The sequence below is a fragment of the Gluconobacter sp. Dm-44 genome, from assembly GCF_018256175.1.
Lineage (GTDB): Bacteria > Pseudomonadota > Alphaproteobacteria > Acetobacterales > Acetobacteraceae > Gluconobacter > Gluconobacter cadivus.
Genome location: NZ_JAERLZ010000013.1, coordinates 1 through 56,015, shown reverse-complemented (window position 1 = coordinate 56,015; position 56,015 = coordinate 1). Strand labels below are relative to the sequence as shown.

Genomic DNA, 56,015 nt, shown 5'->3' with positions numbered 1-56,015 from the left:
CGGACATGTTCAGTGGGGGCTTCAGCGGCGATTTCCAGCCGGGTGGTTCGGGCGGGCGTCGTGCTTCCAAAGGATCTGACCGTCGTTTTGCGGTGACGATCTCGTTTCAGCAGGCTGTTCTGGGAACGTCACTTGATCTGACCCTCGGCGAGGGCGGGCACACGGAGGTTCGCATCCCGCCGGGTGTGGAAGACGGGCAGACCCTGCGCGTGCGCGGCAAGGGCGCGCCGGGACGTCCAGGCATGGATGGCCAGCCGGGCGTGGCCGGGGATGCGCTGCTGACGATTTCCGTCACGCCCGACAGCCGCTATGTCCGTGAGGGACGCAACCTGCGAATGACGCAGAATCTGGATCTGAAAACGGCTGTTGTTGGCGGAAAGATCGCCGTTCCGACCCCGAAGGGTGATGTTTCGGTCAAGATCCCGAAGCACTCCGACAGTGGCAAGGTCCTGCGTCTGGCAGGGCGTGGAATCGGCGGCGATAAAAAGCATCCGGCCGGTGATCTGCTGGTGACGTTGCAGGTCCATATCGGTACTGTCTCCCCCGAGCTGGAGGCCTTCTTCAGCCAGCAGGAGAGCTGAAGAGATGGGGATGGTGCGTCGTGTCCGGTCGAGACTGCCGGAATGGCCGTGGAGTGACATCATCGGCGGGATTGTGGCACTGATCTTCGTGGTGGTTCTGGGGCTTATCAGCACGCATGCACTGATCCTCGCCGGGGAGTGGCATTTGCCCTAAGGTGCCTCCCGTCTTCTGGTTTCTGACGGGTTCTGCATGTCCGATACGTCTCTTTCTTCCGTCCCCGGAATGCGCCGCAGGGCGTTTACCGTTGTTCTGGCCATCGAACTGTGGGAGCGGTTCGGATATTACGGCATGCAGGCCGTTCTCACGCTGTTCATGGTCGTGCATCTCAAGATGGGAGATGCAGCAGCCAACCTCATGATGGGTGCCTTCGGGGCGCTGACTTATATTACGCCTTTAGTTGGCGGTGTCATTGGAGACCGCGTGCTGGGCGCGCGGCGGACTGTCGTCATGGGCGCGCTCCTGCTGACAGGCGGCTATGCCGTTCTGGCCGCAGCATTACAGTCCCATATTTTGCTTCTGGTCGCGATGGCTCTCATTTCCACGGGAAATGGGCTGTTTAAACCCAATGCCGGAAATCTGGTGCGCCGGATCTATAAGAACGATGACGCGGCGCTCGATGCCGCTTTCACGCTCTATTATATGTCCGTCAATGTCGGTTCGACGGTCTCCATGCTGCTGACGCCATGGTTGCAGATCCATTATGGCGCGCCTTCTGCGTTCGCCGCATGCGCGGTCGGGCTCGGGGTTGGACTGCTGTATTATGTGCTGCGGTCCAACTGGCTTGATGCCACCACGCCTGCTTCCGAAAAACAGCCTGTGCCGCTGCGCAGGTTTGGACTGGTCGGGGCTGGTCTCGTTCTTATGACCGTTTTCAACGCATGGATTCTGGGGAGCGATACTCTGGCCCGGCTTTGCGTGACGGCAGCAGGGGCAATTCTCGCGGCGATCTGGGTGGCGTTGTATGTGCGGGCACCGAAAGCCGAACGTCCGGGACTGCGGCTGACCTATATGCTGTGCCTGCAGGGGACGATCTATCTTGTTTTCTACCAACAGATGATGACGTCCCTGACGCTCTTTGCTCTTCGTGGCGTTTCGGGAGACTACCGTATTGGCGGCGTGACGCTGTTTCACATGTCGGCAGGGCAGTTTCAGGTTCTCAATTCCCTCTGGATCATGGCTCTCAGCCCGGCGCTGGCCTTTCTCTACAACCGGATGGGGCAACAGCAGAAACAGACCTCCCATGCCCGCAAAATGATCCTTGGCTATGCCATGGTCGCCTTGGGATTTGGCGTGTGGTGGGCGGCTGCCGCCCATGCGGACGGGCTGGTGTCGCCTTGGGTAATGGTAGTGGGATATGGCTTTCTGTCTTTGGGTGAACTGCTGACAATTGGTCTGGGATTGGCCGTCGTGGCCTGTTATTCGCCCGCCCGGTTGAGTGGCTTTATGATGGGTGCGCTCTATCTGCTATGGGGCATTGCCATGTATGTGGGCAGCCTCATTGCCAATCAGGCTGCGCTGTCTCCGGAAGCCATCGCAGGGGGCGGAGGAGCATCCCTTTATGCCGGGCTTTTCCGGACATTGTGTGAAATCGCTGCTGCTCTGGTCGTGTTGTTGCTTTGCCTTGAACCTCTGACGCGCCGCTGGGACCGGGAACACGCAACTGTGATCGGGGGATAAGGCGTCGAAACTGTAGCGTTAAACTTTTTGTAATTATGGAGAAATCTCCAGATTTAAAAATGACGGCAGGTGTCGGGATCGTGTCCTGAAGGACATATTACGAAAACTGACGTCTTCTGTGCTCTATTCTGGACCGTTTTCGGACTGTATGACATCTCCCGGCCGCGTGATCGGGTTCTGGCGGCTGTCATGGTGTCACAGGGAGACGGTTTGGAAGATGGGGAAGCTCGGACAGGATTGGACGAAAACGCTGTGGACGGCCTGCGCCATGACAGCGCTGCTTTCAGGTCTTACGGACGTCGCGCACGCACAGACGACACCCGCTGGTGTTGTGGATGGTCATCAGAAAGCCGCTGCCAGAACCAGCACGGCGACCATGGGCACGCCGCAGATCCGCACGAAATCCATTTCTCCCGTGCCGCAACTCGTGAAGCCGACTCCCAAAGGCGTTGAGCCCACAGCCAGCACGTCCGACACGACCGAGAACCGTTTCTTCCCGGCGTCTTTCCACGACTGGCTGATCCAGAGCACCATGACGGGGGACTGGGGTGGCTGGCGGACATGGCTGACCGACAAGGGCATCAATATCGGGGGGCACTATCTTGAAGACAGTGCGGGCAATCCGATGGGCGGCAAGACCAAGGCCGTGCGTTATGCGGATGAGTTCGGCATCAATGTTGATTTCAACCTCAAGAAACTAACAGGCTTGAATCTGGGCATGTTCCACACGCTGATCACGGCGCGTCAGGGACTGGGCATTGGCGCGACGCTTCCTGCGCTGGACAGCCCGCAGCAGATCTTCGGCTCAGGTGAGACGGTGCGTCTGACGCGTCTGTCCTGGGAAATGCCCTGGAACCGGTATGTGTCGACCGAAGTTGGTGAAATCAACACCGAGAACGATTTCGAGCAGTCGTCCATCTACTGGGGCATGAGCCAGTACTGCCAGTTCGAATCCAACGCGATCTGCGGTATGCCGCAGTCCATCGCGATGAACTCGGGCTATGGCTGGTATCCGACGGCGCATCCGGGCGCCTGGGTGAAGTTTTATCCGGCCGGGAACGACCATTATCTCGTGCAGTTCGGCGCGTATTCGATCGACCCCACGATCTCGAACACGCATAACGGCTGGAAGCTGAACCTGCATGATGCGATCGGGACCTATATTCCGTTCCAGCTCGGTTGGCATCAGGGCGGCAAGGACGATTACAGCGGTCCGCTCCAGACCAACGTCAAGATTGGCGGATACTGGGATACGTCCGAAGTCAGCGATGTCTATTCCAAGCTCAGCATGTTCTCCGTTCCGGCGGAGTATCTGCTGTCGGCCCCGACGCAGAAGGTCCGTGGACGGTTCGGTGGCTGGTTCCAATTCGACCGGATGCTGGAGCGTGATGCCGCCGATCCGAACCGTGGCACGACGCTGTTCACGTCCTTCACCTGGGGCGATCCGCGGACATCTGTCGCACCGTATTTCATCACCTGGGGTGTCACCCGTAAGGGCACGTTCCGCAGCCGCCCGAACGATACGATCAGCATTGGCATGAAGATGCTCTGGGTCAATCCGAAGCTCACGATCTGGGCGCGCCAGATGCAGGCCTCGGGCGCACAGGGTATCAACAAGCCCTCCGGCGAGCATGCGATCGAACTGAACTATGGCTGGCGTCCGACGCCCTGGCTCGTGATCCGGCCGGGTGCGCAGTATATCTGGAGCACCGGTGGCACGAACCGCTACAAGAACCCGCTGCTTCTGGATTTCGAAACGGGCATCACATTCTGATCGTTCCCAACCAGAACGTCTGACATGAAAAACGCGCCGCTCCCGAACGGGAGGGCGCGTTTTTCATTTTCAGTAATTTGAGGCGGATTACAGATCTGTCGTGAAGGAGAACTTGAACGTGCGGGGCATGCCCTGCATCAGATAACCGTTGAAGGCCGAGGACCAGTACCGCGTGTTGGCCAGATTATCGACGCCGAACCGCAGTGTGACCGGCGTGTGATGCGTTACGAACGTGTAGCGCCCTGCCAGATCGAAGCGCGTCCAGACCGGAATATGCAAGGTGTTGGCGGTGTTGACCCACTGCTTGCCGGTATTGACTACGCGGCCCACGACCGTGGCGCCCTTGAGGAATGGCAGGTCGTATTCGAGATTGCCGTTAATGGTGTAGTTCGGCACACCGATGGCGGTGTTGCCGTCCTGAAGGCCGTTTGCCGTATGCCGCAGATCGGCCTGAATGACGGTGCCGCCACCATTGAAGCGCAGGCCGGGCAGGATCTCACCATTTAGCGTCAGTTCGATGCCGCGGTTCCGCTGTAACCCGTCTTCACGGAAGGCAAACTGGCCCGTATTGCCGAGTGCCACGGAATAGGCGTTGGGTTGTGAAATCTCGTACACGGCGAGCGCGGCACTGAAGCGGCCCGTGTCGTATTTCGCGCCCACTTCATACTGCGTGGATTTGTAAGGCGGGAAAATCTCGCCCAGATTCACGACATTTCCCGAAGCCGTCGGTCCCTGCGACAGGCCTTCGATCCGGTTGAAATACAGAGATGTCCGGCGCGTCGGATGAATGACCAACCCCACGACCGGGGTGATGGCATCCTGATCGTAATGGTTGTTCATCGCGCCCTGACCGGTCTTGCTGTAGGCGTAGCCTTTGATGAGCATGTTCTGGTATCGGAAACCGCCTGTCAGGGCGACACGGTCGTGGAAGAAGGACATCGTGTCCGAGAAGAACAGGCTGTACAGGCGCGTGCGGTTGGTGGACTGCGGGTCATTAAGCACCCCCCCAACAAACGTCTCCGCCGGGGCGGCAAACTGCGGCGTGTTGTAGATGTTGGTCGCACCGGGCGTCAGGGCCATCGCATAGGCGGCGGCGCTGTCTTCCCACAGGCCGGAACCGCCAGCGTTGATTTCATGGCGGATGAAGCCGGTGCGGAAATGAGCGCGAACGCCTGCGCGGGTGCTTTCATTCGTCTGATCATAGGGCACATACATTGCGCCCGCCGTCCCTGCACCGGTGACAGGATCTGTGACGGTCGGGTTGGAATAATTGCCCTTTTCGTTGCTGGTGAGCGCACCAAACGCGCCATACAGCGTGATATTTTTCGTCAGGTCATGCTCGACGTTCAGCATGCCGAAAACATAGTTCAGGTCATTATACGCCCAGCGCTGCCCGAAATTATGCGAGGGCGCGACAGGGCGGGGAACGGACGTGACGGCGCTGCCGAGGAAGATCGCCGGCCGGCCCCCGTCCACACCCTGGTTTTCATAGTCGATATCCATGGTGACGCGGGTGCGGTTGTCGCGGTCATGCCAGTCGAAATCCGCGCCCAACGTGGTGGAATGGCGGTATTCGTCCGTCACGGCGTCTTCGCCGCTTTTGCCCGCGACGTTCAGCCGCACGCCAAAATCCTTGTTTTGTCCGAAACGACGGCCAACATCGATGCTGCCACCGCCCATGGCGCTGCTGGTGTAATCGCCGGTGAGGCGGGTGAGGGGGGCATTCGTTGCGTGTTTGAACAGCAGGTTGATGTTACCGCCGATGGCAGACCCGCTGGGTGCTGCTCCGTTCAGGAACGCACTGGCGCCGTTGAGAACCTGCACCTGATCGTAAAGTTCGGGAGAGACAAGCTGCCGGGGCGTGATGCCGTAAAGCCCGTTGATCGAAACGTCGTCACCATTTACGGCAAAGCCCCGGATGACGAACATTTCCGAGAAATTGCCGTAGCCATAGGTCGTGCGGACGGTCGGATCGTTTTCCAGCACCTCGCCCAGCGTCTGGGATTGTTGGTTCAGGATCAGGCTGGAATTGTAGCTGCGGATGTTGAACGGAACATCCAGCCCCTTTTTATTGCCCAGAGCCCCGAGCTGTCCGCCGCTACTGACCTGCATCTGGTCCCGGCGTCTGGCACGGACAACGATTTCCTCGTCCTGACTGATCTGCTGGGCCTCGGTTGGAGACTTTGCCGAAGCGGTGGATGTCGTGTCAGTGACGGTGGAGACAGGGGCGGCAAAGGCCGGAAAAGCTGTTCCTGCCAGCAGCAGACAGGACAGGCGCGCAACCCGGAGTGGGTTTGAAAGCGGGATGGAAAGTGATGCGCGCACGGAAACCTCGAAGCAAGAAGCGGTTGCGCGCGTTATTGCGATAATGAGATTTATTCGCAACTAAAATATGACGTCCGGTTCGGAGCGGCGGCGATTTGCCAAAGCCGGGAACTCCTGTAGCGTAAAAGTCAGAGTTTTTTCATGACAGGAAATTGCCAGATGTCCCTTCGCCCCCTGCTCGCCCGGAGTGTTCTGAGCGTCTCGCTGGCTGTTGCGTCTTTCGCCGGAACTGCTGCTACGGAATACGCTTTTGCTGCGGTTCCCGCTCCAAATGTGCCGCTCAAGCTGATGAGCGTTGCTGTTCAGGGCAACAGCCGCGTTCCGACGGCGGATATCCTTCAGGCATTCGGCTATCACGCGGGCGACAAGGTGACCCGCAACGATCTGGATGCTTCTCAGAAGCGCATCGGCGAACTCTATTCTTCGCGCAATGTCGGAACCAGCCTTGAGGAGCGTCTGCGGATTTCGGGCGATGGCGTGGCTGTGAAGATTATTCTTGAGGAACAGGCTGCAAGCGCGCCGGCCCAGCCTACTGCCCTTGTTCTGGACAAGGTCGAGTTTCAGGGAAACAAAAAGGTTTCGACAGCCGATCTGGAAACCGCGACCAAGCTTCGTGCGGGCGGACCTGTCTCAAACGAACTGCTCTCCGCAGACCAGCAGGCTATTCAGGGTCTCTACAAGGCCAAGAATGTCGGCGTATCTTTTCAGCCGCAGGCGACCTATCCGAACCACGACCAGCATGTCGTTCTGGTCTGGGTCATCAACGAACAGGACAAGGCTGCGAACTGACGCAGCCTGATCCGGAAAACGTCGCTCAGCCCAGCCTATCCGGGTCGAGCGGCTCTGGTGTGAGGATGGACGGCAGATAGAGCGGATGTTCAGGACGTCCGCTCTTGCTCAGGCGCAGGGCCGTGACCCTGATGCCGTTCTGCCCCATCAGCCGCGCAACTTCGGTTCCGCGCCCGCGCAGGCCCTTGGCCTGTGGCGACCCGTAAGCCAGCACGACCAGATCGGCCTGTCGTGCCATGTCCAGCAGATGGGCATCGTTGTCCGGCCCGACCGGATCGTCCACCTCAAGCAGACGCTTCTGGTCCGTGCAGCGATAGGCGAAGCTGTTACCAACGAACATACCGCCATAGCCCCATGCCCGCGCGTAACGCTGGCATTTGGCGACCGTGCGGTCATCGCCGAATTCGGTCGCCACAGATGGGTTCATCATCAGCCACATGACCATGGGGCGTGTATCGTCCCAGACACGGCGCAATGTGTAGCGGTAGCAGTCTTTCGGGCCACCATAGATCGCGGTGCTGCTGACATCCGCGGAGAGTTTCAGAGGGCCTGAATCGCCGACATGATGGTGGTCGAACAGGTCGGAAGGCGTTGAAATGGAAGGTGCGCTCACGGGGTCTGCTTCAGGGCCTTTACCGCGGCAAGTGCGCGCGAGACATGTTCGTCAGGAGACATTGACGCATAGCTCATGACGATATGACCGTCCGGCGCAATGACATAGGACGTCCGACTTGCCATGTGCAGCAGGGGCATTTTGGCTGCATAGCTGCGCGTGATCTTGCCTGTCGGGTCAGCAGCAACAGCGAAGGTGCTGCGGCATTCGCTGACCGAAAACCGATCCAGCTTGTCGATCGGGTCCATGGAAACTCCGATCACGGTTGCGCCCTGTGCCTTGAAGTCGGGAATGGCGTCCGCGAATTCATGGGCTTCGATCGTGCAGCCCTTGGTGAAGGCTGCCGGATAGAAATACAGGACCACCGGACCGGTCTTGAGGGCGTCGGCCAGATGATAGGTGAACTCGTGCCCTCCGAGGCTCGCAGGGGCCGAGAAATCCGGAGCATGGCTGCCGGCTTCGAGGGCGGCATGCGCCGGAGTAATCGTCAGGGCGCCGGAGAGGGCGACAGCACAGAAAGCGGTCGTTGCAAGAAAGCGGCGCATCGGGGTTTTGTATTCCTGTCAGAAAAGTGGGCCGACATGCGACCCGGCAAACGGATCAATAGGCGCCGGGCGGAACCACAACGCAGGGAGAACCGTGCGACAGACGGCGGCAGGCTGCAACCGCATTTTCATGTGACAGCCCCGTCAAACGCGCGCGATAGAGATGGGACCGGCCATTTTTGACGCTTTCAACCTGCGATCGGGCGGAGGCCACGACAACACCACCTTTGCTGTGCGCTGTGGTCGTGGCGAGGCTTGCCTGCTTGGCATTAGCAAACGCGCCAACCTGAATGGCCCAGTTTCCGGCTGCATTTCCCGGTGTCGCCGTGTTTTTGGCCGGAGCGGACGCCGCAGGAAGCGCCATGCGGTACTGGGGTCGGGTGGCGGGCATGACGGCCATGATCGGCTGGGGCTGGAGGTGATGTCCGATTGGGATTTCCTGTGCCGTTACGCGGTTGTCAGCCACATCGTCTGCGGGCACGGAGGACTGACGCACGAGAGGATGAGCGGGCGCTGGCGCATAACCACGGGCGGCCCAGGCGGCGCTGATACTCGTCGGCGCTTCAGACCCCGCGGCGGAGGCGACCTGAACAGGAGCTTCGGCAGGCGATGCCGGGCTCTGCGGCGTCGCATTCGGTGTGTCGGAATCTGTATCGTCAGAGGCCGTGTCGGCTGCCTCCCGGTGGCTCCACGCCGCACTGACTGCCTGTCGCTCAGAGGACGAAGTCGTCGGCGCTATGTCGGCAGGCTGGGTGTTCTGTGCCAGCATGACCTGTGAATTGGGGTCGTGCTGTGCGACCAGAAGATCGGCAGCGGAGCGGTTACGGGGCGTGATTCCGGCGATATGCGGCCCGATCGCGGCGACATACCTCCGTGTCTCGCGCGGCAGTGCGCGGCCGCGACGCAGATAACGGTCAAGGCTGCCCGGACCGTCATTATAGGCAGCAAGGAAGCCGGGGGAACCATAAATATCATACATCTGGCGCAGATAGGCCGTGCCTGCGAGAATGTTGTCATGCGGATCGAAAGGATCTTCGCCAAGCCCGTATTGCTGGCGCATGTCGTCATAGGTCGGGGGCATGAGCTGCAGAAGGCCCATCGCGCCGGGAACCGATGTGATGAAATTGCCGTTATGGTCAAAAAGATGGCCGCCGGATTCCTGCTGCATCACGGCCCGGATCCAGGCATCGGGCACGTCAAAGCGCTCGGACGCCTCGCGGATATAAGGGCCCCACGGGTCTTCGGGGGGGCCGGGCGGGGCGTAATAGGATTTTGCATGGGCGCGGTAATTGGCCGCTTCCTGCGAGACCGGTATTTCCGAAGACGATCCCATATCGGCATTGTTGCCGGCACAGGCCGCCAGAAGCCCGACCAGACCGAACGCTGCGCCCGCACGGATGAAAGAAAGAGTGCGAACAGAAGTCCGGAAAGGAAAGACGGGTCTGGGCATCGGGTCTGGGCACCTGAGGAAAACTGGTCTCATTACGCCAAGCATACACGGGGATTGCGGCGAAACTAGGAAAAAGGGCTCTGGCGGGCAGATTTTCTGAGGCAGGACTGTCCACTGGTCTGAGTGTAGCGGAAATTCATTTCCCGAATATGAACTTCCCGGAATACGATGATCACTGTAGCGTCTTCTTGCCGGGACATAGGGGATCGGGTAGGCGGACAGTATGAGTGTACCTTCTCCAGCTTCCGATGTTGCCCGGGACGAAGCGCCGCGCAGGCAGACCCGTCGTGACATGCCCCGTGGCAGCCCTGCTGCGCGGGCTTGGGCGGACTGGAAGGAAACCCGACGTCTCTGGAGACTGGGCGTCAGGCTGGGCTGGCTCGATATCCGGCTCCGCTATCGGGGGTCGGCGCTGGGGCCGTTCTGGCTGACGATCACCTCCGCGCTGATGGTCGCCTCAATGGGTGTTCTGTACAGTCGGCTGTTTCATATGCAGCTTGCGACCTATCTGCCGTTCCTGTCGCTGTCGCTCACCTTGTGGAGCGTAGGGCTTTCAAGCCTGATCCAGGAATCCTGCACCTGCTTTCTGGAAGCGGAAGCCATGGTTCGCTCCGTCCAGTTGCCGCTTCTGCTTTACGCGCTGAGGGTGGTGGTCCGGAATGCGATTGTGTTTGCCCATAATATCGTGGTGCCACTCGCCGTATTCGCCATTTATCATGTCTGGCCGGGGGTGAATGCCGTTCTCGCGCTTCCGGCCCTTCTGCTCTGGGCTCTGGACGGGTTCGCTGCCTGCATGGTGTTCGGCTCTCTTTGCGCACGTTTCAGGGATATCGCACCCATTGTCGGAGCGCTGTTGCAGATCGTGTTCTATGTGACGCCGGTCATCTGGATGCCGCAGCAGCTCGGCGCAAAGGCGTCCTATCTGTTCTACAATCCGTTCTATCCGTTGCTGGAAATTGTGCGCGAGCCTCTGCTGGGGCGTGTGCCGTCTCTGCAGATCTGGGGGATTGCACTGACCACCAGTGTGGTGTTCTGGCTGATTGCGGTACGCGCGTTTATCCGGGCGCGGGCGCGTCTGGTCTTCTGGATCTGACATCATGGCCCATATCCGTCTTGAAGATCTCTCCCTGTCGTTTCCCGTTCTGCATGGTGGCTCGCGTTCTCTGAAGAAGACGCTGCTGGCCCGTGCGAAAAGCACCGTGGCCGCCAAAACGGGCGCCGTGGGCGGCAGGATGCGCATTAGCGGCAATTCCGCTGAAGTCGTGGAAGTTCAGGCGCTTTTCAATATTAGCCTCACGATTTCCGAAGGGGAGAGGATCGGGCTCGTCGGACATAACGGGGCGGGAAAATCGACGCTCCTGCGTGTCCTTGGCGGGATTTATGAAACGGGCGAGGGGACATTGGATATCGAAGGCGATACCCATGCCCTTATTGACCCTAATGCGGGCATGAATGGCGAGCTGACGGGGCGCGAAAATATCCAGCTCTTCGCCTGCCGTATGGGGATGGGACGGGTCGCGACACAGGAGCTGGAGAAGGACGTGGAGGCGTTTTCGGATCTGGGAGCGTTTTTCGATCTTCCGGTCCGGCTCTATTCCTCCGGCATGTCTGTCCGTCTGGGCTTTGCGCTTGCGACGGTCCCGCGCCCCCGGATCCTGCTGATGGATGAATGGTTCATGGCCGGCGACCAGAAATTTCAGGACAAGGCCCGCGCACGGCTTGAAGGCATGGTCGACGCCGCGGAAATTCTGGTGGTGACGTCCCATGCACTATCGATTCTCCGACAGTGGTGTACGCGCATCATCTGGATGGAAAGCGGGGAAATCCGTATGGATGGTCCGACTGAAGAGGTGCTGGACGCGTATGAAGCGGCGTTGGCGGTCACTCCGGTTTAAAGACGCTCCCGCCTGTTCTGTGGGGTATGGAGTTGGTATCCCGGCAGGCGTGGAGTAGGCTCCGAGGGGTTTTTACATTCAGGGAGACATTTCATGTCTTATGCCGCTATTGACGCCGCACGCGTCGCCAAAGCCTCCGAATCCGCGCTCCAGACCCTGTCGACCGTGAAGGAAACGTCCGAGGCCCATCAGCGCAAAACGATCATGATCGAGCGGATTCACGCGCTTGCCAAGGCCGCCGCCGAAACCAAAGACTGCAACGCCATTACCCTCACTTCTGAGGAATTCTGGCTGATTTCCAAGAACTGGTAACGCGATCTGAAGGCGGTGGAGCGAGCTGCCGCCTTCAGCCGTTATAGGAGGCCAGTTCGATCAGATTGCCATCCGGGTCACGGCAATAAACGGATGTGATCGGACCAAGGGCGCCTAGACGCGCGACTGGGCCTTCAACGATTTCCACACCGCATTTTTCCAGATGCTTGATGATCTGTTCGCTGGCGATGGCCGTTGTGAAGCACAGATCCGACGTTCCCGGCGCAGCGGCTCCGGCGGTATCCCAGCCTTCCGCACCTTCGGGGCGAAGATTGATCTTCTGACCACCAAAGCTTAGGGCCACGCGGTTGTTGCGCCCATATTCGTCGATATCCATGCCCAGAACCCGCTGATACCAGGACGCAGACAGGTCCCGGTTGCGGACGGTCAGCACGATATGGTCAAGGCGATCGACGGTAAAGCGCATGGGGATCCCTCATGAAAGCGACATTCAGGCCACTGGTTCCAGTCAGTCTAAGCTGGAACCATACACTCTGGCTAACGCCTAGCTAGGCGGACGTTTGCGGAAGGCCGCGAGGCTGACCACTTCCGCGTCTTTTTTGCCGTCTTCCGAAGCAGAGGGTTCGGGCTGGACGTCTGGATGGTGGGCCGGGTCGATATCGTCGGGTTCAACCGCACCTTCGGGGATTTCGATGTCCTCATCGTCCTCAAGGGGGGAATGGTTGAAGCGCAGGGCCATCCGGATATGGGGGTCGGCAAAGGCCGTGATGGCGTTGACGGGAATGCACAGGATGCTCCCAACGCCGCCGAAGGACAGACCGACCGAAATCACGTTCTTGTCGCGGTCCAGCGCCAGATCCCAGAACTGGTGCTGGAGGACGATGGTCATTTCTTCGGGATACTGCGCCCGCAGACGGGCAGGGATAATCACATCCGGCCGGTTCGTGCGGAACGTCAGATAGAAGTGATGGGCCCCCGGCAGTCCCTCAGCCGCAACATGCTCGATCGCACGCAGCATGACTTCACGATAGGCGTCTTCCACCCAGTCATCATAGGGGAGAAGGCTCTCGGGAAGCTCGTGCTCGAAGCCGTCCTGGCCGTTGTGATCGTCGTCGCTCATGGTCGCAAGCCTGATGTTTCGGTCAACTTTCATCAAGGGATGCGACAGACGGGCACAGATGGCAAGCCGTCTTTGAAAGGAATGTCGGAGACATGATGAGGTGGGAAGGCTTCTGTTGCCCGGTGCCCTCCCGAACCGCGCTTATCGCTTATGCAGCGACAGCGAGCACCTCTGAGTTATCGTTGGCACTTGTAAGTTTAGCCCGATGACGGTGGTACAATGCCGGGCAAAAGATAAGTCTTTACCGTGCGCGTCGAGCCTGTTTCGTCCCCACAGACCCCTTTTTCGAGGGGTTTTTCATGGTGGAGACGCCGGGCACTGCCCCCGGGTCCACAACACTTATTCCACTTACCGTTTATCGCCATAGCCGGGGACGAACCCCTTGCACTGATGAACATAGGAGTGCGGCTGTTCGCCCGCAAGGGAAAAGAGGCCACGAAAAAAATTAGACGTTCGGAATCGTGTCAATCCGATTCATTCGGATGACGCGGGACGAAAGCGCATGCTAAAGCCGCCGCCATGGCACTGACATCCGAACAGCGCGCCGAGATCGAAGCTCAGCGCAGCGAACCCCAGCTTACGTCCCGTCCGACCGTGGCGGCGATGGAAAATCTGCTTTTCACGCCTTTCGAGGTGCTGGATCATGGTTTCCTGCGCGTGGTCGATTATATGGGCGACGATGGCGCGGTCGTGCAGGCTGCGCGCGTGTCCTATGGCCGCGGGACGAAGAAGGTCTCCGAAGATGCGGGTCTGATCCGCTATCTGATGCGTCACCGTCATTCGACGCCGTTCGAGATGTGCGAGATCAAATTCCACGTAAAGCTGCCCGTGTTCGTCGCGCGGCAGTGGATTCGTCACCGTATGGCGAGCGTGAACGAATATTCGGCGCGCTATTCCATTCTGGACCGGGAGTTTTACCTTCCAGCACCCGATCAGGTGGCGACGCAGAGCAGTTCGAACCGGCAGGGACGCAGTGACGCACTGGATGCCGAGACGGCTCATGAGGTTCTCGAAATCCTGCGTCGGGATGCCAGCCAGTGCTATGACGATTACGAAAGTCTGCTGAACCCTGAGGGGACGGGACTGGCGCGTGAGCTTGCACGGATCAATCTGACCCTGAACACCTATACGCAGTGGTACTGGAAGATTGACCTGCACAATCTGATGCATTTCCTCGCCTTGCGCGCCGATCCGCATGCGCAGTACGAGATCCGCGTCTATGCGGAAAAGATGATCGAAATTCTTAAAGCCTGGGTGCCCGCGACGTCTGCAGCATTCGAGGAATACCGCCTTGGCGCCTTTACGCTTTCGGCCGGGATGCTGAAGGTTGTGCGGCGGCGTCTGGCGGGTGAAACCGTCACGCAGGAAAATTCCGGTCTGACCAAGCGGGAATGGTCTGAAATGGCGGCGGTTCTGGATGCTTAATCCTGAGCCCAGCCCCGGCTTTGCATCTGCCGGGAAGGATTCCGCCGAAAGCGATCTTGAACGGCTGATGAGCGAGGCCCGGGAGGCGCAGGCTGAAAGTCCTGTGGAAGACGCTCCTGTAAAGCCACCCAGTCTTCTTGTCTGGGCTGGGATTGCTATCTCTCTTGTCCTGATATCTGTTGCTATTCACTTTTTCTGGCCAGCTTCATAAAATATTCAATTCAGTAAACGATAAGTAAAATCAGAGATTGTCTGTTTTTTTACTTTGTGAGCTGTCGTGAGAGATTCGCTGCGGATTCGTGTGAATTTTATCACACTTATCTCAGAGCTTTTTACAAACAGACTTATCCACAGGGTATTGCCGTCTGTCTGAAGTGTTCCGATTCGTATGTTTGGGTGCGTAAAATTTTCTAATGCGCTGATTTAATACAATAATTTTAGAATCGGGTCGCAAGCCCGATCAGGATTTGGCGCCAAGTCTGTCAAGAAGATTATTGGAATACCCACATTTCACCCTCTGCGGGTGCGATACTTGTGCATTACTGGTGCGGGTGAGAATTCTGATTTTGTGGCAAAAATGCGCAGGTAAACTACGCCCTGAACGGCGTTGACCGTCCGTTAGCTGCTGTCGCCATGCTTTTTGGAAAAGCTGGTGCCGGGTGAGGGATTTGAACCCCCGACCTTCGGTTTACAAAACCGCTGCACTACCACTGTGCTAACCCGGCATCGGCAGTGCGGCTTTTTCCATGTTCGGGGCTGTCAGGTCAAGCTCCCGAAAACGATTCTCTGTTCGCGTGCCGGATTTTCGTTTGGATTTCAGTGCGGGATAGGCGTGGTCAGATCGGCGGGCGGCGGCAGATGCTGCGAGTCTTTCGTAAAGCCATAGCCGTCGGAAGAAAGCCCCTGATGCGTGACCGTATGGGAGCAGCCAGCCAGCGTCAGGCCTGCTCCTGTCAGGCAGGCGCCGATAAGAAGAATACGGATCATGACGGCTCTTTCGTGCTGTGTTCGGAAGACAGGGAACGGGCGACAGCCTGCGCAAGCCGTGTATAGGCCTGAGCCGCTTCGCTGTCGGGTGCGGACAGGATGATCGGGGTCCCGTCATCGCCACTTGCGCGAATATCGGCGAGCAGCGGGATTTCCGCGAGGAACGGAACGCCCATTTTTTCAGCTTCGGCCTTTGCGCCCCCGTGTCCGAACAACTCCGTCCGGTGGTTGCAGTTCGGGCAGCAGAAATAGGACATGTTCTCGACGACGCCGAGGATCGGGGTTTCCATCCGCTCGAACATGGCCACCCCGCGTCTTGCGTCCAGCAGCGCGATATCCTGCGGCGTAGAGACGATGACCGCACCACCCGTCGCAAGTTTGGGGCCGAGCTTCTGGGCCAGCGTCAGCTGCGCGTCGCCGGTGCCGGGGGGCATGTCGATCACGAGAACGTCGAGTTCCCCCCATTCGACTTCGCCCAGAAACTGCGTCAGCGCGCCCATGACCATCGGGCCACGCCAGATCATGGCCTGATTTTCGTCCACCAGATAGCCGATGGACATGCTCTTCAGGCCCCAGGCTTCGATCGGCAGGATCGTTCCATCCACGACGTCCGGACGCGTGTTGCGTCCCAGCATGCGGGGAAGTGAGGGGCCGTAGATATCCGCGTCCAGAAGCCCGGTCTTTAGGCCCTCCCGTGCAAGACCGACCGCAAGATTGACGGCTGTGGTGGATTTACCGACACCGCCCTTGCCCGACGCGACCGCAATAACGGCCTTAACACCCGGTAAGAGTGTTTCGGGAGCATGTCGGCTCGCGGCGTTGCGGCGTTTGTCGCCCAGATTGAAGGGGCGGTGCCCTCCGCCCGCAGCGGGCGCGTTGGCGGCGGCCGGCGTTGCGGGGCGATGAGACGTGAAGGACAGGGTCGCGCCCGTGATGCCCGGCAGGCTCGCAATCGCGGCTTCGACGCGCGGCCGCAGGGGCTCCACGCGCGAGGCGTTGTCCCGTGACGTCGCCAGAGAGACATGCGCATGGCCGTTCTGAACCGAGACGCTCTCAAGCGCTGCGAAAGACAGGACGTTCGAGCCCTGACTGTCCTGCTCGGATTTCAGGATATCAGTAATGCGGGTTTCGGCGCTGGAGGCGTCCGTCCCGGGGGAGGCGGGCGGCATGTTGTTGGGGGGCGTGGTGTCAGTCATGCCGGGCTCTCATCAGGGAAAATATCACGTCTGGAAAGATTTTGACGCTATCATGAATGGGCTGCAAACGCACCTTGAACGGCAGGATGGTGACGAACGGCCATGTTCTGCGTTAGCGTGGGGGCATGAAAAACCCGTCTGTCCGTCTTTCTGTTTCCGTTCTGGCGCTGTCCCTGTCCCTTTCCGCAGGCTGGGCGCTGAGCGCGGCTCCAGCGCTGGCTCAGGATGCTGCGCCGGTTGCAGGCCAGCCGTCTTCCGTACCGACTCCTGCGCCACGTTCGGTGCCATCGAGCTTTGCGGATCTGGCAAACAGGCTTCTGCCGTCGGTCGTGAACGTCTCGACCTCTGCTGTGCTCAAGCCTGCGAAGACAGATGATAAGGGGCCCGATTCCAGCGATCCGGACGGCCCGCAGGTGCCCCCGTTCCAGCAGGGCTCACCGCTGGAAAAATTCTTTCATGATTACCTGAAACATAAACCGGCCCCGAACCATCCGCCGCGTCGTCAGCAGGCGCTGGGTTCGGGCTTCATTATTGATGCGTCCGGCATCATCGTGACGAACAACCACGTGATTGAAGGGGCAGATCAGGTCAGCGTCACGCTTCAGGACGGGACCGAGATGCCGGCGCGGATCGTGGGACGGGACAGTCAGGTCGATCTGGCCGTGCTGGAGGTCAAGCCGAAGCATCCGCTTCCGACCGTTCCACTGGGCCGGAGCGACAAAGCGCGGATCGGGGACTGGGTTCTGGCGATCGGCAACCCGTTCGGGCTGAACGGAACCGTCACGGCGGGCATCATTTCCTCGCGCGGACGAAACGTCGAACACGGTCTGTATGACGACTACATCCAGACGGATGCCGCCATCAATCGCGGCAATTCCGGCGGTCCGCTGTTCAATCTGTCCGGTGAGGTCATTGGCATCAACACGCTGATCTATGGCGGCTCGGGCGGCGATTCCATCGGGATTGGTTTTGCCATTCCGGCGGATGATGCACGGGGGATCATCGACCAGCTTCGGCGCACCGGGCATGTCTCGCGCGGCTGGATGGGGCTGAAATTCCAGGATGTGACGAACGACATTGCCGAGACGCTCGATTTCCGCAAGCCGGACGGCTCCAACGGCAAGGGAACGCTGATTTCTGAAATCGATCCGAAAGGCCCGGCTGCAAAAGCGGGTCTTGAGGTTGGCGACATCATCACCCGCGTCAATGATCAGGACGTGACCGGCCAGACCATGCCGCGCATCATTGCCTCCATTCTGCCGGGGACGCAGGCGCAGTTGGCCGTTTGGCACAAGGGTGCCCTCAAAACGCTGCCGATCACGCTCGCGCAGTCCCCCACGCCGCCGGATATGCCGCCATCAGACACGCACCAGCCGGAACACCGCCATGCGGCTCTGGGTGAGCTGGGGGTGACGGTCAGTGCGATCGACGCGGACGCACGCACGCAATATGCGCTGTCTGACGACCAGCGCGGCGTTCTCGTCTCGCGGGTCGAGGCAGGCAGCCCCGCCGCCTCGCGTGGGATTGTGGAAGGCAACGTGATTACGCAGGTCGGGCAGGACCAGATCAACACCCCGGACGATTTCGCCAAGGCCGTGCAGGGTCTGCACGAGCGTAAGAAGACGGAAGCCCTGCTGCTGGTGCAGGACGACGACGGGCTGCGCTGGGTTCCGGTGCCCTTTCTGGGGAACTGATTTTCACCTGAACTGAAATGTGAGCATGAATGTTCTGATACGTCTGGGCCGAGCCTGGCTGCCTACGCTGCCCCGGAACAGCAGTTGGCGCGAAGTCATGCGTCCCGCAATACGCCAGACCATCCGGGTTCTGGTGTCGGTGGTCGTGGCGTGGATCGTTGGATCGCTCATGCATCTGCAGGAAACGATCTGGGCGCTGGTTACGGCCCTGATCGTGACGCAGTCCAGCATCAGTCAGACCATGGCCACGGCCCGCGACCAGATCAGCGGAACGGTGATCGGAGCGCTGGCGGGCGGGTGCGCGGTCGTGCTGGAAATCACGACGGGTCTGCGCTGGGTTCCGTTCTGGATCATGCTGACGCCGCTGGTGTTCCTGACGGCCATTCAGCCGACGCTGCGTTTCGCCTGCATCACGCTGATGATCGTATATCTGTTTCCCAGTCAGGGCAGCCCGTTTTTGCCGCTGGTCACGCGGCTTCTGGCCATTGTCATGGGCGTGGCGGTGTCGATCGTCGTATCGTTCCTCATTCTGCACAGCAGCGCGCGCAAGCAGGCGTTTCATACGGCAGGGCGTCTGTTACGGCGCATGGACCAGCTTCTTAAAAGTGCGCTCGACCAGAATACGGGATGGACGGCCATCGAGCAGCAGAACGATGACTGTGTGGCCCTGCTGATAGAGCTTGAGGACGCCGTTACCGAAGCGCGGCGCGAGCGGCTGAAGGAACTGGAACAACGTGATCCGGTTCTGGCAGCGTTGCCCCGGCTTATGAGGCGCCTGCTGAATGACACGATGCTGGTCGCGCGGGCCATTGCGACGGGGCGCGCGGCAGGAAATACCGGCCTGATGCCGTTGTACAAGGGGCTGAGCCATGCGCTCCGGGCGCTGGCACATAGTTGTGAAGAACAACTGACCACGAAGAACAGCCGGCATCCGCGACAGGCGCAGGATGAAGAAATTCTTCATCTCCTGCCACGTCTGGAAGAACAGACCAGGCCGGAGATGCGCTTTGTGATGTCCCTTTTCCGGGAAGATCTGGAAAGAGCTGTCGGCGTGGTCATGCGCGAAGATGTAAGTGGCATGAAAGGGCTCTGACGCCTCTTTTCTAGGGTCTTTGCGGCGGACGGCGCCGGGGGGTGTTGAAACCGTTATTCGGCTTTTGCGTTGTTCGAAGGCTATGATGGCACATGCCCGGCCTTGTCGGTCCCCGTCAGCGACCGGCCCGAAACCACGGAGAAGTCCATGATTACGCGCGAAACCCTCAAATCTCTTCCTGCCAATGTCCAGGCGCCCCCTTACGACATTGACGGTGTGAAACCGGGGATCGTGCATTTCGGTGTCGGCAATTTTTTCCGGGCGCATGAGGCGTTTTATGTGGAGCAGATCCTCGAACACGCGCCTGACTGGGCGATTATCGGCGTTGGTCTGACGGGCAGTGACCGCTCAAAGAAAAAGGCCGAGGAATTCAAAAAGCAGGACTGCCTGTATTCCCTGACCGAGACAGCCCCATCCGGCAAAAGCACGGTGCGCGTCATGGGTGCACTGCGCGATTACCTGCTGGCCCCGGCCGATCCGGAAGCCGTGCTGAAGCATCTTGCCGATCCGGCGATCCGCATTGTCTCCATGACGATCACGGAAGGCGGCTACAACATCAATGAGACGACGGGTGCGTTCGATCTGGAGAATGCGGCGGTGAAAGCCGATCTGCAGAACCCGGAAAAGCCGTCCACGGTCTTCGGTTATGTCGTCGAGGCTCTGCGTCGTCGCCGGGATGCCGGACACAAGGCGTTTACGGTTATGTCCTGCGACAACCTGCGCCATAATGGCAAGGTCGCCCGCAAGGCTTTCCTCGGCTATGCGAAAGCGCGCGATCCGGAACTGGCAAAATGGATTGAAGAGAACGCGACTTTCCCGAACGGAATGGTTGATCGCATTACCCCAACTGTCTCGGCTGCCATTGCGAATAAACTGAATACGGCCAGCGGACTGGATGACGACCTGCCGCTGGTGGCAGAAGATTTCCATCAGTGGGTTCTGGAAGACCAGTTCGCCGATGGTCGTCCGCCGCTTGAAAAAGCGGGTGTGCAGATGGTCGGAGACGTGACGGACTGGGAGCACGTCAAAATCCGGATGCTCAATGCCGGGCACGTCACGCTCTGTTTCCCGGGCATTATGGTTGGCTATGAGAATGTGGATGACGCCATCGAAGACGGCGAACTCCTTGGCAATCTGAAGAACTACCTCAACAAGGATGTCATCCCGACCCTGAAGGCGCCGTCAGGCATGACGCTCGAAGGCTATCGGGACAGCGTCATCAGCCGCTTTTCCAACAAGGCGATGTCGGACCAAACGCTCCGGATTGCCAGCGATGGCTGTTCCAAGGTTCAGGTGTTCTGGACGGAAACCGTGCGCCGGGCGATCGAAGGCAAGCGGGATCTGTCACGCATTGCGTTCGGAATTGCGTCCTATCTCGAAATGCTGCGTGGACGGGACGAGAAGGGCGGGACGTATGAATCGTCCGAGCCGACTTATGGCGAAGCCGAATGGAAGCTGGCCAAGGCTGACGATTTCGAGAGTTCTCTGAAGCTTCCGGCATTTGACGGATGGCGCGATCTGGACACGTCCGAACTGGATCAGAAGGTCATCGCGCTGCGGAAGGTCATTCGCGAAAAGGGTGTGAAGGCCGCCATTCCGGCCTGAAGACTCCTTTCGGGTCTAAAAAACCGCGCTCTGTGAGGAGCGCGGTTTTTTAGCTCAGATCTGCCCCATCAGGACAAGAATCACGACAATGACCACGATCAGGCCAAGGCCGCTGGACGGGTAGTAGCCCCATTTTGAGCTGTACGGCCATGACGGCAGCGCACCGATCAGCAGGAGGATCAGGATTACAAGAAGGATCAGTCCCATGGCACATCTCTCTTGCCGGTTGAGACTGCTTTACGCGCGTTAGTGAATAAAAGTTTCCGCAATATTGCGAAAGATCAAAGCTGCCGGTCGCGCTTGATGCGGTCCCAGGCGGCATTGATGCGGGCGACCTTGTCCTGCGCGCGGCGGCGCTCGGCTTCGGACATGGGTTTCTGTGCCAGAACGTCCGGATGGTGCTCGCGGATCAGGGTCCGCCAGCGGACACGTACTTCGGTATCAGTGGCAGTGCGCGTGATGCCGAGAATGCGATAGGCGTCCGGTTCGTTCGAACTGGCAGCGCGGCTATTGCCACTTTCCGCCCGATCCCACGCCCCCGCAGGGAGGCCGAAGGCGCGGTGGACACGCTGGAGAAAGTCGACTTCCTTAGGGTGCAGCTTGCGGTCTGGTCCGGCATCGGCACGGGCGATGCGGAACAGGGCCGTCATGAGGTTTTCAAGCGGTGCCGTGTTGTCGGCATAGGCGGCGCCCATTTCGCGGGCATACATCTCGAAGTCGTCCGTCCGGTCGCGGGCGCGGTCGAACAACATGCCGACTTCCTTGACGTTGTCGGAAGGGAACTGGAAGCAGGTTTTGAAAGCGTTGATTTCGTGCCGGTTGACCGGGCCGTCGATCTTGGCAAGCTTTGCACATAGGGCGACAAGCCCGATCGCGTAAAGCTGATCCCGCTTGCCCAGCGCCGCCGCAATCTTGGCCGCTCCAAAAAAGGCCGCGCTGTTGGGGTCAGGCCGACCATTTGCAGGAAAACGCTCGCTCCATCCGCCTGTCGAGGGTTTGAGCAGGGAACCGCTATCGGCAGCATGTCCCAAGGCCGCGCCCATCAGCGCTCCGAAAGGACCACCAACCGCGAAACCCGCGACACCACCGAACATCTTGCCCCAGATAGCCATGAGTTCAGCCTAGCACGCCCATCCTCGGCGGCAAATGACAGATCGTACAGCCGCACGTCACGCGGTCTGAAAGCTTTTGCGTGAGGCGTGCTATGGAAGCGGAATGACGAACCCGGCCCCTCTTCAGGCTTTGTGCTGTCAGGGTTTCAGACTGTTTGACGGATATTTGCATGACTTCTTCGCTGCCCCCTCGTACTGACGACGAACTGATGGAGCTTCTGATCCGCCGGCTGCCCGAGAAGTTGCAGACAGTGCTGAACTGGCTGCGGGAGCCGTCGCATAAATGGGTACGAATTCCGGCGGGCGTGCTGTTCATGCTGGGGGGCGTTCTGTCGATCCTGCCGGTTCTCGGATTATGGATGCTGCCGGTCGGCGTGATGCTGCTGTCACAGGATATTGCACTGTTCCGCCGTTTGCAGGGCCGCGTCCTGCGTTGGGTCGAACGCAAACACCCCGATTGGCTGGGACTAAACACCTAGCCTGAGGTTTCAATCCGCTTTTGCAGGTGCAGAAGTGCGGCAATCCGAAGCGCAGACGCCAGCGGACGTTCGGGCGGCCGTGTCGCGTCCAGCGAGGCGACGAGTGAGGCAAAGCTCTGTTGGCGCGTTGTGGCGATCATGTCCAGAACCGTCCAGAATTCGGGTTCGAGTGCCACGGACGTCCGATGGCCGGACAGGGACAGACTGCGTTTGACGAGATCGCTCATGCCGGTTGGTCCTCAAGCTGTTTGATGGCCCAGTCTGCCGTCTCGGCAATATCCGGGTCCGGGTCTGTCAGCAGGTCCTGCGCAGCGGGGAGGAGCGATGGATCGGCGGAATTGCCGATGGCGATCAGCACGTTGCGTACAAACCGGTTGCGCCCGATCCGCTTGATGGGCGAGCCGGAAAAGAGTGTCCGGAAACTCGCATCATCCAACCGGACCAGTTCCTCAAGTTTCGGCGCCACCAGTTCGGGGCGGGCCTGAAGTTTGATATGCCGCGCGCTTTCGGCAAAGCGGTTCCACGGACAGACGGACAGGCAATCGTCGCAGCCATAGATGTGGTTGCCGATCTTCGCGCGCAGTTCGTGCGGGATCGGACCTTTGTGCTCGATCGTCAGATACGAAATGCAGCGGCGCGCATCCATCCGGTAGGGCGCGGTAAAGGCATCGGTCGGGCAGGCTGTCAGGCAGCGCGTGCAGGATCCGCAGCTTCCACCTTTGGGCGCAGAAGGCGCGAGCTCCAGCGTGGTGTAGATCTCGCCCAGAAGCAGCCAGGAGCCATGTTCCCGCGACACGAGACAGGTATGCTTTCCCGTCCAGCCGAGCTGCGCCTTCTCTGCCAGTGCGCGCTCCGAAACCGGCGCGGTATCGACGAACACCTTCACCTGCGTCTCCGGTCCGCCCAGCTTCACGACATACTGTGCCAGATGTTTGAGCATGCCCTTGATGACATCGTGATAGTCGCGGTTACGGGCATAGACGGAAATATTGCCGCATTCGGGATCGGTCGTCGGGCCTTCCGCCGGGGCATAAGACAGGCCTAGCGAAATTACGCTTCGCACTTCGGGCCAGAGCGCCTGAGGATGGGCACGTTCTTCGATGCGCGTCTCCATCCATTCCATTGTTCCATGATGACCCTGAGCGACGAATTCCTGCAGACCCTGCGCGACCTCCGGCCCGAGTTCGGCCTTGCAGAACCCGACCGCATCAAAACCCAGATGACGCGCATGGTCCGCAATCCGGGTTTCAAGCCCTGTGTCGGGTGTCGGAAAATCAGGCATGAAAAAGGATTGGTCTCACCGGTGAACGGACATCCATTATGTCATCGGGCATGCAAATGGACCAGCTTTTCCAGTGTTCGGAAGGCCCGTTTCAGACAGGGTTTGTCACGATCTGAAAATGGCTTGCCACGTCGGGGACGGAGCGGCATCGTTGGGCCATGCGACATCCTTTCCGCTCCATTCTGCCCGCTGCTGTTCTGGGCATGATTTCCGTTCTGGCACTGCATCCGGTCGCACAGGCTGCCCCGTCTGCCGCACAGGTTTACGATCACGTCCGGAACGATCCGGTCCGGCTGAACATGTTCCTGCGGGATTTTCCCAAAGGGGCGGATCTGCACAATCATCTGGCTGGCGCGGTTTATGCCGAAAGCATGCTGGACTGGGCTGCGCGCGATGGGCTGTGCGTGTCCCTGACGGAAAAACGCATTCTCGATCATGCCTGCACCCATTCTGGAGACGGCGAATTTCCTGCTGCCGACCTATCGCACCATGCGGGATCGGAAAATGCGCTGATCGATGCGCTGTCCATGCGCGACTTTGTGCCGTCGCCGGGGGATGCTTCCGGCCATGACCATTTCTTCGCGACCTTCGCCCGATTTACCGCCATCGCCGACGCGCATGAGGGCGAGATGCTGGCCGAAGCCCGCGACCGTGCCGCGCGCGACCATGTGACGTATCTGGAACTGATGATCTCGCCCGGGATTGGTCCGATGATCGGGGCCGGTTTCCATCATCCGTTGCAGGGCGATGACCTCGCTTCCACGCATCAGGCGCTTGCTCCGGAAATTCCGGCACTGGTGCAGAAGGCGCGCGCCGAGACGGACCGGATGGAGGCTCAGGCCCGCGACGTGCTGAAATGTGGAACACCGCAGGCCCATCCGGGATGCGCGGTCACGGTGCGCTACCTGTTCCAGACCCTGCGGACGCTGCCGCCTCAGGCCGTTTATGCGCAACTTGATGCTGGATATGCGACCGTGAAAGCCGATCCGCGCTTCGTTGGGCTGAATATCGTCGCCCCTGAAGACGACGCGACTGCCATGCGCGATTACGACCTGCATATGCGGATGTTTCATTTCCTGAACGGCGTGTATCCGGGTGTGAAACTGAGCCTGCATGCCGGGGAACTCACGACAGGCCTCGTCCCGACCGAAGGCCTGCGCCATCATATCCGCGCTGCCGTCGAAGTGGCAGGCGCCAGCCGGATCGGGCATGGCGTGGATGTGGCGCTGGAGGACGATCCTGAATCGCTGCTGTCCGAAATGGCGCGGCGTTCTGTAATGGTGGAAATCAACCTGACCAGCAATGACGAAATCCTCGGCGTTAAAGGCGCGGCCCATCCGTTTTCGCTGTATCGCCGCGCCGGGGTGCCGATGGCGTTGTCCACGGATGATGAGGGCGTCTCACGTGGGGATCTGACACAGGAATATGTCCGTGCGGCTCAGACCTATGATCTGTCCTATGCCGATCTGAAAACGCTGTCCCGCGCCGGGCTGGAGTATGCGTTCGTGCCAGGCCCAAGCTTATGGTCCGATCATCAGCCGGGGCAGTTCGTTCCGGCCTGCCAGACTTTGCCCGTCACATCCGCGTCCTGCACGGCGTTTTTGAAATCCAGCGAAAAAGCCCGTCTGCAATGGGCGCTTGAAGAGCGGTTCGGCACGTTCGAAGCCGCTGTCACACATGAGGGTCTCTATCAGTGAAATCTGTCTCAACCGTTTTCGGGGCCGCGCTCCTGTCCCTCTGTGCGTCTGGTCTGGCGTTGGCCCATGCCCCGATCCCCGTTCGGGTCGTGGTCGTCACGACGTTCGAGATCGGCAAGGATACGGGCGATACGGCGGGCGAATACCAGAACTGGATCGAAAAACTGCCCCTGCAGCAGACGATCCCGGCCCCCGGCACCGATCATGACGTGATGCACTACAATCCGGATCTGCATGTTCTGGGCATCGCAAGCGGCGAGGGGCCGGAGCATATGGCCTCGGCCATCACAGCACTCGTGCTCGATCCGCGGTTCGATCTGCGTCACGCCTATTTCGTGCTGGCAGGGATTGGCGGGATTGATCCGAATTTCGGGACCATCGGCTCGGCTGTCTGGGCGCCGCGCGTTATCAATGGTGGTCTGTCCCATCTGGTGGACCCACGCGAAATTCCCGCCTCCTGGCCGGACGGGTTTACGCCCGTGCAGGGCAGCACTCCGGATGAAAAGCCGCGCCCTGCGCTGCATTCCGGCATGGGGGACATGGAATACACGCTCGACCCGGCCCTCGTGCAGTGGGCCTATGGGCTGACGAAGGACATCACGCTTCCCGACAATGTCGGGCTGAAGGACTCGCGCCTGCGTTACACTGGTTTTGCCGCAGCCCAGAAGCCCCCTTCCGTGCAGCTTGGCGACACGATTTCAGGCGAGACGTTCTGGGTCGGCGCGAAAATGAACCAGTGGGCCGAGCGCTGGGTGAAATACTGGACGGATGGACAGGGCGTGATGGCTACGACGGCGGAAGAGGACGTTGCGTTCTGTCAGGCTCTGGCTCTGCAGGGCAAGGCCGGGCGTGTTGATCCGAAGCGTGCGCTGATCCTGCGGACAGCCAGCAATTTCGACATGCCGCCGCCGGGGCAGAGCGCGGCGCAGCTTCTGTCAGACGAAGCGCATGAAACGGGTTTTTCAGGTTTTCAGGCTTCGGTCGATGCAGCCTATACTGTGGGAAGTGTGGTCGTGAAGGAACTGGCGACGCACTGGGATCGGTACGGCAAGGCCTTGCCGTCGGCGCAATGAAGCATGTCTGATCAGCCGCCTCTCCAGACCGGTGTTCTTGAACGTCGGATGGGGAGCTGGGCACGAAATCGGCTGCCACCTGTCCTGCGGGATGCTATCCTGTTCGTGCTCAAACAGGGCTGGGCCGCGCTGTTTGGCGGCCTCTTGCTGGGGGCGGCCCTGCTCACGCGCGTTTTCTGGCAGCCCGCATGGCCGGTGCACCGCTATGATGCGCTGTTCGTGTTCGCCATCGTGGTCCAGCTTCTTTTCCTTGCACTGAAGCTGGAAACCTGGACGGAAGCGCGCGTCATCGTGCTGTTCCATCTGACGGGAACGGCCATGGAGTGGTTTAAAGTCCGCGTGGGCGCCTGGGGCTATCCCGAACCCTGTTTTTTCCGCGTGATGGATGTGCCGCTGTTTTCAGGCTTCATGTATGCCAGCGTCGGCAGCTACATGGCGCGCGCCATCCGTATTTTCGATATGCGCTTCATCCCCTATCCGCCGTTCTGGCAGACATTCGGCCTGGCGCTGCTGATTTACGTCAACTTCTTCTCGCATCATTTCATTCCCGACCTTCGATATGGGCTCTTTATGGGCACGCTCGCGGTCTATGGTCGCACCATAATCCATTTCCGGATCACGCAGCGCGACTGGTGGATGCCACTGCCTTTGGCCGCGTTCCTGTCGAGTGTTGCGCTCTGGATTGCCGAGAATGTCTGCACGACGAGCGGCATCTGGCGCTATGCGGGGCAGCACAGGCACCAGATGGTCGGTTTCAGCAAGATGGGATCGTGGTACCTGCTGCTTTACGTCGCCTTCATGACCGTCACGCTGCTGGATCAAAACCGGTTTTATCCGACCGCAAAAACCCGGGCTGCGACCTCTGGTCAGCGTGTCGGAACGTGGTCGCGGTAGCGGTCCCAGTGTGTGGCCAGTTCGCGCACGACCGGCTCTCCAGCGCGTTCGTTGTTGTCATAGGCGACGGCCTGCCCCGGTCCTTCGTCTCCCATGGACGCCGTTACTGAAACGCCGGGCGGGGGCATATCGAAATTGCTGCCTGAGCGCAGGACCATAATCCGCTCCGGATCAACATAGCCCAGTCGTGCCAGCAGCCGCATATCGTACTGGTAGTGCTGGCTTTCCTCATTGGTCATGACGAAATGTCCCTGACCTTTCGTCCACATCGTGACCCAGTTTTCGGCCCAGCGGTTGCGCTCCGCGCCATGCCAGTAACGCTCGGTACCCAGCGTCTCGCCCATCAGCACCATCGGCGGCTTCTGCGCCTGCGGATAACCGGCCCACGCTCTGCGACGTTCGGCAATCACCGGATCATCCGAGAGTTTTACGTTCTGGCTCAGGGCAAAAGCCCAGCGCGCCAGACCACGGTTGAGCGGATAGGCCTTGGTCAACTGCGCCACATCCGTCACGGAGCCATAATGGTTCGGATTGTCGGGCAGGGTGTCCGGACGGCTTGCACCAATGGCGTAGAGTCCGTATGGCCAGCCCTTCGGAATGGTGCGGTCGTCGATTTCGCGCAGGGCGTCCGCATCCACAACCCATTGCGCCCAGGCCACACTTCCCACTGACGCCATATTCGGATTGACGCCGGAAATGCCGGTGAACAGCCAGTAAGTATGGTGCAGGTCAAAGCGTGGATCCAGCGCCAATGCGTGCAGATCCATATCGCCATGGCGCAGGACGATGCCGTACACGCCATTCTTATTGCGGCGGAGCTGGTCCGGGACGCCGCGGATGGGGACGGTTTCGTCCAGATGCAGACGTTCCACCCAGTCCTGATATTCGCCGGGTGTGTCACCCGTATCGTGTCCGACTTCGAAGTTCGCCACGACCAGAACGCGGATTTCTTCCGGCGCAGCGAGGGCCGTTCCGGTTGCGAGAGCGGTGCCTAGAATGAAAGCGGAAACGACGTTGCGCATCGAAGGGTCTTTCTGAAGGTGAGGCAGGGCTCTGCCCTGCACCCGGAAGGGGTCGAGACCCCTTCACCCCAATTTATTGAATCGGGATCAAAGGGACCGCGTCCCTTTGTGGGGTCTGGGGCAAAGCCCCAGCTTACAGAGCCAGATCCGGCATCGGCCATTCGTCTTCGGTCCAGTCGCCTTTGGCCCAGTCTTTGCGCAGCTTTACGGCCAGAGCATCCAGCGTGCCATCCACGATGGCGGCGCGGATCTGGCGCATCAGGCGCTGGTAATAGGCCAGATTATGCCATGTCAGCAGCATCGGGCCGAGCATTTCGTTCGCGCGGAACAGATGATGCAGATAGGCACGGCTGTAGCGCCCGGCGACGGGTGTGTCGTCATGGGGTGTTAGCGGGCGCGTGTCTTCGGCGAAGCGGGCATTGCGCAGATTGATGGCGCCGCGCTCGGTATAGGCGCGGGCCGTGCGACCCGCGCGCGAGGGCATCACGCAGTCGAACATATCCACACCGCGCATAACCGCGCCCAGCAGATCGTCTGGCGTACCGACGCCCATCAGATACCGCGCCTTATCCTGCGGCAGCATCGGTGTGGTGAAATCCAGCGTCGAGAACATCAGTTCCTGGCCTTCGCCCACGGCCAGACCGCCGATCGCATAGCCTTCAAAGCCAATCTCGGTCAGGGCCTTGATGGAATATTCGCGTAAGTCCCGCTCGGTGCCGCCCTGCACGATGCCGAACTGACCGTATCCCTCACGCGCCACGAAAGCCTCGCGGGAGCGGGCGGCCCAGCGCATGGACATTTCCATGGATTTGCGCAGGGCTTCGGGTGTGGCGGGCAGGGCCGGACATTCGTCGAACGCCATGGTGATGGTCGCATCGAGCTTGAACTGGATGTCGGTCGAGATTTCCGGTGTCAGGCGGTGCTTGCTGCCGTCGATATGTGAGCGGAACGTCACGCCGTCTTCATCGAGCTTGCGCAGCGCGCCGAGTGACATGACCTGAAATCCGCCGGAATCGGTCAGGATCGGGCCGGGCCAGTCCATCATTCTGTGCAGGCCGCCCAGCTTCTGCACACGGTCCGCCGTGGGGCGCAGCATCAGATGATAGGTGTTGCCCAGAACGATGCCCGCACCCGTGGAGCGCACGGCGTCCATTGTCATGCCCTTGACCGTGCCGACGGTGCCGACCGGCATGAAGGTTGGGGTCGGGACTGTGCCGTGGCGGGTGTGCAGATGGCCCGCGCGCGCCATGCCGCAGGTTGCTTCGGGTACCCAGGTCATTTTGGTGGCTTGATCGGTTTGATGATCGCTCATGGCGCGCGCTCCAGCAGGCAGGCATCGCCATACGAATAGAACCGCAATCCGTTGGCGATGGCGTAGGCATAGGCCTCACGCATGGTCTCGGTGCCGCTGAACGCGCAGACGAGCATGAACAGCGTCGAACGCGGCAGATGGAAGTTCGTCATCAGGACGTCCACCGCTTTGAAGCGGTATCCGGGCTTGATGAAAATGGAGGTCTCGCCACGCCACGGAGCGACGGTCCCGTCCTCGCGGGCCGCGCTTTCCAGAAGACGAAGCGAGGTTGTGCCGACGGCGATGATCCGGCCACCACGCGCACGGGTTTCGTTGATGGCGTCTGCGGTTTCAGCGTCGATCTCGCCCCATTCTGCATGCATTTTATGCTCGGCGATCGTGGAGCGGACGGGCAGGAATGTGCCTGCGCCGACATGAAGCGTCAGGGTCCGGCGCTGGATGCCTTTTGCGTCCAGCGCAGTCAGCAGTTCAGGTGTGAAATGCAGGCCAGCCGTCGGCGCTGCGACCGCACCGCGATACTGCGAGAAAATGGTGCGGTAGTCCGCATCGTCCTGCTTTGTCGGGCCGAAGGGGCGCTCAATATAAGGGGGTAGGGCCAGCGCCCCGACCCGCTCAAGAAACGCGTCGAAATCGTCTCCCTCGACCGAAAAGCGGATGCTGACCGCGCCATCGCCTTCATTTTCCACAACGGTTGCCGTGACGGGATCGTCTCCGAAATGCAGGATATCCTGCGGCTTCAGCTTGCGCGAATTGCGCGCCAGAGCATGCCAGCTTCCATTCGCCAGAATCCGGTCGAGCGTCAGGCCGATCTTGGCCTCTCCGCGCGTGGCGGCAAGCTGGGCGCGGATGACGGCTGTATTGTTGGCAATCAGCAGATCGCCTTCTCGCAGGAAATTCGGCAGGTCGCGGATCATGTGCGGATCCGGCGCCAGACCGGGCCGGACATGCAGCAGCGTTGCACTGTCACGCGGGCGTGCAGGTTCCGTCGCGATGTGATCGCGAGGGAGTTCGAAATCGAAGGGGGCGAGATCGTCCGTCATGGGAACGTTCTCTAGCAGGTTCGGCCCGCATGAAAACGTCAGACCCGCGGGCCTGACGTATCTTTTTGTGTAGCAGGTGTGCGTTTCAGGCCGAAACGCTGAGCAGATGGCTTGTATCGCTGCTGGAGCCGGAGTTCGAAGATCCGCCGGAAGTCGTCTTGGAAATGATGTTTCCCTGGGCGTCCTCGACGATGGTCGTCGTGGAGCCGTCGGCATTCAGTTTGGTTGTCGTGGTTTCCTGCGTGGAGGAACTGCTGCTGGACGATGAGGATGCGCTGGAAGACGACGCGCTGCTCGCGCTGTAAAGGCTGCTCATGGCGGAAGAGCCGATGGAAGAAATGCCTGTCATGATGAAAAGACTCCGTTGGGAAGAAACGAAGACCAGTTTCGGATGAGAAGGTTAAGAAAGGATAAGGGCTCCTGTAACCGAGTGATACGGAGTGTATTCGGTTATGGTATTCGCGACGGTTTCATTCGCAGGGAAGGCATAACCTGTAATCAAGGCATCATTTCATGCCGGGAAGTGTCTTTGCTTCCTGCCAGAGTGCTTCCATGGTTGGCAGATCCTGCTCGGCCATGGTCTGCCCCCTCCGCGCAAGCATGGCTTCCATCGCTTCAAAGCGGCGGGTGAACTTGGCATTGCTTCGGCGCAGGGCCGCTTCGGGGTCGATATCCAGTTTGCGGGCCAGACTTGCAACGGTGAACAAAACGTCGCCCAGTTCGTCCTCGATGCGGTCCCGGTCCCCGCCGAGTTCGGCTTTCAGTTCGTCGATTTCTTCATGAACCTTGTCGAGAATGCCGGTGGGGTCGTCCCAGTCGAAACCCACGCGGGCGGCGCGGCGGCTCAGTTTTGCGGCGCGCATCAGGGCGGGGAGGGGGAGGGCAACACCAGCCAGTGCGCCATATTCGGCTTTGCGTTGGCGTTCGGCGTCTTTTTCCCGCTCCCAGGAATCGTCATCCAGAGCCGCATCGCCGAAAACATGCGGGTGACGGCGCACGAGCTTGTCGGCGATCAGTCCTGCCACAGTCTCGAAATCGAAGTGGCCCGCTTCCTGCGCCATCTGGGCCTGAAAGACGACCTGAAGCAGCAGGTCCCCGAGTTCGTCGGGGATGGCCTCGCGGTCGTCACGGGCGATGGCGTCCATGACTTCATAGGCTTCCTCGATTGCGAAGGGGGCGATCGTGGCGGGGGTCTGTTCCACGTCCCAGGGGCAGCCGCCTTGCGGGTCCCGCAGGCGCTTCATGATGTCCAGCAGGCGGTCGATCTGCCGTGGGGACGGCGGGGAGGACGGCCGGTTGGACTGGGGCATGGGAAGATCCTGTTGTTATCGTGCTCAGAGGTTCATAGCCGTGCCGCCTTATGGATGAAAGCGCCGGATGCGCCCCGCGCGTGACAGCCTGACATTCCCGACGTAAAACGTCTTCCGGAACGGATTTTCAGACGGGGTCTCTGGCGCATGGCACGCATTTTCATTGATGGAGAAGCAGGCACGACGGGTCTGGGAATCCGCCAGCGGATCGAGGCACTTCCGGCGTCCTATGGTCTGGAAATCCTGTCGATTGCGTCGGAACTGCGCAAGGACAAGGCCGCCCGTCGCTCCATGCTCGAACAGGCCGATGTCGCTATCCTGTGTCTGCCGGATGAAGCCGCCTGCGAAACCGTGGCGCTGGCGGAGGGGCTGGATGTCCGGATTCTGGATGCCAGCACCGCGCATCGGATCGCGGATGGCTGGATTTACGGCTTTCCTGAAATGGATGCGGAACAGGCAGCTGCGATCAAAGGCGCGCGGTTTGTTGCCAATCCCGGCTGTTATCCGACGGGTGCCATTGCCCTGATGCGGCCTCTGGTCCGGGCAGGATTGCTCCCGGCCGATCATCCCGTCTCGATCAACGCTGTCTCGGGCTATAGCGGCGCAGGCCGCGTAGCGATCGAGGAGCATGAGAAGAACGGCGGTCCGGCGTTTTTCCTGTATGGGCTGAACCTCAAGCACAAGCATCTGCCGGAAATCCGGCACTATTCCGGCCTGACGCGCCAGCCGATTTTCGTGCCGTCGGTCGGGCATTTTCCGCAGGGCATGATCGTGTCCATCCCGCTGCATCTGAACGACCTGCCCGGTCAGCCTTCGGCGGCCGAGATCGAAGCCGTGCTTCAGGACGCCTATGCCGGATGCGCCCATGTGCGTGTTGTGCCCGCCGAGACGCAGCTTTTGGCGGACACTCTGGCTCATACCGACGATATGGAACTGCGGGTGCATCATAACGGCGAACAGGCCGTTCTGACCGCGCGGCTGGACAATCTGGGCAAGGGGGCTTCGGGCGCGGCCATCCAGAACCTGCTGTTGATGCTGGGCCTGTAAGGCACGTTATTTCACACGGCCCGGATTTTGCACTCTGGCCCTTTTGCGGGGAATGCATTAGGGTCCGGGCTGCCCGCGCGAGAGTGGCGGAACGGTAGACGCAGTCGGCTCAAAATCGACCGCCGAAAGGCATAGGGGTTCGAGTCCCCTCTCTCGCACCATGAACGGTCATTTTCTGCCGGAATGACCTCAGGACCGATCAGCCCGGAACGCGCATGTCCAAGCCGACTGTCAAACCCTCTCGCCCGTTCTTCTCTTCAGGTCCTTGCGCCAAGCGTCCCGGATGGACTCTGACCGGTCTGGATCAGGCCCTGCTGGGCCGATCACACCGCGCGCCCGAGGGCCGTGCGCGCCTTAAAGAGGTTATCACCCGCTCCAAAGACCTGCTCGGTATTCCGTCGGACTGGCGCGTGGGAATCGTTCCGGCCTCCGATACGGGGGCCGTGGAAATGATTCTGTGGGCGCTCGCCGGTGAGCGCGGAATCGACGTCCTGTCCTTTGAAAGCTTTTCTGGAACCTGGGCGCAGGATCTGCGTGACGTTCTGAAAATTGAAGATCTGCGCGTTCTGGACGCACCTTATGGCGCACTGCCGGATCTGACGACCGTGGACTGGAGCCGCGATGTCGTTCTGACATGGAACGGCACGACGTCGGGTGTCTGCATTCCCGATGCTGACGCCATTCCGGTCGAACACGAAGGTCTGGTCATCTGTGACGCCACATCCGCCGCCTTTGCGATGGATCTGCCCTGGGATCGGCTCGATATCGTGACCTGGTCCTGGCAGAAGGCATTGGGTGGCGAGGCCGCGCATGGCATGGTGGCGCTCAGTCCGCGTGCCGCTGCCCGTCTGTCGCAACCCTCCCCGCGTCCGCTGCCCAAGATTTTTCGTCTGGCTAATAAAAAGGGCCTGATCGAAGCCATTTTCGAAGGCGATACGATCAACACGCCGTCCATGCTCTGCGTTGAGGACGCGCTGGACGGTCTGCGCTGGGCCGAACAGATCGGCGGTCTTTCCGCCCTGAAAGCCCGCTCGCAGCAAAATCTGGCGGCTGTTGCCCAATGGATCGAAACGGCGGACTGGGTGTCGTTCCTCTCTGTCCGGGAAGAGACCCGGTCCAGCACGTCCATCTGTCTGAAAATCACGGCGCCGTGGTTTGAAAGCCTGTCTGACGAGGCGAAGGGCAAGGCGGTCAAGCATCTGACTGGTCTCGTTGCAAAGGAAGATGCCGGTTACGATCTAGCTGCCTATCGCGATGCCCCCGCCGGTCTGCGGATCTGGGGTGGGGCGACGGTCGAGACAGCTGATATTGAAGCGCTGCTGCCCTGGCTCGACTGGGCGCATGAACAGACCCGTCTGGAGTTTTCGGCATGAGTCTGTATTCCGAAAGCCCAAGCTCTGCCCTGCTTCCGTCCGGTTTTGCGGATCTGTTGCCCGGTGAGGCTGAAGCCGAAGCCCGTGGCATTGCCAGCGTGATGGAAGCGTTTTCCCGTCACGGCTATCAGCGTGTTCGCCCGCCTTTGCTGGAGTTTGAAAGTTCTCTTCTGGGTGGTTCGGGGGAGTCCCTTGCTCCCCAGACCTTCCGCCTGATGGACCCGAACTCGCATCGTATGATGGCGCTGCGCCCGGACATGACGACGCAGATCGCCCGGATCGCGAGCATCCGTCTTCAGGACGCGCCCCGTCCCCTGCGCCTGTCCTATTCGGGAAGCTGCATCGTTGTCGGTACGCCGGGCCGCGAGGCTGACCGTCAGGTCTCGCAGGCCGGCATCGAACTGATCGGCCCCGATAGTGCGCAGGCGGATGCGGAAGTTATTGCGCTCGGTGCAAAGGCGCTTGCGGAACTGGGGATCGAGGGGGTATCGTTCGATCTGTCCATGCCCGCTCTGTCGCTGGGTCTGATCGAAGGCGTTATCCCCGAAGCAGATCGCGAACCCCTGCTCCATGCGCTGGATCGCAAGGATGCCAGTGCGGTGGCGGAACTGGGTGGCCCGATTGCGGAGATGCTGGCCGTCATGCTGCGCGCTGCGGGTCCCGCCGATCGTGCGCTGGATCTGCTGGCGGAACTGGATTATCCCAAGGACATTGCCGGACATTTCGAACGTCTCGCAGCCTCCGTGGCGGCGATCCGCGAGCGCAGCCCCGATCTGCGCCTGACGATTGATCCCGTGGATTTCCGGGGCTGGCGCTATCATACCGGTCTTTGCGTAACGGTATTTTCGACCAGTTCGCGTGAGGAGTTGGGGCGCGGTGGACGCTATCTGGCTGGGCAGGAGCCTGCCTGCGGTCTGACGCTCCGCCCGCAGGCCCTTTTGCGTGCAGCCCCGGTGCCTGCGTCGCGCCCGCGCTGTTATGTGCCCGTCGATCTGGACGCATCCCGTCTTTCAGGCTTGCACAAGGCCGGTTATGCCACGGTGTCCGCCCTGTCTCATGACGAGAACGCGCTCGCTCAGGCGCAGCATCTGCGTTGCACCCATGTCTGGAAGGACGAGGCGGCCCAGCCGCTCTGACCTTGCCGGTCCCTTTCGTTTCTCCCGTCTCGTATTGTCAGTTCTAGGAAGTCAGCTCATGTCCAACGTCACCGTGATCGGAACCCAGTGGGGAGACGAGGGTAAAGGCAAAATCGTCGACTGGCTCGCCAGCCGTGCCGATATCGTTGTCCGCTTTCAGGGGGGCCACAATGCCGGTCACACGCTGGTCGTGGGCGATCAGGTCTACAAGCTGTCCCTGCTGCCGTCCGGTCTGGTGCGCGGCAAGATCGGCGTGATTGGCAATGGCGTCGTCGTGGACCCGAAAGCCCTGATGACCGAGATCGACCGCGTGACCGCGCAGGGCCTCGTCGTGACGCCCGAGACGCTGTGGATTGCCGAGAACGCTCCGCTGATCCTGCCGGTGCATGGCGCGCTCGACCGTGCCCGTGAAGCTGTCCGTGGTGAGCATAAGATCGGCACGACCGGTCGTGGCATCGGCCCAGCCTATGAAGACAAGGTCGCCCGTCGCGCCATCCGTATCTGCGATCTGGCCGAGCCCGAGACGCTGGACTGGAAGCTGGACGAACTGCTCCTGCATCACAACACGCTGCTGGCCGGTCTGGGTGCCGAGACCTTCACGAAGGAGCAGCTCAAGGACTTCCTGACCGAGATCACGCCGCGCCTTCTGCCGTTCTCCTGCCAGGTCTGGGACCGTCTGGACGAAGCCCGTCGCGCCGGTCGTCGCATCCTGTTCGAAGGTGCGCAGGCTGTCATGCTGGACGTCGATCACGGCACCTATCCGTATGTCACGAGCTCCAACACGGTTGCGGCTGTGGCAGCTTCGGGCAGCGGTGTCAGCCCGTCTTCCGTAGGCTTCGTGCTCGGAATTGCCAAGGCTTACACGACCCGCGTGGGCGAGGGACCGTTCCCGACCGAACTGCATGACCAGACCGGCCGGACCCTCGGGGAGCGTGGTCATGAATTCGGCACTGTCACAGGCCGTCCCCGCCGTTGCGGCTGGTTCGATGCGGTTCTGATCCGTCGCGCCGTTCGCGTCGGTGGCGTCAGCGGCATCGCCCTGACGAAGCTGGACGTTCTGGATGGTCTGGACGAGATTTCGATCTGCGTGGGCTATGAGCTGGACGGGCAGAAAATCGAAACCTTCCCGTCCGCTCCGGGCGCGCAGTCTCGCGTCAAGCCGGTTTATGAAACGATGCCGGGCTGGAAAGAAACGACCGCTGGCGCACGATCCTGGGCCGAGCTGCCCGCCCAGGCCATCAAATATGTCCGCCGCATCGAGGAACTGATCGAAGCTCCGGTGACGCTGCTGTCCACCAGCCCGGAACGCGACGACACCATCCTGATGCGCGATCCGTTCGAAGACTGATCTCTCACGACCGGAATCGGTCGTTGCATTAACGAAGTCTCAATCCCTGTCCGGCACAAAAGGACCGGACAGGGAAACAGCGGGATTTCGATGGCCGACACGCAGGCAGATAACAGCCAGGAACTGCTCATTGCCGAGCGGTATCTGATCAGCCTGGATCACAAACAGCCTGATTTCGGTGGTTGTGCGACATATGGCGCGCAGGACATGACGGCCTCCGGGGCGTCCTATCTTGCACTGGCTCCCTTCGTGCCTTCCGCCCGTCTTTCCGAATTCATGTTCTTTCGTCATGAGAGCGTGATTCCGATTCAGACCCATGAATACTGCCAGGGTGCTTTATGGGTTCTCTGTCCCCATCCTCCCGGCCCGTCTCTTGCTGAAAGTCTCGGTCTGTGGACCGAGAGCCAGCTGATTGATGGCGTCATCCGCCCGTTTGCCGGGCTTCTCCAGAAGCTGGAAGCAGCCAATCTGACCTGCCGCAGCATCCGCCCGGACAACATGTTCGTCGGGCAGGGACTGCACAAAGTCGTGCTCGGGCCATTGGGTGTTACCGCGCCTGCTGAAAAACAGCCTGTTCTGTTCGAATCCCTGTCTTCGGCGGTCTGCCGTCCGTCTGCGCGGGGCGAGGGGACGACGGATTGCGACATCTTCTCGCTGGGTGTGATTATCCTCGCGCTTGCGATTGGGAAACTGCCTCTTGAAGGACTGTCCGACGCAGATATCCTCAAACGGCGCTTCGAGATCGGTACGCCTGCGGCTTATATGCAGGACCAGAAAGTTCCTGTCGGGCTGCGGTCCCTCCTGACCGCCATGCTGGCGGATGATCCGCATAATCGCCCTTCTCCACGCGATCTGGTGACGATAGCGCCGAGCAAGGTTTTTACGGTCCGCCCGGTCGTTCCCGCCCGCATTCCGCTCATGATCGGCGGAAACGCCGTGCATACGCCTCAGGCCCTGGCATGGTACGCGGGGCGTCATCCCACCGAGTTTTCCGCGCTGCTGCAAAGGAAAGTCGTCAGTAACTGGCTCCATGGGGAGCTTGAGCTCTCGGTGATGGCGAGCCTGATCGAACAGGCCAGCGCTTCGTTTCTTCCGGCGGGCGGAAGCAAGGCGGTCGATCCTGCGACGATGGTCATCACACACGCGATTTCCGTGCTTGATCCCGCTGCGCCCATGTTTTGGGGAGGAATATGGTTCTGGCCCGAGGCGTTGCCACAGATGATGGTTCAGGCAACCGTTAGGCCTGATAACCCGGACGATGAACGAACGGTCCGCAATATCCTGAGCTTTATGGCGGGGAACCCGGATGCCTTCCTGTCGGCCCATCTTCCGCAGAGACAGGGGCGGCAGATCACGGCGTTGTCGACGGCAGCGCGGCGGATAGCTCTTAAAGGAGCGGAACTGGTCAGGCGTTTCCCCTATGAGATGAACAGTTATCTTCCGTGTCTTTCAAAAAAATGTCTGGATGCGCGGATCTCCGTGCCGGAAGGGCTGTTGCAGTGGCTGAACCGCCATGTGGGCATTGAAGACCTGCCGGATGACATGCTGGGGCGAAGCGGTTTTCTGGATGATCAGATGCGCTCTTTCCTTGAGGCGCATTGCGCGCGTCAGGGAGTTGTTCCGTTGTCGCAATCACAGAAAGCCGGGTTGCCAGGCTGGCTGGCGGATCTGACCCTGCTCGCAGCAGTTCAGAGGAAATTCGACACCGCGCCACTCAGTTTTCTGGCGCAGCGGGCTTTGCCTCTGCTTGAGGCGGAGCTGCGCCAGTGGCGGAGCAAGAGTGCGCGTGCCCGTCGGCGCGTGCGTCTGGGAAAAGCAGCCGAAAACGGAAATCTGGGCGTCTTTCTGGCAACGGTCAACGATCCAACGGGTCTGCGGCTGGACCAGAGGCAGGCTCAGGAAGCCGAAGCCGAAATCAGCAATCTGATGCGTGTTCTCGATGAAGCGCCTGAACGCAAAGCCGCCAATGATCGCGAGGCGCGAAACTCCGGTGAGTTCTTTTCTCTTCTGACAGGCATCGCAGTCGCAATGGCAAGTATCTGGCTGGAATTCTGCCAGTGAGGAAGATTTATGGCGTCTGTTAGGTCGGCAGAAGCGGGAACGCTCCGTGCTCCGGGATTTCGGTGGTGGCACGGAATCATCATTGGCCTGATGCTGTCCTATGTGCCCGGAAGTCTGCTTGTTGCCGGTGTGCTGCTGTTGCCTCTGGTGGCTCTGAAACTGTTTGATCCGAACGCTGATGGCCAGCGTCTCATGATCGTTCTGTTTTATGTTGGCGCGGTCATGGTACATCCCCTGCACGAAGCCTGGGCGGCCAACGGCGATTGGGAGACCTGCATCGCGCAGATTACCCAACCCGTAACGTTGGCTCTGGACTGGCTGGCGGCTGGTGCGGCGTGGCTTGTGGCGGAGGCTTCAGCCATTGGTGGGCGGCTCTGGAATGCGGAAGTGGCGCGACGCGAGCGCAAATCCATCGAAAAACGGATCGCGTATCTCCAAGACGAATGGATGTCTTCGGACGAAGGTGCTCCTGCGAACTGAGCCATCCTCCAGATCGCAGAGCCTGACGTCTTATTCGACTGCGGACGTATCTTCGACCGAGGTTTCCATCAGTCTTGATGCCAGATCGTTGGAACCGCCGACCAGACCTTTGGCATAGTCCTGAGCCGAGAAGGGGCGGAGGTCTTCAGCCTGTTCCCCGACGCCGACCATATGAACCGGCAGCTTGAACTGTTCGGCAAGGGCAACGACGATGCCACCGCGCGCAGAGCCATCCAGCTTGGTTACGATCAGGCCAGTCACGTTGACCAGCTCCCGGAACACGCGGACCTGTTCGACGGCGTTCTGACCTGTCGTGGCATCCAGTACCAGCAGGACGGAGTGCGGCGCTGTCTCGTCGAATTTCTGCATGACGCGGATGACCTTGGCCAGTTCTTCCATCAGCGCGCCCTTGTTGTGCAGGCGTCCGGCAGTGTCGATCAGGAGCAGGTCGGTTCCGGCTTCCGTTGCGCGCTTGAGGCCGTCATAGGCTAGTCCCGCTGCATCGGCACCGTGCTTTCCGGCAATGACCGGCACATTGGCGCGTTTGCCCCAGACTTCGAGTTGTTCGACAGCGGCGGCGCGGAAGGTATCTCCCGCAACCAGCATCACGGATTTGCCTTCTTCAGTATAGAGGCGGGCCATCTTGCCGATGGTCGTGGTCTTGCCGACGCCATTGACCCCGACCACCAGAACGACATGGGGCTTTTTCGCCGGATCGGGCTCGAAAGGAACTGCAACCGGCTCCAGAACACGGGCGATTTCGGTCGCGAGGGTTTCTCGGATTTCGTCGCTGGTCACGTCCTTGCCGAAGCGCGTGCTCCGGAAGTTTTCGATCACGCGTTCGGCGACGGCGGGGCCGAGGTCTGCCGCGATCAGTTCGTCCTCGAGTTCCTCTAGAGCCGTTTCGTCCAGCTTGCGATGGGTGAAGACGGCGCCGAGACGCGAACTCGAGCGTGAAAGACCCTGTTTGAGTCGTGAGAAAAATCCAGCCATGCATGGGAGTTCGGACAGGTCGGGCCGGACGTCAAGAGCACAGGAAGACCTGAATGTGTTTCAGGTGCGGATTTCTGCCAGAAGTGTTCCGTTTTCCAGCCCGGTAGCTCGGACGGGGACGAAACTGCCCCGCACTGGTGCGGGGGCGTCGCCGACGAGGCGGATGGCGGCGAATTCGGGGGAATGGCCGCGATTGGGCGTTTCGGCGAGAATATCGAAGTCCGTGCCGATGAGGCGTTCGAGAAAACGGTCACGGTTTCTATCGCCCACGTCGCGGAGTCGGGCCGCGCGTTGCTGGCGTTCGGCGTTGGGAACGGCGGGCATCCGTGCCGCAGGGGTGCCGGGGCGTTCGCTGTAGGGAAAGACATGCAGGAAAGGGATCTGCTGCTCTTCGATGAAGGCGCGGGTCTCTTCGAAGAGAGCCTCCGTTTCCGTAGGGAACCCCGCGATCAGATCAGCGCCCACACCTGTTTCCGGACGCATGGAGCGGACGCGGCGCAGTGTGGCTGCGACCCCTCCGGTATCGTGGCGGCGTTTCATGCGCTTGAGAATGAGGTCCGATCCGGCCTGTAAGGACAGGTGTAGATGCGGCATCAGACGGGGTTCGTTTTCCAGCAGCCACCACAGATCCGCATCGCCCGTCTTCACATCCAGAAGAACAGGGTCGATGGATGACAGGCGCAGACGCCGGACGCCTTCAACACGGCGCAGTAGTTCGCGGCATAATGCGCCCAGCCCCTTGCCTGCGGTGTCTTGCCAGGAGGCAATATCCACTCCGGTCAGGACAATTTCCTGATGACCGGCTTCGACAAGAGCCTCGGCGCGCGCGATGGCATCTTCAATGGGCGTGGAGCGGGAATCGCCCCGGCCATAGGGGATGATGCAGAAGGTGCAGCGATGATCGCAGCCCTGCTGCACCTGAAGAAGGGCGCGGGCATGACGTGACGGCGGCAGGCCGGGGCCGTTATCCCCCCAGATGGCGGGTTTGAGCTTGTCTTCGTTGGGGACGACGCGAACCACGCCCGGCAGTTCGGCCCAGCGAGCCGGTGCGATGTCGGAAGCGCAGCCGGTCACGACGATTTTGGCATCCGGATTTTCGCGATGCGCCCGACGAATGGCCTGTCGCGCCTGCCGTTCGGCCGTGGTCGTCACGGCGCAGGTGTTGACGATGATCGTGTCGGTCTGGCCGCGTGCATGATGGGCCATGCCGTCGCTTTCATGCGCGTTCAGGCGACAGCCGAAGGTCAGGACGGAGGCGGTCACGCCGTTGTTCCGTGGAAAACCGTGACGGCGGGGCCTGTCATGAGGACGTGACCGTCCGCGCGCCAGGTGATTTTTAGGTCGCCGCCATCCATGGTGACGGTGCAGGTGCGCTCCGTGAGGCCGCGACGCACGGCATTCACGACAGCCGCGCAGGCGCCGGACCCGCAGGCAAGTGTCAGGCCGGCCCCGCGTTCCCAGACGCGCAGGCGCATATGGGTCGGGGAGAGGATCTGTGCGAAGCCGATATTGGCCCGTTCGGGGAACAGGGCGTCCTGTTCGAGCCCGGCGCCCAATGCTTCCGCGCGGGAGGCATCGCCGAAGATCGTGGCATGGGGATTGCCCATCGAGCAGGCCGTAGCGTCATGCAGGGGGAGATGCAGCGTGTCGCAGGCCTGCGAGAGCGGTACGTCCTGCCAGTCCAGACGGGGTACGCCCATATCGATCGTGAAAAGATCGCCGTCGCGTGCTGTGGGAAGAAGACCGGCAGCCGTCTGGAGTGTGGGCGTGCCACCGACGAATTTTGCCACGCAGCGGGACGCATTGCCGCAGGCTCCGGCTTCAGAACCGTCGGGATTGAAGAATCGGACACGCACGTCTGCCCCGTCCAGCGTTGGGACAGTTAAGAGAACGAGCTGGTCGCAGCCGATTCCGAAGCGCCGGTCGCATAGATGGCGGATGGTGTCGGTGGCGAGCGCGGGATCGTTCTGGCGGGCATCGATGACGACAAAATCGTTGCCCAGACCGTGCATTTTCGTGAAGGAGAGGCTCATGGTGGCCCTTCTCATAAAGCATCCTGCGGGTTGACGCACGGGGAACATGCCCTCATGTCCGCTGCTGGATCAGAAGGAGTGGATATGAGCGGCCCGGAACAGCTTGAAGGAATGCACGTCGCGGCATTCACGCGTGCCAACGACGAGCCTGACACGATCTTCCATGCACAGCGCATCCCGGATTCGCTGATGGACATGGGTGCGCAGACAGCCGTAACGGCCCTGTATCAGACCGCTCTGCCGGTTGGGGGCGCCGTGCTGGATCTGATGGCTGGAGCGCTGAGTCACTATCCGAAGGAAGCGCAGTTTCAGCGCGTGATCGGGCTTGGCGTTGCGAAAGCGGCTCTGGAGGCCAATCCGGTTCTGAGCGAACGGGTTGTGCAGGATCTCAATGACGAGCCGACGCTGCCTTTTGAAGATGACAGCTTCGATGCCGTGACGCTGTGCGACGGTCTGGCCTATCTGACGCAGCCTTTGGCTGTGCTGATGGAAATCGTGCGTGTGCTCAAGCCCGGTGCGCCGCTGATCCTGACATTTTCCGACCAGTTCCATGCGGCGAAGGCCGTTGCGATCTGGCAGGCGCTGGAGCCTGCGGACCGCGTGCGGCTGGTGAGCGTTCTTATGTCCCGCACCGGTCTGGCGGAGCTGGATACGGGCGAGGTCGTTCCCCCGGAAGACCTGACGGCATGGCGCGATACGGTTCATGCCGTGATTGGCCGCAAGCCCAGAACCTGAGCCGCAAACACAAGAAAAACCTCGGCATACGTTCTTTCTGGTATTTTGAAGCGGAAGTCTTTATGCAGCGGCATTCCAGCCGCCGCATCCTGTCGTCGGCGTGACGTTTGCCGAGTGTTCATAAAATATGCCTTTTCCCGATACCCATCCTGCCCTCAAGCGCGCCCTTGAGGCACGTGGCTACGAACAGCTGACTCCTGTTCAGGAAGCCGTTCTGCAGCCGGGGCTGGACGAGCGCGACCTGCTGGTTTCCGCGCAGACGGGGTCGGGCAAGACCGTCGCCTTCGGCCTGGCCATTGCTCCGACCCTGCTCGGAGACGCAGATCGCCTTCCGCCGTCCCCTCAGCCCATGGCGCTCGTGATCGCGCCGACGCGTGAGCTGGCGCTTCAGGTCCAGTCCGAACTCAAATGGCTTTATGCCGAAACCGGTGCCCGCATTGCGAGCTGCATTGGCGGCACCGATGCCCGCAGCGAAGCCCGCGAACTGAGCCGTGGCGTTCATATCGTTGTCGGCACGCCGGGCCGTCTGTGCGATCATCTGTCGCGCGGCTCCCTCGACCTGTCCGCTCTGCGCTGCGTCATTCTCGACGAAGCCGACGAGATGCTGGACATGGGCTTCCGTGAAGAACTCGAGCAGTTGCTTGATGCCGCTCCGGCCGAGCGTCGCACTCTGCTGTTCTCCGCAACGATCGCCCGCGAAATCGCGTCGCTCGCACGTCGTTACCAGAAGAATGCCGAGCGGATCGACACGGTGTCGGGTGCGAAGCAGCATTCCGACATCACCTATCGCTGTGTTGTCACGCCGCCGCAGGAAATCGAGCGCTCGCTTGTCAATGTGCTTCGTTTCTACGAGAGCCCGACGGCGATGGTGTTTTGCAACACCCGCATGATGGTCAATCAGGTTCAGGCAACCCTGCTTGAGCGTGGTTTTGCATCCGTCGCCATTTCCGGCGAGATGGGGCAGAACGAGCGCAGCCGTGCGATCGAGAGCCTGCGTTCCGGTCAGGCGCGTGTCTGCGTTGCGACCGACGTTGCGGCCCGTGGTATTGACGTCCCGGCCCTGAACCTCGTGATCCATGCCAGCATCCCGACGGCTGCCGAGACCCTGCTGCACCGTTCGGGCCGGACCGGCCGTGCGGGCCGCAAGGGCACCAGCGTTCTGATGGTTCCGGTGAGCCAGCGTCGCAAGGCTGAGCGTCTGCTTCAGATGGCCAAGATCCAAGCGGAATGGGAAGCTGTTCCGACCGCTGCGGCGATTGCCGAGCAGGACAAGACCCGTCTGATGGACGATCCTATCCTGACGAATGCCGTGGACGACATGTCCGACGAACTGGTCAATCAGCTCGCCGAGAAATACGACGCCACGAAGCTCGCGGCTGCGCTGGTGGGTCTGTACCGCGCGCGTCTTCCGAAGGTCGAGCAGCTCCGCCCGATGTCCGTCGAAGCCCCGCGTCACACAGAGCGCGGCGAGCGTGGTGAGCGCGCGCCGCGTGAAGAGCACGTCATGGCGGGCGAGTGGTTCAAGATGAGCGTCGGCCGGACCGAGCGTGCCGATCCGAAATGGCTGATCCCGCTGATCTGCCGTCTGGGTGGTGTGCAGAAGCGCGAAATCGGCAGCATCCGTATCGATCAGGAACAGACCTATTTCCAGATCGCCGATGAGAGCGTTGCGCGCTTCAAGTCCTGCCTCGCCGGTGCGGACGCTGATGAAGTGACGATCGAACCGTCTGAAGCGCCTGCTGGCGGCATGGGCCCACGTGGTCGTAACCCCGGTGAAGGCAAGCGTTTTGGCGGCGGTGGTCGTTCGGGTGGCGGATTCAAGGGCGGCCCGCGTGGTGGTGCTGGCGGCGGAAGCGGCTACAAGGGACGCGGCGGTTCCGGCTTTAGCCGTCAGAAGCCTGCAGGCGGCGACGGCCCGCGTGGCGATGGTTCGAGCCGCAAGCGCCGTTCCTGATCCATCTTTCAGGAGCTGAGTGACGTAAAACCCCGCCGGAGCAGGTCTTCGGCGGGGTTTTGTTTTTAGGTCTGAGGCAGGCGGGCGGTTAGATCCCGGACGCGGTCAAGGATATCTGTGACGGGGAGCGGGATTAAAGCATTGTCTGTATGGTTTTCCTGTGCGGCACCCGTCTGAAAGACATCGGCCCAGTAGCGGAGGCCACCCTGTGTCGCCATCGCGGCGAAACACGGGTTGACGTGGTGGGACGGAACGAGTTCGTAAACGAGGGTTCCCGGCTGGCACCAGGCGATATTGGCCATCCCGGCGCCGAGCATGCCCATAACTATTTCGGCTTCGCTGAACAGACGGATCTGTTCGGTCAGGGAGAGGGTTTCAGGACGGACGCGCTCAAAACCGAGTTTTTCCAGTGCGTCCGCCAGTTCGGATTCGTTGGGAACATGCCGGTTGGCCGAAGCTCCGCGTTCGATATAAAGCCGCCGCCCCGCAGGTTGGGCCGAGACTCCCGCGGCCTGTCGAAGACGGGCATAGGCGGCACGGGAGAGATCCGAGATGGCAAAATCCGCGCTGCCATTGACGAAGGTGATGTAATCAAGCGCCTTGAACGCGTACTGGCGCCCCTGTTGCAGGCGGATATGCGCGTCGGACGTCAGGCCGAAGAGCTCCAGCGTCTCGAACTGCCAGGGATGCATGTGTTCGGGCAGCACAAGGCGAACGGCCTTATCCTGTAGGGACAGGACATGCAGGGTCGGGATCGTATGGGCGACCCAGTGATAGTAATTCGAAGCCCAGTGATCGACGCAACTTGCCGTAAGGCCCTTGAAAGACGTGCAGCTTATCATGTCGGCCGGGCGCAGCGTCAGGGCGCGGACAGCATCCGGGGGCTGAACATAGGCTGTTTCGGAGACGGGATGGCCTGCATGCAGCAGGGTCATCAGGGGTTGGTCCAGCACGATATTGCGCAGGGCATAGTGCTGGACCGTGACCGGCATGCTTTCCCAATCCCGGAACGGATTTCGCTCCGGATGGGGAAGGGCGGACAGGCCCGACGAAGAGACGCACTTCACCGGGCAGGTTTCGAGCATGGTCACGCTTCGGGCGATCTCCGCCAGACCGGAGGGTCCGGCTGGTGGAGACAGTAAACGCCTGAGACGGGAGAAAATCGGCATGGTCTGGCTCAGACGGTTTTGGCCGCACCTTTGAGCAACGCCTGTTGGGCATCGCGGAGGGAATCGGAGAGTTTCTGTTCCGGTTCCTTCAGATGCAGGCTTTCGAGTGTATCCAGCAGCGCTTCGGCCACGAGCACGCGGGCAAGCCATTTATGGTCCGATGGAATGACGATCCACGGGGCTTCAGGCGTTGAGGTCGCGCGGATGGCCTCTTCGTAAGCCGCGGTATAATGCGGCCAGAACTCACGCTCCTTGATGTCGGACGGGCTGAATTTCCAGCGTTTTTCTGGATGGTCCAGTCGCTTGAGCAGGCGCAGACGCTGCTCTTCCGGCGAAATATGGAGGAACAGCTTGAGGACGATGATGTTTTGCCGGTGCAGATAGCTCTCGAAGTTCCGCAGATCCTGCAAACGGTGATCCCAGAAATCCGGAAGATCCGGATTGAGCCCGCGGGCCCGGACCATGTCCGGATGAACGCGCTCCACCAGAACGTCTTCATAATGGCTGCGGTTGAAAATGCCGATCTCGCCGCGTGATGGAACGGCGAGATGGATGCGCCACAGATCGTCATGGCGTGTCGAAATTCCGGCAGGGGCCTTGAAGGACGTAACATGCACGCCCTGCGGGTTCAGGCCCGAGAATGCGTGCCGGATCGCGCCGTCCTTACCTGCAGTGTCCATGCCCTGAAGAACGACGAGGATGCCATGCGTCGCATAGGCCGCAAGACGCTGTTGCAGGACGGACATCCGGTCCACGCAGTCGCGGATACGGGTACGGGACTCGTTCTTCTGACGACCGAGTTTGTCATTCGTCGGTATGGAGGATAGGCGGAATTTTTTCCCGTCCGTAATGCGAAGCTGTGGGGGGAGGCCGATTTCAACCGACATGACGGTTCACCGCAAGACCGCCCGAGGCCTGACAGACCGGCATCATTTCCAGATAATTGACATTCACATGCCACGGCAGGCCGATGAGCCAGGAGACCGTTCCGGCAATGTCTTCCGGGGTCAGCGGCGTTGTGTCCTTGTAAACGGCTGCTGCCTTGGCATCGTCACCCAGGCGCACATTGCTGAATTCGCTACCCCCACACAGGCCGGGTTCGATATTGGTCACGCGGATGCGGGTGCCGAGCAGATCCGTGCGGAGATTCTGGGTAAACTGGTGAACGAAGGCTTTGGTCGCGCCATAGACGTTCCCGCCGGTATAGGGATAGGTCCCGGCCGTGCTGCCCAGAGCGATGATGTAGCCCGTATTGCGCTGGACCATGCCCGGCAGAAGCGCCCGGGTCAGTTCGACAACGCCCGAAACATTGGTGGCGATCATGGATTCCCAGTTGTCGGGTTCGGCGTCCTGTGCCGGTTCCATGCCGAGGGCGAGACCGGCATTGTTCACCAGAACGTCGATATCCTGCCAGTCCTCGGGCAGGGCGGCGGGCAGGGCGCGCAGGGCGTCACGGTTGGTCATGTCGAGTGTGAAGGGCAGAACGCTCTCGCCCAGTTCGTCCTTGAGGGCTTCGAGCCGCTCCTTGCGGCGTCCGGTGGCGATGACGCGATGGCCTTCGCGGACAAGCCGTGTTGCAATGGCATGGCCGAAACCTGCGGTGGCGCCGGTGACGAGGACGGTGAGAGGCATGACAATCTCCAGACGGACAGTCCGCACCCGGCAGGGGCGGTTCGTGGGCAGTGCGGGGCTCAGGTCAGTGACATTGGATGTCATTAACACTCCTGAAGGCAAACGCTTGCAATACAGGAAGGGATGCACCCATGTTGGCAGGCATGAAAAAAACACTCGATGGACGCAATGACAACCTGACGGACCCTGCTGTGACGGCGATGGGTAAAGAGACTGGCCTTACGGGGCAATTACTCGTGGCGGCACCTGCGCTGGCGGAGACGTTTTTTGAGCGGACCGTGATCTATCTTTGCGCTCATTCGGAGCAGGACGGGGCAATGGGGCTGATCGTCAACAAGCGTCTCGCGCAGCCGGGGCTGGACGATCTGTTCGCGCAGCTTGGAATCGATCCCAATCCGCCGGAACGCCGGATCGGCGTGTGTATGGGCGGCCCGGTCGAGCATTCACGCGGTTTTGTCCTGCACTCGGCAGACTGGGCAGGGGAGGGCAGTCTGGCGGTCGATGGACATACGACTCTGACTGCCAGTCTGGATATCCTGCGTGAAATCGCTGCCGGACGCGGACCGAAACAGGCGATGATGGCGCTCGGACATGCCGCATGGGCACCGGGCCAGCTTGAACAGGAAATCCTGCGGGACAGTTCGTGGTTTGTGGCACCGGCAAGCAGTGAGATCGTGTTTGGCGCCGACCATACAAAGAAATGGCGACAGGCGCTGGACGCCATCGAGATCGACCCGCTTCTTTTTTCTTCATCAGTCGGAGAAGCCTGAGAAGGCACCCGTCAGACACAGGAAGGCAGCATGAGCGCACCCTATATTCTCTATATTTATGAGCACTGCCCGTTTTGCACGAAGGCGCGGATGATCTTCGGGTTCAAAAAGATCCCTTATGAGAAGCGCATTCTGTTGAATGATGATGTGGACGGTCCGGTCCGCATGGTGGGTCGCAAGGTCGTTCCCATCCTTGAAGAAAACGGACATTTCATGCCTGAAAGCATGGATATCGTTACGCATATCGATGGGATCGGAACGCCCGTTCTGACGGGAGACACGCGTCCGGAGATTACGGCCTGGCTCCAGAGGGCCGCTGCGCCCCTTTATCGCCTGTTTCTTCCCCGCGCGGCTGCCGCGCCGCTGCCGGAGTTTGGCACTACATCCGCACGCGCCGGATTCATCCGCCGCAAGGAGCCTTCCGTCGGCGCCTTCAGCGCACTGCTGGAAGAGAAGACCGAAGAACTGACGCAGCTCAATGCACTGCTGAAAGATCTGGCACCGCTGATCCGTTCGCCCGAGGCCGTAAATGGCGAACTCTCCACGGATGATATCCATCTGTTCGCGCATCTGCACAGCCTCTCGCTGATCCGTGGGGTGGTTTATCCCCCTGAGATCGAGGCCTACCGACAGGCCATGGCAGTACGGTCCGGTGTGGAACTGTTCGACGGTATTGCCGTCTGAGCGGAGCTATATTTTCAAAAAAGGGCCGGATCGCGTGATCCGGCCCTTTTTTATGTCGTGATTATTTTCCGGGCTGAAGAACCGTGTGCAGGAATTGCTCGCGTCGCTGGGCTACGCGGGCGCGAATGACAGGATCGGGCAGCATATGCGTGCCCGGTAGTAGCAGCAGGTCATAGGGCTTGCCTGCATGGAGCAGGGCCTGCGTCAGCTTCATGGTGTTTTCGAAATAGACGTTGTCGTCCGTGATGCCGTGCATAAGCAGAAGCGGCTGTCTCAGCGTGTCGGCATAGGTCAGGACGTTGCTCTTGCGATAGCCTTCCGGGTCCTCCTGAGGGGTGCCGAGATAACGCTCGGTATAGGCCGTGTCGTAATCCGCGAAATCGACCGGCGGTGCCCCCGCCACACCGACCTTGAACACATCGGGACGGCGGATGGTCGCCATGGCGGTGAAATAGCCGCCAAAGGACCATCCATGCACGCCAACGCGGGAGAGATCCATTTCATGATGACGCTTGCCGAGCGCCTGAAGACCGTCGATCTGGTCCTGAAGTGGCAGATCGATCAGGTTGTCCTTGATGGCCCGCTCGAAATCATGATCGCGTCCCGGCGTCCCACGTCCGTCGAGCGTGACGACAATATAGCCCTGATTGGCGAGGCACTGGTCATCAAGATAAGACGTTGGCGTGTCGTGGACCATTTTGGAGCCCGGTCCGGCATAGACGGACAGCACGACCGGATAATGTTTTGAGGCGCTGAAATTCTCCGGCCGGATGATGGCGGCGTCCAGATCACGCGCCCCTGCGGTCGTGAACTCGACATGAACCGGAAGTTTTGGGGGCTGGGCCACGCCCGGAAGTGTCGCCACGACATGACCTGCCGTATCCCGCACCAGCGTTTGGCGCGTACCGGCGGCACTGGCGAACGTATCCACCATGGCCGTGTGCGTGCCGTTGGTGACATGGATGTTGTGAATACCGCGCTCCGTCACGAACGGCGTGACGGCCCCGGTTTTCAGATCGATATGCACGACCTCGTTGTCCAGCCGGTTCGCGCGGACCGTGACCGTAAGGCTGTTATGTTCGGCGTCGTAATCGTTGAGGGCGATATAGGATAGGCCGGGCGGCGTCAGGACGCGCTCTAGCTTTCCGTCCGGGGTATGGAGTTCGAGCTGCCAGTCTTTGCCCCGGTCTGCGGCCCAGAGAAAGCCTGCGTTGTTGTCAAGGAAGACGGGCAGGTTGTGGCCGCCGGACGCGGCGCGCGGGTCCAGTTCGATCCATGCCGGGTCGGACTGTTCCAGAAGGAGATGGGGCGCGCCGGTTGCGGGGTCGATTGTGAGAAGCTGCTCTTTCGTTTGTTCGCGGTTGAGCAGGACGATGGCGAGGGGGGCATTCTTCCGCCAGACGACGCGACCGAGATAGGGCCATGCGTCGTGGTCCCATGAAATCCAGCGGATTGGGCCGCCTTTGGCGTCCACGAGACCGAAGCGCGTCTTGGCGTTGTTCGTGCCCGCGCGGGGATAGCGGAAGGTGACGGGCTCGGCCTGCGGGGCTTCGGGGTTGGTGATGTAGTGCTTTTCGACGTCGCTGTTATCGGCTTCCTCGAACAGGATGGTCTTGCTGTCGGGAGACCACCAGGCACCATCCGCGCGTTCCAGTTCCTCGGCGGCGGCAAATTCGGCGAGGCCATGGCTTAGCGTGTCGCTGCCACTGGTCGTCAGGCGCGTTTCACGTCCGCTGACCAGATCGACACTATAAAGCTCATTATCCCGCACGGCGGCGAGGCTGAGGCCGTCCGGTGAGAGGCGGGGTGCGATCCACTGACCTTCGACCGGCGTGACCCGCCCGTCATCCGTAGCGATGCGTTCGAGCTGCCCGCCCTGTGAGGCGAGAACCGTGCCGCCGTCCTCGCTCATCTGGTAATCGGTGATGCCGGACATGCTCTGCCGCGCCCGTTCGCGCCGAGCTTTTTCTTCTACCGACAGATGTTCTGGCCCTGATGCCGGTGCGGCCAGTTCATGAATCGCGTGGTCCGGCAGATCGTAGCGATAAAGATGCAGATGCGTGTCGAATGGTCCCGAACGCAGGAACAGGACGGAGTGACCGTCCGGCGTGATTTCCGCGTGGTTCGGCAGGCCAAGCGTACCGTTCCGGGTCTTGGCGAGATCGAGCATGCAGGCCGCGGGATCGGCGGCATTGGCAATTCCGGCGGACAGTACTGGAGAGATGAGGGCGCAGGCCATAAGGGCGCGACGAAGGGGATTTGAGGGCATTGCATCTCCAAAAGATGACGGCGGACAGGATTTTGACGTCGATCATGGACCGGGGCGTCGTTTGTGAACAGGGTTTGCGGAAGGGATCTGCGCAACCCTCTCACGTTTTCGAGAGCGGGGGCGATTTTACCGGGACCGATCTAGGGTTCGGGTGTTCTGCATTGCACTACGTCTCAGCAAGAAGGAGCCTGATGGATATGCAGTATCGTCAGCTTGGTCGCTCGGGCCTCAAGATTTCAGCACTCAATTTCGGATCGGTCACATTCGGCGGGCAGGGCAATTTTGCCGCCACCGGGAAGGTGGATGTCGCCGAAGCCACGCGGATGGTGGACATCTGCGTCGAGCATGGTGTGAACATGTTCGACACGGCGGACGCCTATTCCGGCGGTGAGGCGGAGGAAATCTTGGGGCGGGTCCTTCAGGGACGCAGCCGCGAACTGCTCGTGACCTCCAAGGTGCGTTTTCCGACGGGGAAGGGACCGAACGAACAGGGCCTGTCGCGCCATCACATTCTTAATGCCTGCGAAGACAGTCTGCGTCGTTTGGGGCGCGATCATATCGACCTCTATTATCTGCACGAATGGGATGGCCTGACGCCGGTTGAAGAAACGCTTGAGGCGCTCCAGACCCTGCGCGATCAGGGCAAGATCCGGTATGCGGGGATTTCCAATTTTGCAGGCTGGCAGGCGATGAAGCTGCTGGGTGCCGCGGAGCGGGATCGTCTGATCGTCCCCGTCAGCCAGCAGCTCTATTATTCCCTTGAAGCGCGGGATGCCGAATATGAGCTTCTGCCGCTCGCTGTGGATCAGGGCTTGGGCGTTCAGGTCTGGAGCCCGTTGGCCTGTGGCCTGCTGACGGGGAAGTATCGTCGCGGCAAGACGGCACCGGAAGATTCCCGCCGGATTTCCGGTTGGCCGGAGCCCGAAGTCCGGGATTTGAAGAAGCTCTACGATACGGTCGAGGTTCTGGTGCAGATCGCGGAAGAGCACAGCGTTTCCGCGGCCCGCGTGGCGCTGGCCTGGACGCTGCACAAGCCGGGGATCACGTCGCTGGTTCTGGGCGCGCGCAAGGAAAGCCAGCTTCTGGACAATCTCGCTGCCGCGTCGCTTCGTCTCACGCAGGAGCAGGTCCGCAGGTTGGACGATGTGAGTGCGCCGGACCTGATCTATCCGTACTGGCACCAGAACCGCAACGCGTTCGATCGTCTTTCGAAGGCGGATCTCGTGTTGCAGGGGCCGGCAAAACGTCTCCGCGAGGCTCTTGAAACGAAAAAATGACTGCCTAAATATTAGTCACAGGCCGCTGCTTCCGGGGGCGGCCAAGAACATCAATGCTGCCGCAACGGGGCATACGAGGACTTCAAAGACTATGGACATTCAGAATTTTACCGAACGCAGCCAGGGCTTTCTTCAGGCCGCACAGACGATTGCGCTTCGGGACTACAACCAGCAGCTGACGCCGGAGCATCTGCTCAAGGCCCTGCTGGATGATGAACAGGGCGCGGCATCCGGCCTGATCCGCGCAGCGGGTGGCGATCCGAAGGTCGTTCAGACCGCCAATGATGCCGCCCTTGCCAAATTGCCGAAAGTGCAGGGTGCCGGTGCGGGCCAGCCCCAGATGACGCCGGATCTTGCCCGTCTGTTGGATGGTGCGGAATCCGCTGCGAAAGTCGCTGGCGACAGTCATGTGGCGCAGGACCGTCTGCTTGTGGCGATTGCCGCCAGCAATACGGCTGCGGGCAAGGCGCTTGTAGAGGGCAAGGCCAGTGCGGGGGCTCTGGAGCGTGCTGTTGCAGAAATCCGCAAAGGACGCACCGTCACGAGCGCATCTGCGGAAAATACGTTCGACGCCCTAAAGAAATACGCCCGTGACGTCACGGCTGTGGCTCAGGCTGGCAAGCTCGATCCGGTTATTGGCCGTGATGAGGAAATCCGCCGGACCATTCAGGTTCTGGCCCGTCGTAGCAAGAATAATCCGGTTCTGATCGGTGAGCCGGGTGTGGGCAAAACGGCCATTGTTGAGGGTCTCGCGCAGCGGATCGTCAATGGTGACGTGCCTGAAGCCCTGCGCAACAAGAAGCTGATGTCGCTCGACATGGGCGCGCTGATTGCCGGTGCGAAATATCGCGGTGAGTTCGAGGAGCGTCTGAAGGCTGTTCTCAAGGAAATCGAGACGGCTGAAGGCGAGATCATTCTCTTCATTGACGAAATGCACACCCTTGTCGGCGCTGGTCGATCCGATGGGGCGATGGACGCGTCCAACCTCATCAAGCCGGAACTGGCGCGCGGAACGCTGCATTGCGTGGGTGCGACGACGCTCGACGAATATCGTAAGTATATTGAGAAGGACGCGGCTCTGGCCCGTCGTTTCCAGCCGGTTTTCGTGGGTGAGCCGTCCGTTGCCGACACGATCTCGATCCTGCGTGGCATCAAGGAGAAGTACGAACTGCATCATGGCGTCCGCATTACGGACAACGCCATCGTTGCGGCTGCAACCCTCTCCAATCGCTACATCACGGATCGTTTCTTGCCGGACAAGGCGATCGATCTGATTGACGAGGCTGCCAGCCGTCTGCGGATGCAGATCGACAGTAAGCCGGAAGCTCTGGACGAACTCGACCGTCGTATCATCCAGCTTAAGATCGAGCGGGAAGCCATCCGCAAGGAAGACGATAACGCGTCGAAGGATCGCCTGGTCGCACTGGAGGCCGAACTGGCCGATCTGGAAGAGCAGTCCGACGCGATGGGTGCCGAATGGCATGCCGAGAAAGATCGGGTGAATGCGATCCAGAAGCTGAAGGAGCAGCTTGATACCGCGCGCTCCGATGTGGAGGTCGCGCAGCGTCAGGGCAATCTCGGTAAGGCTTCAGAGCTGATGTACGGCCTGATTCCGAACCTTGAAGCTCAAATCGCCAAGGCGCAGGAAGAAGAGGACGCCTCGTCGAAAAGTGGGCTGTTCGCTGATACCGTGACAGATCAGGGCGTGGCCTCGGTCGTGTCCCGCTGGACGGGTGTTCCGGTGGACCGGATGCTTGAAGGCGAGCGCGCCAAGCTGATCCGCATGGAAGACACGCTGCGTGATCGCGTCGTCGGGCAGGAGCAGGCCCTTGTCGCGGTGTCGAACGCCGTCCGCCGGGCCCGTGCCGGTCTTCAGGATCCAAACCGTCCGATCGGTTCGTTCCTGTTCCTTGGTCCGACGGGTGTTGGCAAAACCGAACTGACGAAGGCTCTGGCGCAATTCCTGTTCGATGATGAGAAGGCCCTGCTGCGGATCGACATGAGTGAGTTCATGGAGAAGCACGCGGTCTCCCGTCTGATCGGCGCCCCTCCAGGCTATGTCGGTTACGATGAAGGTGGTGTGCTGACGGAAGCCGTTCGTCGTCGTCCCTATCAGGTGATCCTGTTTGATGAGGTGGAGAAGGCCCATGAGGACATCTTCAACATTCTGCTTCAGGTTCTCGATGATGGACGTCTGACGGACGGGCAGGGACGTGTGGTGGACTTCCGCAACACGATCATTGTCCTGACCAGCAACCTTGGCTCCGAAGTTCTGGCCAATCTGCCGGATGGTGAATCAGTGGATGAAGTTCGTCCGCAGGTGATGCAGGTCGTACGGAATCACTTCCGGCCGGAATTCCTGAACCGTCTGGACGAAATCATTCTGTTCTCCCGTTTGCAGCGCAAGGATATGGACCGGATCGTTAAGATCCAGATCAGCCGTCTCCAGAAGCTGCTGGAAGATCGCAAGATTGATCTGGAACTGGACGAGAAGGGAACCGAATGGCTGGCGGCAGAAGGATACGACCCAGTCTACGGTGCCCGCCCACTCAAGCGTGTCATTCAGCGCAGCCTGCAGAACCCGCTGGCCAGCCTGCTGCTTGAAGGAAGCATCCACGATGGTGAAGCCGTAAAGGTTTCGGCCACCGACAAGGCCCTTACGATTGATGGGAAGCCAGTTTCAGCGGGCTGACCGCGATAAAAGCGGGTTTGAACCCAAAAAAGCGCCGTAAAGGCGCTTTTTTCATGTTTTTTTCATTTCGGATTCTCAATGGATTGTGGGGATAAGTG

The 56,015-nt window shown here is 60.5% G+C and carries 52 protein-coding genes, 2 tRNA genes and 1 other RNA gene (1 of these 55 running past the window's edge); 29 read left to right on the top strand and 26 right to left on the bottom strand.

Annotated features, from left to right (window positions below):
• The 4 genes from JK213_RS13310 to JK213_RS13295 form a co-directional block, all read left to right on the top strand.
• A protein-coding gene (locus JK213_RS13310) for a DnaJ C-terminal domain-containing protein (protein WP_194263187.1) crosses the window boundary here: on the top strand, window positions 1-581 show its 3' portion. Its footprint begins 340 nt before the window's first position; the window shows 581 of its 921 coding nt (coding positions 341-921); its start codon lies off the left edge, out of view; it ends in the stop codon at window positions 579-581.
• A gap of 4 nt (window positions 582-585) precedes the next feature.
• Window positions 586-735, top strand: a complete 150-nt coding sequence (locus JK213_RS13305; protein ID WP_211571741.1) for a hypothetical protein — start codon at window positions 586-588, stop codon at window positions 733-735.
• A 36-nt stretch (window positions 736-771) separates the two neighbouring features.
• Window positions 772-2,259, top strand: a complete 1,488-nt coding sequence (locus JK213_RS13300; protein ID WP_194263186.1) for a peptide MFS transporter — start codon at window positions 772-774, stop codon at window positions 2,257-2,259.
• A gap of 217 nt (window positions 2,260-2,476) precedes the next feature.
• On the top strand, window positions 2,477-4,033 hold the full coding sequence (locus JK213_RS13295; RefSeq protein ID WP_211571742.1) for a carbohydrate porin: 1,557 nt from the start codon (window positions 2,477-2,479) through the stop codon (window positions 4,031-4,033).
• An 87-nt stretch (window positions 4,034-4,120) separates the two neighbouring features.
• Here the strand turns inward: JK213_RS13295 and JK213_RS13290 are convergent, their stop codons facing one another.
• The gene (locus JK213_RS13290; protein ID WP_194263185.1) at window positions 4,121-6,358 is read right to left on the bottom strand and encodes a TonB-dependent receptor; all 2,238 of its coding nucleotides are present in this window, start codon (window positions 6,356-6,358) and stop codon (window positions 4,121-4,123) included.
• A 159-nt stretch (window positions 6,359-6,517) separates the two neighbouring features.
• On the opposite strand from JK213_RS13290, the gene JK213_RS13285 reads away from it, so the two are divergent.
• Window positions 6,518-7,147, top strand: a complete 630-nt coding sequence (locus JK213_RS13285) for a POTRA domain-containing protein (protein WP_194263184.1) — start codon at window positions 6,518-6,520, stop codon at window positions 7,145-7,147.
• A 25-nt stretch (window positions 7,148-7,172) separates the two neighbouring features.
• On the opposite strand, the gene JK213_RS13280 is transcribed toward JK213_RS13285, so the two are convergent.
• The 3 genes from JK213_RS13280 to JK213_RS13270 are packed head-to-tail and all read right to left on the bottom strand — an operon-like array spanning window position 7,173 to window position 9,755.
• Complete coding sequence (locus JK213_RS13280) at window positions 7,173-7,760, bottom strand: DUF1643 domain-containing protein (RefSeq protein ID WP_194263183.1); 588 nt, start codon at window positions 7,758-7,760, stop codon at window positions 7,173-7,175.
• Window positions 7,757-8,305 carry a peroxiredoxin gene (locus JK213_RS13275; RefSeq protein ID WP_194263182.1) on the bottom strand — a complete coding sequence of 183 codons (549 nt, stop codon included), beginning with the start codon at window positions 8,303-8,305 and terminating at the stop codon, window positions 7,757-7,759. Before JK213_RS13275 ends, JK213_RS13280 begins: the two co-directional genes overlap by 4 nt.
• 55 nt (window positions 8,306-8,360) lie before the next feature.
• Window positions 8,361-9,755, bottom strand: a complete 1,395-nt coding sequence (locus JK213_RS13270) for a lytic transglycosylase domain-containing protein (protein ID WP_194263181.1) — start codon at window positions 9,753-9,755, stop codon at window positions 8,361-8,363.
• A 223-nt stretch (window positions 9,756-9,978) separates the two neighbouring features.
• Here JK213_RS13270 and JK213_RS13265 point away from each other — a divergent pair, with 223 nt between their 5' ends.
• The 3 genes from JK213_RS13265 (at window position 9,979) to JK213_RS13255 (ending at window position 11,962) form a co-directional block, all read left to right on the top strand.
• Window positions 9,979-10,848 (top strand): ABC transporter permease, encoded by an 870-nt coding sequence (locus tag JK213_RS13265; protein ID WP_194263180.1) that lies wholly within the window; start codon window positions 9,979-9,981, stop codon window positions 10,846-10,848.
• 4 nt (window positions 10,849-10,852) lie between these two features.
• Entirely contained in the window at window positions 10,853-11,650 is a 798-nt protein-coding gene (locus tag JK213_RS13260; protein ID WP_194263179.1) for an ABC transporter ATP-binding protein, read from the top strand.
• 93 nt (window positions 11,651-11,743) lie between these two features.
• A complete protein-coding gene (locus JK213_RS13255) occupies window positions 11,744-11,962 on the top strand; it encodes a hypothetical protein (protein ID WP_011252962.1) in 219 nt (72 codons plus the stop codon).
• 34 nt (window positions 11,963-11,996) lie between these two features.
• Here the strand turns inward: JK213_RS13255 and JK213_RS13250 are convergent, their stop codons facing one another.
• The 3 genes from JK213_RS13250 to ssrA form a co-directional block, all read right to left on the bottom strand.
• Window positions 11,997-12,389 carry a VOC family protein gene (locus tag JK213_RS13250; protein WP_194263178.1) on the bottom strand — a complete coding sequence of 131 codons (393 nt, stop codon included), beginning with the start codon at window positions 12,387-12,389 and terminating at the stop codon, window positions 11,997-11,999.
• Window positions 12,390-12,467: 78 nt separating this feature from the next.
• Window positions 12,468-13,043, bottom strand: coding sequence for an SspB family protein (locus JK213_RS13245; protein WP_194263177.1), 576 nt, complete (start codon window positions 13,041-13,043; stop codon window positions 12,468-12,470).
• Between the two features lie 101 nt (window positions 13,044-13,144).
• Window positions 13,145-13,469: a transfer-messenger RNA gene (gene ssrA / locus JK213_RS13240) on the bottom strand.
• 93 nt (window positions 13,470-13,562) lie between these two features.
• Here ssrA and thyX point away from each other — a divergent pair.
• Complete coding sequence (gene thyX, locus JK213_RS13235) at window positions 13,563-14,468, top strand: FAD-dependent thymidylate synthase (protein ID WP_194263176.1); 906 nt, start codon at window positions 13,563-13,565, stop codon at window positions 14,466-14,468.
• A gap of 650 nt (window positions 14,469-15,118) precedes the next feature.
• Here the strand turns inward: thyX and JK213_RS13230 are convergent.
• The 3 genes from JK213_RS13230 to JK213_RS13220 form a co-directional block, all read right to left on the bottom strand.
• Window positions 15,119-15,193 (bottom strand) — tRNA-Thr (locus tag JK213_RS13230).
• Window positions 15,194-15,284: 91 nt separating this feature from the next.
• Window positions 15,285-15,455: a hypothetical protein gene (locus JK213_RS13225; RefSeq protein WP_194263175.1), complete on the bottom strand. Its 171-nt coding sequence runs from the start codon at window positions 15,453-15,455 to the stop codon at window positions 15,285-15,287.
• Entirely contained in the window at window positions 15,452-16,651 is a 1,200-nt protein-coding gene (locus JK213_RS13220; RefSeq protein ID WP_194263174.1) for an Mrp/NBP35 family ATP-binding protein, read from the bottom strand. Before JK213_RS13220 ends, JK213_RS13225 begins: the two co-directional genes overlap by 4 nt.
• A 125-nt stretch (window positions 16,652-16,776) precedes the next feature.
• Between JK213_RS13220 and JK213_RS13215 the strand changes: the two genes are divergently transcribed.
• The 3 genes from JK213_RS13215 (at window position 16,777) to JK213_RS13205 (ending at window position 21,043) form a co-directional block, all read left to right on the top strand.
• Entirely contained in the window at window positions 16,777-18,345 is a 1,569-nt protein-coding gene (locus tag JK213_RS13215) for a Do family serine endopeptidase (protein ID WP_194263173.1), read from the top strand.
• Window positions 18,346-18,370: 25 nt separating this feature from the next.
• Window positions 18,371-19,438 carry an aromatic acid exporter family protein gene (locus JK213_RS13210; RefSeq protein ID WP_194263172.1) on the top strand — a complete coding sequence of 356 codons (1,068 nt, stop codon included), beginning with the start codon at window positions 18,371-18,373 and terminating at the stop codon, window positions 19,436-19,438.
• A 147-nt stretch (window positions 19,439-19,585) separates the two neighbouring features.
• A complete protein-coding gene (locus tag JK213_RS13205) occupies window positions 19,586-21,043 on the top strand; it encodes a mannitol dehydrogenase family protein (RefSeq protein ID WP_194263171.1) in 1,458 nt (485 codons plus the stop codon).
• A 54-nt stretch (window positions 21,044-21,097) separates the two neighbouring features.
• Here the strand turns inward: JK213_RS13205 and JK213_RS13200 are convergent, their stop codons facing one another.
• Both JK213_RS13200 and JK213_RS13195 read right to left on the bottom strand, forming a co-directional pair.
• Window positions 21,098-21,250, bottom strand: a complete 153-nt coding sequence (locus JK213_RS13200; RefSeq protein ID WP_077803360.1) for a DUF3309 family protein — start codon at window positions 21,248-21,250, stop codon at window positions 21,098-21,100.
• A gap of 74 nt (window positions 21,251-21,324) precedes the next feature.
• Window positions 21,325-22,155 carry a TerB family tellurite resistance protein gene (locus tag JK213_RS13195; protein WP_194263170.1) on the bottom strand — a complete coding sequence of 277 codons (831 nt, stop codon included), beginning with the start codon at window positions 22,153-22,155 and terminating at the stop codon, window positions 21,325-21,327.
• A gap of 170 nt (window positions 22,156-22,325) precedes the next feature.
• Between JK213_RS13195 and JK213_RS13190 the strand changes: the two genes are divergently transcribed.
• Window positions 22,326-22,634, top strand: coding sequence for a hypothetical protein (locus JK213_RS13190; RefSeq protein ID WP_194263169.1), 309 nt, complete (start codon window positions 22,326-22,328; stop codon window positions 22,632-22,634).
• Here JK213_RS13190 and JK213_RS13185 read toward each other — a convergent pair.
• Both JK213_RS13185 and queG read right to left on the bottom strand, forming a co-directional pair.
• Window positions 22,631-22,861 (bottom strand): ribbon-helix-helix domain-containing protein, encoded by a 231-nt coding sequence (locus JK213_RS13185; protein ID WP_194263168.1) that lies wholly within the window; start codon window positions 22,859-22,861, stop codon window positions 22,631-22,633. The two genes, JK213_RS13190 and JK213_RS13185, sit on opposite strands and share 4 nt — an antisense overlap.
• Window positions 22,858-23,916, bottom strand: coding sequence for a tRNA epoxyqueuosine(34) reductase QueG (gene queG / locus JK213_RS13180; protein ID WP_194263167.1), 1,059 nt, complete (start codon window positions 23,914-23,916; stop codon window positions 22,858-22,860). The genes JK213_RS13185 and queG overlap by 4 nt, the downstream gene beginning before the upstream one ends.
• Before the next feature lie 158 nt (window positions 23,917-24,074).
• On the opposite strand from queG, the gene JK213_RS13175 reads away from it, so the two are divergent.
• The 3 genes from JK213_RS13175 to JK213_RS13165 are packed head-to-tail and all read left to right on the top strand — an operon-like array spanning window position 24,075 to window position 27,580.
• Entirely contained in the window at window positions 24,075-25,613 is a 1,539-nt protein-coding gene (locus tag JK213_RS13175; RefSeq protein ID WP_194263166.1) for an adenosine deaminase, read from the top strand.
• Window positions 25,610-26,686 (top strand): purine nucleoside permease, encoded by a 1,077-nt coding sequence (locus JK213_RS13170; protein WP_194263165.1) that lies wholly within the window; start codon window positions 25,610-25,612, stop codon window positions 26,684-26,686. The genes JK213_RS13175 and JK213_RS13170 overlap by 4 nt, the downstream gene beginning before the upstream one ends.
• Window positions 26,687-26,689: 3 nt before the next feature.
• Window positions 26,690-27,580 (top strand): DUF817 domain-containing protein, encoded by an 891-nt coding sequence (locus tag JK213_RS13165; RefSeq protein WP_211571740.1) that lies wholly within the window; start codon window positions 26,690-26,692, stop codon window positions 27,578-27,580.
• Here JK213_RS13165 and JK213_RS13160 read toward each other — a convergent pair.
• The 5 genes from JK213_RS13160 to mazG all read right to left on the bottom strand — a co-directional run bounded on the left by JK213_RS13160 (window position 27,553) and on the right by mazG (window position 32,264).
• Window positions 27,553-28,602, bottom strand: a complete 1,050-nt coding sequence (locus JK213_RS13160) for a purine nucleoside permease (RefSeq protein ID WP_194263164.1) — start codon at window positions 28,600-28,602, stop codon at window positions 27,553-27,555. The genes JK213_RS13165 and JK213_RS13160 overlap by 28 nt on opposite strands.
• A gap of 133 nt (window positions 28,603-28,735) precedes the next feature.
• Window positions 28,736-29,881, bottom strand: a complete 1,146-nt coding sequence (gene tgt, locus JK213_RS13155) for a tRNA guanosine(34) transglycosylase Tgt (protein ID WP_194263192.1) — start codon at window positions 29,879-29,881, stop codon at window positions 28,736-28,738.
• A 29-nt stretch (window positions 29,882-29,910) separates the two neighbouring features.
• Complete coding sequence (gene queA / locus JK213_RS13150; protein ID WP_194263163.1) at window positions 29,911-30,954, bottom strand: tRNA preQ1(34) S-adenosylmethionine ribosyltransferase-isomerase QueA; 1,044 nt, start codon at window positions 30,952-30,954, stop codon at window positions 29,911-29,913.
• Between the two features lie 85 nt (window positions 30,955-31,039).
• Window positions 31,040-31,303 carry a hypothetical protein gene (locus JK213_RS13145; protein ID WP_194263162.1) on the bottom strand — a complete coding sequence of 88 codons (264 nt, stop codon included), beginning with the start codon at window positions 31,301-31,303 and terminating at the stop codon, window positions 31,040-31,042.
• 157 nt (window positions 31,304-31,460) lie between these two features.
• Window positions 31,461-32,264: a nucleoside triphosphate pyrophosphohydrolase gene (gene mazG / locus JK213_RS13140; protein ID WP_194263161.1), complete on the bottom strand. Its 804-nt coding sequence runs from the start codon at window positions 32,262-32,264 to the stop codon at window positions 31,461-31,463.
• Between the two features lie 147 nt (window positions 32,265-32,411).
• On the opposite strand from mazG, the gene argC reads away from it, so the two are divergent.
• The 7 genes from argC (at window position 32,412) to JK213_RS13105 (ending at window position 39,709) form a co-directional block, all read left to right on the top strand.
• Window positions 32,412-33,311 (top strand): N-acetyl-gamma-glutamyl-phosphate reductase, encoded by a 900-nt coding sequence (argC, locus tag JK213_RS13135; protein ID WP_194263160.1) that lies wholly within the window; start codon window positions 32,412-32,414, stop codon window positions 33,309-33,311.
• A 77-nt stretch (window positions 33,312-33,388) separates the two neighbouring features.
• Window positions 33,389-33,472 (top strand) — tRNA-Leu (locus tag JK213_RS13130).
• Window positions 33,473-33,526: 54 nt separating this feature from the next.
• On the top strand, window positions 33,527-34,684 hold the full coding sequence (locus JK213_RS13125) for a phosphoserine transaminase (protein ID WP_194263159.1): 1,158 nt from the start codon (window positions 33,527-33,529) through the stop codon (window positions 34,682-34,684).
• Complete coding sequence (locus tag JK213_RS13120; RefSeq protein WP_194263158.1) at window positions 34,681-35,820, top strand: ATP phosphoribosyltransferase regulatory subunit; 1,140 nt, start codon at window positions 34,681-34,683, stop codon at window positions 35,818-35,820. Before JK213_RS13125 ends, JK213_RS13120 begins: the two co-directional genes overlap by 4 nt.
• A 58-nt stretch (window positions 35,821-35,878) precedes the next feature.
• A complete protein-coding gene (locus JK213_RS13115) occupies window positions 35,879-37,168 on the top strand; it encodes an adenylosuccinate synthase (protein ID WP_194263157.1) in 1,290 nt (429 codons plus the stop codon).
• A 90-nt stretch (window positions 37,169-37,258) separates the two neighbouring features.
• Window positions 37,259-39,229, top strand: a complete 1,971-nt coding sequence (locus JK213_RS13110; RefSeq protein WP_194263156.1) for a hypothetical protein — start codon at window positions 37,259-37,261, stop codon at window positions 39,227-39,229.
• A gap of 9 nt (window positions 39,230-39,238) precedes the next feature.
• Window positions 39,239-39,709, top strand: a complete 471-nt coding sequence (locus JK213_RS13105; protein WP_194263155.1) for a hypothetical protein — start codon at window positions 39,239-39,241, stop codon at window positions 39,707-39,709.
• A 30-nt stretch (window positions 39,710-39,739) separates the two neighbouring features.
• Here the strand turns inward: JK213_RS13105 and ftsY are convergent, their stop codons facing one another.
• The 3 genes from ftsY to dapF are packed head-to-tail and all read right to left on the bottom strand — an operon-like array spanning window position 39,740 to window position 42,735.
• On the bottom strand, window positions 39,740-40,702 hold the full coding sequence (ftsY, locus tag JK213_RS13100; protein WP_194263154.1) for a signal recognition particle-docking protein FtsY: 963 nt from the start codon (window positions 40,700-40,702) through the stop codon (window positions 39,740-39,742).
• 60 nt (window positions 40,703-40,762) lie between these two features.
• Window positions 40,763-41,965 carry a radical SAM protein gene (locus JK213_RS13095; RefSeq protein WP_194263153.1) on the bottom strand — a complete coding sequence of 401 codons (1,203 nt, stop codon included), beginning with the start codon at window positions 41,963-41,965 and terminating at the stop codon, window positions 40,763-40,765.
• Window positions 41,962-42,735, bottom strand: coding sequence for a diaminopimelate epimerase (dapF, locus tag JK213_RS13090; RefSeq protein WP_211571739.1), 774 nt, complete (start codon window positions 42,733-42,735; stop codon window positions 41,962-41,964). Before dapF ends, JK213_RS13095 begins: the two co-directional genes overlap by 4 nt.
• Window positions 42,736-42,819: 84 nt before the next feature.
• Here dapF and JK213_RS13085 point away from each other — a divergent pair, with 84 nt between their 5' ends.
• Both JK213_RS13085 and JK213_RS13080 read left to right on the top strand, forming a co-directional pair.
• On the top strand, window positions 42,820-43,470 hold the full coding sequence (locus JK213_RS13085; RefSeq protein WP_194263151.1) for a class I SAM-dependent methyltransferase: 651 nt from the start codon (window positions 42,820-42,822) through the stop codon (window positions 43,468-43,470).
• Window positions 43,471-43,597: 127 nt separating this feature from the next.
• Window positions 43,598-45,424, top strand: a complete 1,827-nt coding sequence (locus tag JK213_RS13080) for a DEAD/DEAH box helicase (protein ID WP_194263150.1) — start codon at window positions 43,598-43,600, stop codon at window positions 45,422-45,424.
• Between the two features lie 65 nt (window positions 45,425-45,489).
• Here the strand turns inward: JK213_RS13080 and JK213_RS13075 are convergent, their stop codons facing one another.
• Genes JK213_RS13075 through JK213_RS13065 form a run of 3 tightly spaced genes read right to left on the bottom strand, consistent with a single transcriptional unit; the run spans window position 45,490 to window position 48,225 of the window.
• Window positions 45,490-46,593 carry a DUF563 domain-containing protein gene (locus JK213_RS13075; RefSeq protein ID WP_194263149.1) on the bottom strand — a complete coding sequence of 368 codons (1,104 nt, stop codon included), beginning with the start codon at window positions 46,591-46,593 and terminating at the stop codon, window positions 45,490-45,492.
• Window positions 46,594-46,601: 8 nt separating this feature from the next.
• Window positions 46,602-47,480 carry a polyphosphate kinase 2 family protein gene (locus tag JK213_RS13070; RefSeq protein WP_194263148.1) on the bottom strand — a complete coding sequence of 293 codons (879 nt, stop codon included), beginning with the start codon at window positions 47,478-47,480 and terminating at the stop codon, window positions 46,602-46,604.
• Complete coding sequence (locus JK213_RS13065; RefSeq protein WP_194263191.1) at window positions 47,470-48,225, bottom strand: SDR family NAD(P)-dependent oxidoreductase; 756 nt, start codon at window positions 48,223-48,225, stop codon at window positions 47,470-47,472. Before JK213_RS13065 ends, JK213_RS13070 begins: the two co-directional genes overlap by 11 nt.
• A 143-nt stretch (window positions 48,226-48,368) precedes the next feature.
• Here JK213_RS13065 and JK213_RS13060 point away from each other — a divergent pair, with 143 nt between their 5' ends.
• Both JK213_RS13060 and grxB read left to right on the top strand, forming a co-directional pair.
• Window positions 48,369-48,995 carry a YqgE/AlgH family protein gene (locus JK213_RS13060; RefSeq protein WP_194263147.1) on the top strand — a complete coding sequence of 209 codons (627 nt, stop codon included), beginning with the start codon at window positions 48,369-48,371 and terminating at the stop codon, window positions 48,993-48,995.
• A 30-nt stretch (window positions 48,996-49,025) separates the two neighbouring features.
• The gene (gene grxB / locus JK213_RS13055; protein WP_194263146.1) at window positions 49,026-49,679 is read left to right on the top strand and encodes a glutaredoxin 2; all 654 of its coding nucleotides are present in this window, start codon (window positions 49,026-49,028) and stop codon (window positions 49,677-49,679) included.
• Between the two features lie 61 nt (window positions 49,680-49,740).
• On the opposite strand, the gene JK213_RS13050 is transcribed toward grxB, so the two are convergent.
• Window positions 49,741-51,948 (bottom strand): S9 family peptidase, encoded by a 2,208-nt coding sequence (locus tag JK213_RS13050; protein WP_194263145.1) that lies wholly within the window; start codon window positions 51,946-51,948, stop codon window positions 49,741-49,743.
• Window positions 51,949-52,145: 197 nt separating this feature from the next.
• On the opposite strand from JK213_RS13050, the gene JK213_RS13045 reads away from it, so the two are divergent.
• Together JK213_RS13045 and clpB are read left to right on the top strand one after the other, a co-directional pair.
• Complete coding sequence (locus tag JK213_RS13045; RefSeq protein ID WP_194263190.1) at window positions 52,146-53,225, top strand: aldo/keto reductase; 1,080 nt, start codon at window positions 52,146-52,148, stop codon at window positions 53,223-53,225.
• Between the two features lie 91 nt (window positions 53,226-53,316).
• The gene (gene clpB, locus JK213_RS13040; RefSeq protein ID WP_194263144.1) at window positions 53,317-55,917 is read left to right on the top strand and encodes an ATP-dependent chaperone ClpB; all 2,601 of its coding nucleotides are present in this window, start codon (window positions 53,317-53,319) and stop codon (window positions 55,915-55,917) included.
• Window positions 55,918-56,015 lie beyond the last annotated feature (98 nt).

Excerpts from the sequence above, each read along its gene's own strand:
- JK213_RS13305 (WP_211571741.1), top strand. The coding sequence starts at position 586 with ATGGGGATGGTGCGTCGTGTCCGGTCGAGACTGCCGGAATGGCCGTGG.
- JK213_RS13300 (WP_194263186.1), top strand. The coding sequence starts at position 772 with ATGTCCGATACGTCTCTTTCTTCCGTCCCCGGAATGCGCCGCAGGGCG.
- JK213_RS13295 (WP_211571742.1), top strand. The coding sequence starts at position 2,477 with ATGGGGAAGCTCGGACAGGATTGGACGAAAACGCTGTGGACGGCCTGC.
- JK213_RS13285 (WP_194263184.1), top strand. The coding sequence starts at position 6,518 with ATGTCCCTTCGCCCCCTGCTCGCCCGGAGTGTTCTGAGCGTCTCGCTG.
- JK213_RS13275 (WP_194263182.1), bottom strand. The coding sequence starts at position 8,305 with ATGCGCCGCTTTCTTGCAACGACCGCTTTCTGTGCTGTCGCCCTCTCC.
- JK213_RS13270 (WP_194263181.1), bottom strand. The coding sequence starts at position 9,755 with ATGCCCAGACCCGTCTTTCCTTTCCGGACTTCTGTTCGCACTCTTTCT.
- JK213_RS13265 (WP_194263180.1), top strand. The coding sequence starts at position 9,979 with ATGAGTGTACCTTCTCCAGCTTCCGATGTTGCCCGGGACGAAGCGCCG.
- JK213_RS13260 (WP_194263179.1), top strand. The coding sequence starts at position 10,853 with ATGGCCCATATCCGTCTTGAAGATCTCTCCCTGTCGTTTCCCGTTCTG.
- JK213_RS13255 (WP_011252962.1), top strand. The coding sequence starts at position 11,744 with ATGTCTTATGCCGCTATTGACGCCGCACGCGTCGCCAAAGCCTCCGAA.
- JK213_RS13250 (WP_194263178.1), bottom strand. The coding sequence starts at position 12,389 with ATGCGCTTTACCGTCGATCGCCTTGACCATATCGTGCTGACCGTCCGC.
- JK213_RS13245 (WP_194263177.1), bottom strand. The coding sequence starts at position 13,043 with ATGAGCGACGACGATCACAACGGCCAGGACGGCTTCGAGCACGAGCTT.
- thyX (WP_194263176.1), top strand. The coding sequence starts at position 13,563 with ATGGCACTGACATCCGAACAGCGCGCCGAGATCGAAGCTCAGCGCAGC.
- JK213_RS13225 (WP_194263175.1), bottom strand. The coding sequence starts at position 15,455 with ATGATCCGTATTCTTCTTATCGGCGCCTGCCTGACAGGAGCAGGCCTG.
- JK213_RS13220 (WP_194263174.1), bottom strand. The coding sequence starts at position 16,651 with ATGACTGACACCACGCCCCCCAACAACATGCCGCCCGCCTCCCCCGGG.
- JK213_RS13215 (WP_194263173.1), top strand. The coding sequence starts at position 16,777 with ATGAAAAACCCGTCTGTCCGTCTTTCTGTTTCCGTTCTGGCGCTGTCC.
- JK213_RS13210 (WP_194263172.1), top strand. The coding sequence starts at position 18,371 with ATGAATGTTCTGATACGTCTGGGCCGAGCCTGGCTGCCTACGCTGCCC.
- JK213_RS13205 (WP_194263171.1), top strand. The coding sequence starts at position 19,586 with ATGATTACGCGCGAAACCCTCAAATCTCTTCCTGCCAATGTCCAGGCG.
- JK213_RS13200 (WP_077803360.1), bottom strand. The coding sequence starts at position 21,250 with ATGGGACTGATCCTTCTTGTAATCCTGATCCTCCTGCTGATCGGTGCG.
- JK213_RS13195 (WP_194263170.1), bottom strand. The coding sequence starts at position 22,155 with ATGGCTATCTGGGGCAAGATGTTCGGTGGTGTCGCGGGTTTCGCGGTT.
- JK213_RS13190 (WP_194263169.1), top strand. The coding sequence starts at position 22,326 with ATGACTTCTTCGCTGCCCCCTCGTACTGACGACGAACTGATGGAGCTT.
- JK213_RS13185 (WP_194263168.1), bottom strand. The coding sequence starts at position 22,861 with ATGAGCGATCTCGTCAAACGCAGTCTGTCCCTGTCCGGCCATCGGACG.
- queG (WP_194263167.1), bottom strand. The coding sequence starts at position 23,916 with ATGCCTGATTTTCCGACACCCGACACAGGGCTTGAAACCCGGATTGCG.
- JK213_RS13175 (WP_194263166.1), top strand. The coding sequence starts at position 24,075 with ATGCGACATCCTTTCCGCTCCATTCTGCCCGCTGCTGTTCTGGGCATG.
- JK213_RS13165 (WP_211571740.1), top strand. The coding sequence starts at position 26,690 with ATGTCTGATCAGCCGCCTCTCCAGACCGGTGTTCTTGAACGTCGGATG.
- JK213_RS13160 (WP_194263164.1), bottom strand. The coding sequence starts at position 28,602 with ATGCGCAACGTCGTTTCCGCTTTCATTCTAGGCACCGCTCTCGCAACC.
- tgt (WP_194263192.1), bottom strand. The coding sequence starts at position 29,881 with ATGACCTGGGTACCCGAAGCAACCTGCGGCATGGCGCGCGCGGGCCAT.
- queA (WP_194263163.1), bottom strand. The coding sequence starts at position 30,954 with ATGACGGACGATCTCGCCCCCTTCGATTTCGAACTCCCTCGCGATCAC.
- JK213_RS13145 (WP_194263162.1), bottom strand. The coding sequence starts at position 31,303 with ATGACAGGCATTTCTTCCATCGGCTCTTCCGCCATGAGCAGCCTTTAC.
- mazG (WP_194263161.1), bottom strand. The coding sequence starts at position 32,264 with ATGCCCCAGTCCAACCGGCCGTCCTCCCCGCCGTCCCCACGGCAGATC.
- argC (WP_194263160.1), top strand. The coding sequence starts at position 32,412 with ATGGCACGCATTTTCATTGATGGAGAAGCAGGCACGACGGGTCTGGGA.
- JK213_RS13125 (WP_194263159.1), top strand. The coding sequence starts at position 33,527 with ATGTCCAAGCCGACTGTCAAACCCTCTCGCCCGTTCTTCTCTTCAGGT.
- JK213_RS13120 (WP_194263158.1), top strand. The coding sequence starts at position 34,681 with ATGAGTCTGTATTCCGAAAGCCCAAGCTCTGCCCTGCTTCCGTCCGGT.
- JK213_RS13115 (WP_194263157.1), top strand. The coding sequence starts at position 35,879 with ATGTCCAACGTCACCGTGATCGGAACCCAGTGGGGAGACGAGGGTAAA.
- JK213_RS13110 (WP_194263156.1), top strand. The coding sequence starts at position 37,259 with ATGGCCGACACGCAGGCAGATAACAGCCAGGAACTGCTCATTGCCGAG.
- JK213_RS13105 (WP_194263155.1), top strand. The coding sequence starts at position 39,239 with ATGGCGTCTGTTAGGTCGGCAGAAGCGGGAACGCTCCGTGCTCCGGGA.
- ftsY (WP_194263154.1), bottom strand. The coding sequence starts at position 40,702 with ATGGCTGGATTTTTCTCACGACTCAAACAGGGTCTTTCACGCTCGAGT.
- dapF (WP_211571739.1), bottom strand. The coding sequence starts at position 42,735 with ATGAGCCTCTCCTTCACGAAAATGCACGGTCTGGGCAACGATTTTGTC.
- JK213_RS13085 (WP_194263151.1), top strand. The coding sequence starts at position 42,820 with ATGAGCGGCCCGGAACAGCTTGAAGGAATGCACGTCGCGGCATTCACG.
- JK213_RS13080 (WP_194263150.1), top strand. The coding sequence starts at position 43,598 with ATGCCTTTTCCCGATACCCATCCTGCCCTCAAGCGCGCCCTTGAGGCA.
- JK213_RS13075 (WP_194263149.1), bottom strand. The coding sequence starts at position 46,593 with ATGCCGATTTTCTCCCGTCTCAGGCGTTTACTGTCTCCACCAGCCGGA.
- JK213_RS13070 (WP_194263148.1), bottom strand. The coding sequence starts at position 47,480 with ATGTCGGTTGAAATCGGCCTCCCCCCACAGCTTCGCATTACGGACGGG.
- JK213_RS13065 (WP_194263191.1), bottom strand. The coding sequence starts at position 48,225 with ATGCCTCTCACCGTCCTCGTCACCGGCGCCACCGCAGGTTTCGGCCAT.
- JK213_RS13060 (WP_194263147.1), top strand. The coding sequence starts at position 48,369 with ATGAAAAAAACACTCGATGGACGCAATGACAACCTGACGGACCCTGCT.
- grxB (WP_194263146.1), top strand. The coding sequence starts at position 49,026 with ATGAGCGCACCCTATATTCTCTATATTTATGAGCACTGCCCGTTTTGC.
- JK213_RS13050 (WP_194263145.1), bottom strand. The coding sequence starts at position 51,948 with ATGCCCTCAAATCCCCTTCGTCGCGCCCTTATGGCCTGCGCCCTCATC.
- JK213_RS13045 (WP_194263190.1), top strand. The coding sequence starts at position 52,146 with ATGCAGTATCGTCAGCTTGGTCGCTCGGGCCTCAAGATTTCAGCACTC.
- clpB (WP_194263144.1), top strand. The coding sequence starts at position 53,317 with ATGGACATTCAGAATTTTACCGAACGCAGCCAGGGCTTTCTTCAGGCC.